This window comes from Glaciecola punicea ACAM 611 (genome assembly GCF_000252165.1).
Lineage (GTDB): Bacteria > Pseudomonadota > Gammaproteobacteria > Enterobacterales > Alteromonadaceae > Glaciecola > Glaciecola punicea.
This window is the reverse complement of sequence record NZ_BAET01000013.1, coordinates 115,344-173,014: the sequence shown is the minus strand read 5'-3', so window position 1 is coordinate 173,014 and position 57,671 is coordinate 115,344. Positions and strand designations below refer to the sequence as shown.

The window sequence follows — 57,671 nt, the reverse complement described above, 5'->3', positions numbered from 1 at the left end:
ATTAGTGTAAGTGACCGACTGTTTGCCTAATGCATGAAGCTTTTTCAAGGTAGCTTCATCAACCACTTTGCCACTTGTATCTACAAGGCCAGAAACCTTGCCAATTGCCTGTTGGGCTGGATGCACATACATGCCAATGTTGGCTAGTAGCGTTCTGAGTGCGGCTAATGCTCTTATGCCGCCTAAAGCACCAGGAGAGGCCGCCATAATTACGGCAGTTTTACCTTTAAAAGCCTGCAGTGGCTTTTCGCCGTCTTCCATGCGTGAAGCCCAGTCAATTGCATTTTTTAAGGCGGCGCTGTAGCTGCTATTATACTCAGGTGTTGCAATTAAAAAACCATCATGCTCCATCATTAGGGTTTTAAGTTTTTTAGCACCGTCTGGAATACCCGATACTGCCTCGTCTTCCTCGCTAAATAAAGGTGCTTTAAAATCGTTCAAATGTACGATCGTGACTTTACAGCCAGCAGCTCTTGCACCTTCGCTGGCGGCAACCACTATGCTATGGTTATATGAATGCTGACGAAGACTGCCACTAAAAGCCAATAGTTTACACATACAGATCCTTTAAGTTTGGGGTATTAAATGTATTAGTTAGTAAAGTTTACGCGATTGGGGTGAATTTGTTCATGCCTGCTCAACAATATAAGGCTAAATCCCAAACCGTTACGCTGCCCCACAGCGTAAAAATTAAATGCGCGCACGCATCTACATCTTTTGCATAGTACCAATACCCAACAAATCTAGCCCTAATTTAAGCGTGCTTGCGGTCAATACGCACAAACTCAGACGCGTATGCTTACTTTGCCTACTTACATCATCTTTTAAAATGGGGCAGGCTTCATAAAAGCGCATATAAAGTGATGCTAATTCATATAAGTAGGTGCACAGAATATGCGGTGTTGCTTCTATTGCGACTAACTCGAGCGCGTTTTGACACTGCAATAAGTGCAAACAAAGTGCCTTCTCAGCGTCTTGCTCAATACTCATCTCAATAGTGCTTTGTGCGTGGGCAGCAGGATCAAATTTTGCTTTTTCAAAAATACTCTGAATGCGAGTATACGCATATTGTAAATAAGGTGCGGTGTTGCCCTCAAAGCTCAGCATGGCATTCCAGTCAAACACGTAGTCGGTAGTTCTATTTTTGCTTAAATCGGCGTATTTAACCGCGCCAATTCCTAGCGTTGACTTCATTTGAGCAAGCTGTTGTGGATCAATATCAGGCTTACGCCCTAGCACTAGTTTCTCGGCCCGCTCAACGGCTTCATCGAGTAAATCAATTAGCTTTACAGTGCCGCCAGTTCTGGTTTTAAAAGGCTTGTTGTCTTTGCCTAACATCATGCCAAAAGGACAATGTTGATAGGCTTCGTCAGGCTGCATAAAATTAGCTTTTCTAGCCACCATTTCGGTTTGTTTAAAATGCAGCGCTTGTCGTGCATCGGTGAATATGAGCGTGCGATCAGCCTGTAATACTGACGAGCGATGACGAATGGCGGCTAAGTCTGTAGTGGCATAAAGATAGCCGCCACCAGATTTTTGCACAATATACACCGCAGGCTTGCCGTTTTTATCTGCAAGCTCCTGCAAAAAAACAACTTGAGCGCCTGCATCTTCTTGCGCAATGCCCTTCTCTTTTAATATGCTCACTACAGTGGCTAAGTCGTCGTTATAAGCGCTTTCGCCCATTACGTCTTGGCGCGACAGTGACACGCCAAGCGTTTTGTAAATATCTTCAGAATGGCTAATGGACACATCTATAAAGTTTTTCCAAAGCGCCAAGCATTCCTTATCACCACCTTGCAGACGCACCACATATTGGCGCGCGGTGTCGGCAAAGCCTTCCTCATTATCGAAACGCACTTTAGCTTCACGATAGAAGTCTTCTAAATCACTTAATGCGGTTTCAGCAACCTGATCCTGCGCTAGCTTGTCTTGAAGATGGGCTAGCAGCATGCCGAACTGCGTACCCCAATCCCCCATGTGGTTTTGACGGATAACATTGTGGCCTAAAAACGCTAAGCACCTAACCACTGCATCACCGATAATAGTAGAGCGTAAATGCCCCACATGCATTTCCTTTGCTAGGTTTGGCGCAGAGTAATCAACCACCACGTTTTTGGCAGGCACAATGTCAATGCCTAAGCGTTTATCGCTAAGTACTGCGCTTAGTTGCGCAGACAACCACATATTATTTATATGGATATTAATAAAACCAGGACCCGCAATTTCTAGGGTTGACGCCATGTCACTTATATCTACAGCGTCTATTATTTGCTGGGCAATATCCCTTGGGTTTTGTTTTAATTTTTTTGCTAGGCCCATCGCGCCATTAAACTGATATTCACCAAAACCTTTTTTGGTATTTTTAGCCACGGGTACAGGAGCATCAGTGAAGCCCAAGATGTTTAGGGCTGAGGTAAAACGTTCGACTAATAGTTGTTGAATATTCATGTGGTAAAAAAAGCCTATAAGGAAATATGGTTATCGGGTAGTGCTATTGTTCACGCGTGGCAGTAAATTTAATATCGGGGTAGCGCTCTTGCGCCAAAGATAAATTAACCATGGTGGGGGCAATATAGGTTAAGTTGTCACCGCCGTCGTAAGCCAGGTTTATTTCGGTTTTGCGCATGAACTCTTCTACCTTGCGAGGATCACCATATACCCAGCGAGCTGTACTAACATTGACGTGCTCATACAATGCATCCACATTATATTCAGCTTTTAGCCTAGCCACAACTACGTCAAACTGCAGCACCCCTACCGCGCCTACAATTAAATCGTTGTTCATGAGCGGGCGAAATACTTGTACCGCGCCTTCTTCAGCTAGCTGTATAAGGCCTTTTAGCAACTGCTTTTGTTTGAGTGGATCGCGCAAGCGTATACGTTTAAATAGTTCAGGCGCGAAGTTTGGAATGCCCGTAAAAGCATATTTTTCACCGCTGGTGAAAGTGTCACCTATACGCATAGACCCGTGGTTATGCAGGCCGATAATATCACCAGCGTAGGCTTCATCTAGTAGGCTTCTGTCGCCGGCTAAAAAAGTAAGCGCGTCAGAAATACGTACATCCTTACCTATGCGGCTATGGTGCATCTTCATACCTTTTTCGTATTTGCCAGACACTATTCGGCAAAAGGCAATACGATCTCGATGCTTTGGGTCCATGTTAGCCTGAATTTTAAATACAAAACCACTAAAAGATGGTTCTTTAGCTGCTACGAATATGTCGGCATCGGTCTGTCTGCCAATTGGCGCAGGCGCCCAATCAATGAGGCCGTCAAGCATATGATCAACCCCAAAGTTACCCAATGCGGTACCAAAGAATACAGGCGTAAGCTCACCTTTTAAGAAGGCTTCATGTGAAAACTCATGTGACGCGCCGCGCACTAACTCAAGCATTTCTCTTAATTCTTCAGCGTAGATACCAATAGCACTGTCAAGCTCGGGGTTATCGATGCCTTTTATTGTTTTAATAGCTTGAATGGTGTGGCCTTGGCCCGTTTTATACAAGATGGTTTCATCGCGCAGTAAATGATAAACGCCTTTAAATTCTTTACCCATGCCGATTGGCCAGGTTATTGGCGCACACTTTATTTTGAGTATGTCTTCCACTTCATCAAGTAAATCGATAGGGTCACGAGTGTCTCGATCTAATTTATTAATAAAGGTTAAAATAGGAGTATCACGCAGTCGCGTAACTTCCATAAGCTTGATTGTTCTGGCTTCAACACCTTTAGCCGCGTCAATTACCATTAAGCATGAATCTACGGCGGTCAGTGTACGATAGGTATCTTCTGAAAAGTCGGCGTGTCCAGGCGTATCAAGTAAATTAACTAAGTGGTCAAGATACGGAAATTGCATAACTGACGTAGACACAGAAATCCCTCGCTCTTTTTCCATCGCCATCCAGTCAGATTTAGCGTGCTGACCCGATTTTCTGCCTTTTATCGTGCCGGCAACTTGAATAGCATTACCAAACAAGAGCACTTTTTCGGTAATCGTAGTTTTACCCGCGTCGGGATGCGAAATGATAGCAAACGTTCTTCGCTTATTGATTTCACTAATAAAATTGCTATCGCTCATATCCATTAAACCCTTATTTACACTTAATTAATTTAACAATGATCGCGTCAGCGAAAACCGCGTCGTATTCTACCGAAATTTATGTTCTTCTGCTTCGCTAAATTCGGCATTTAACCCAACAAAACGATCGACTAAATCGCCCGCTACGGCAATATCTTTTTTAACAGCAGCGCATCATCAAAGGTGTTGTTAACCAAGCGATAATAGTTTTTGCGAGTAGTAACGAGAGCAAAACCATGCTTTTCATATAAAGCCTTTGCCGGTTTATTTTTCTGGGCAACCTCAAGTAAAATATAATCGTCGCGGCGACGATTGGCGTCACTAATCACATGCGAAAGTAAGGTGCTCGCAATACCTTGTCTTCTTAAATCTGGCAGAGCACAAATGTCTTCTATTTCGACCTCACCAAGCACCACAGTAATCAGCGCATATCCCACACATTCATTATCTATTATAGCAATTAAAGAGTTTGGCAGCATGAGTGCTTTTTCAAAGGTGGTAAATTGCCAAGGACTATCTCGATGCGCACAAAATATTGAATATGCCCGTTGATGCAAACTAATTGCATCAGCCGAATAAACAATACGAATATTATTCACCGTTTTAGTCAACGTATTGGCGAATACTTAGCCAAATTGACTTTTTAATATTGGCTTCGTTTGCATAGCTTACCAGAGGGAGATGGAGTGTTTGCGTTTTACTGTTAAACAGCGGTTGGCTGCTATCAAATAAGCAACTTTGGGGTGAAATTTTGAGTAATTTACATACATCGGCAATCCATGGCATTTGCTTGAGGTCAATGGGCACAGTGGGCTCATACAGACTTATACCCATAGCTAAAAGCTGCGCTTTTTGCTGGGCTGAAAAATGCTGGCAACTGGCGGTTAATGAAGCAGACACGTTCTTAAGTTCCTATTAGGCGCTATATATATGCCAGTTACTTGCGCCCGTTGGCATGAAAAAGTGGCAGGAGTGGAGGGACTCGAACCCCCAGCCATCGGTTTTGGAGACCGCTGTTCTACCAATTGGAACTACACTCCTATTGCCGATGGCATTATAGCGAGCATTGTGAATAAATAAAGGACTTTATTTTGAAATGTTAAGCGACGTTTCCCATAATTCGTAGGTAAAGCTCACCATAACACTGGCTTGATGCATTTTATCACATACTTCTTGTATGTCTCGACTAGCCAAATTTGCATAATAAATACACAAGCTTTTTATTTCACTTTGGTTTAAATTATTAATGGTGCAGCAGCTAGCCATATCAAAATAACGACAGCCCATACCCGCATATTCCCAATCAAAAACAGGCCCGTTTAAATAACTAATATGATCAATGTGCAAATCGTTATGGCAAAGCACGAATTCATCAATGCAGACGTCCAAATAGCGTTGCCACTGCTGTTTAACCTGCAAATATTTTTGCTGAAGCTGCGGTGATGGAGACTCAATTTTATCCCAGTACACTTCCCAGTGCTCATCTAATGCAAGCAGCGGCGCTGACACGAACGAGCTATGCACCTTGTACAATACTTCGGCCAAGGTTTCTACTTTATCACCCATGGCGTTACCCGAGTTGACCTTACGCCCATGTTTTGCGTCTTCATGCTGGCGAATGTCGACCCACTGCTCACAATAAACCTTGCCGTTTACGCTTAAAAAAACGGGTGCTGGCGCTAAGCCTAAAATAGCAAGCTCTTCTTGCATCCTAAATACTTGCCTTCGATCTACAGGCAGCAATTCGTTGCTATCAAACAGTTTTAGCATCAGCGTTTTATCGCCATCACAAACTTTAAAGTTACGATTGATGGTGCCGCTTCTAATACGATTTATCTCAAAATTAGGGCTGGTGACATCCACCACCTCATAACGCTCAAGCATTTTGAGAATGGATAAGCGATCTTTTTCTTTCTTCAAAGGTTTAGGCGACATAGTCCTTTCCCTGACGGTACACACTTTGCCAATGCATTAGACCTCTTAATGCGAGCACAAGGTAAATGAGCATAAGTACTGTCGTTAAGTATAAGCCTCTGTCGTATAAAAGCACCATGCTCACGACGTTAATAATGCTCCAATAAATCCAATTTTCTAACTTTTTAGTGACCGTTAAATAAGTAGTAATGAGCGAAAATACGGTCAGGGTAATGTCGAGTAGTACAAGCTCATAGTTAAGAAATTGAATCGCAATAAAAAAAATAACGGTGCTTGTTACGGCGCCAAACAGTAGGACACTAACATGATTGTGCCAGTTCATACGCGAAATGCTAACTTTTTTATCTCCGCTTCTGCCCCAATAAATAAATCCCCACACCGCCACTGCCATGTAGTAGACATTTAATATCATTTGAAAAAAAAGCGTAACATCCCAGTAAATATAGGCGTATAAGCATGTGCTTATAAACCCAGCAGGCCAACACCAAAGAGACTCTTGAGCGGCCAACCAAACATACACCACCGCTAACAAGACAGCGAAAACCTCGCTTATACTTTGCTGCTGCCACTGTTGCGAAACGGCTTCAAAAAATGCCAATGTCAGGATAAGTTCATATGCGTGGCATTTAGAAACTTACATACAAAAACAGCCTGCCCGACTTGTTCAAACGTGGTTTTCATTTCGGTTTGTATCACCTTCATTACATACGCAAACTCGCCGCTCACCAAGGTAGAAGTGTGGCTTGTTTGCACGTGTAAATGCTGATCGGTGTTTAATCTATCTATAAAATCTTTGATGTAGGGCACATACTCTTGATGCAGCGGATAAAGAGAAATTTCAACGCCTAACTGCAGGGTGTTCTCATTCATAATTTTTCTCATGTAAAGTTGTGTTAGTGTCAGTTCATCTTTGCTGTCAATTATGTATAGTCGCCTTTATATCTAATCGCAGTAAGATATAAAGGCGTCATAGAGGCGTCATAGCACAGTGTTAAGCCTACTCCCAATCATAGTTAAACGTTACGCCTATTTGGCGAGGTTGGCCAAACTGAAAATACGGGCCGTTAGTGCTGTAGCCGTCACGTGGATCATTAGGGAAGCTACCAAAGCCGCGCGTCACAATCGCCTTGTCGGTCACGTTTTTTACCCACAGCTTGAAAGAGTATGCGTGCTTTCCCATTGCCCGCCAGGTTAGTTCAGAGTTAATGACAGTGGTAGAAGGTGCGCGCACATCATGGTTTATACCTAATCTAAAATCATCTTTTACGTCTATATCTACAAACCAGTTTACGCTAGTTGAGAGCTGCCAGTTAGACGCCAGATAGGCAGTGTATTTAGGCGCATGCGCCTGTTGCTGAATGCCCACAAACTCGCCATTTTCTTTTGTATAACCCCCAAATGTAGCATCTAGGTAACCCACATTAGTTTGTAAATACCAGTTTCCTGCAATATCCCACGTACCTGAAAATTCAAAGCCTTTATTCGTGCCCGTGTCAGCATTGCCAATGGCGTCGGCGAATGAACTTGCGCCTGTATCGTCAATCGCAAAAAGGACAGAGTCGCTAACCTGCGCGTCGTCTCTTTGCATGTAAAAGAACGTTAAATTAAGAGTGGCCAAGCCGTCATAGGCGCGGCCTTTTACCCCTATCTCGTAGTTCATATTATATTCTGGGTCAAATGTACGGCTATCAGCGGCAAGTCGGGCATCTATATTATAACCTGCAGCTTTATAACCGCGCGAAATACTGGCAAAAACTAAGTTCTCACCTAACTGGTAGTCAAGCGCAAGCGAAGCTGCCACCAAGGTGTCACTTATGTTTGAGCTGCCGACTGCATCTGCAAAGTCAGTATTGAAACGCTCGACCCGCCCTGCACTGGTAATGTTTGTTTTGTCGTTAAGCACATGCACGTACTGACCAAAGACTGATTGATTAGAGCGCTCATAAGTACTCAAGTAATCACTTTCAAAAAAAGTATTCTGGCGTAATAAATCTTCATCGCTATCGGTAATATTAGCGCCAAGTAAGTAGCTGTTTTGCCCTCTTGCAATTGTACTTGCAAGCTTTATATCAAGTCCGGTTCTTTTTATATCACGCTGATAAAAATCAAATGACGAATAGCCATCAGGGTGTATTCCGACAAATGTCCAATCTTCATCAAAACCGTATTCGGTTTGCGCATCTAACAAATAAGCACTAACCTGTAGTTTGTGTTGGTCAAATCGGTAGTTATATTTTAAGCTGCCTGCGCTAGCATCCACCCTGTCAAAACCAGGTTTGTCTGCAAGCGTTGAGGCATTGTCAAGCGAAAAAATGTCATAGCCGTTGTCTATATCAAAAGTGAACGCGCTTATATCTAAGCTGCTAACGGCATTGAGGGCAACGCTGGTAATAATAGACGCGGTGGTTTCGTCAATGCGATTGGTGTCGTCTGTGTTTAAAAAAGCGTTTTTGATAAAACCATCGCTTTTAGTCTGTTGTATAGAGACTCTTGTAGATATATTGTTTGATAAGGCATTTGAGTAAGTGCCGGCGAGCCGAGACTCGTTAAATTGCCCGTAACTGATATTAACATTGGCAAATAAATCATCGCTTGGCGCGTTGCTCACTAGCTTCACTATACCACCAATGCTATTTGCGCCGCTGGCAACTGACTGTGGTCCAGACAACACTTCTATCTGCCTTATATCATTAACGGTCGCTAAGCCGCCAATGCCGGAAATATCGATGTCGTTTAGAAACAAACCAATCGACGGGTTAATCGGCTCAGCGAACTGCGAACGTTCGCCTATGCCTCTAATTTGCAAAAACTTGCCACGTGAAGCGCCACTCGAAAAATTCAAGTTGGGCACCATGCCAATAATATCTTGAATGTGCCTCGCTTGGCGTGAGTTAATAGCGGCCTCACCTATAACAAAGGCGCTGGCGGGTAGTTCAGATAAATCTCGCTGCGATAAATCAGCCGTAACCACAATTCGTTCAACTGACGTTAAATCATCACGGCCTGCTTGTGAACTATCGTTACCCTCGATTACTTGCATAGCATGAAGGCTAGACGCATATAAAAGGCTGCAAGAAATAGCAATTGGCGTGAGTAATAATGAAACTTTTTTTGATGTCTTATACATGTATGGATCTCTTCAAGAATACGAAAAGATCCGGCAACCGTGGCATTGAGAAGGTAAGTAATTGACCATTCCTACGCCGGTACTAACCGGATCAGGTAACTAAGGGTTCTCTTAATGAATCTCAGCGAATTAACGCACCCCTTGGTTCAACATAAGTATGAGGTAAACATAAACCTAAGTTTATTAGTTAAAAATCATACTCGCGCAGAGAATAGCAAGAATCAGGCAATAATCAATGCCTGTTTACGCATTGTTACTAAAATTTTAGCGATTTATTGCCAAGTGAGTTAATCTCAACAAATATAGTATGAACTCAACTTTCTGGATTATCGTGACTATGTTAAAAAATGATGCCGAATAAAGAAGCATTCACAAAATGGCTTAGCGTAAAAAAGACGGGCTTTCACCATAGGCAGTTCTTACTTTTATCATTGCCTTTAGATGAAGCAATGTTTTTCCTAGAGGCTGTAGTGGCAGATTATAAAGACAGCTCTGTTGTTTCAAATAACTTATGCATAAGCCATGTGAAACACATCCCTTTAACTCGCTACCAAGACTATTTGGGACAGCAAACCAACTCTCTTATTTTTGATGCCAGAAATGGGTTTCACTTAAATGCGCTGTATGCAAGCGCTGGCATGGTTCAGGCAGGCGGAATTATTGTGGTGCTGCTGGCATCTGAAAGCTCATATAAGCCAAATTTAGGCCCACTAAAGTTTAGCTATGGGTATACACCTAAAACATCATATTTCACTGACGTTTTTATACGACACGTTAAAAAAAACAATGGAGCTTACGTAGATCCCACGCACTCGTTTTTCCCAAGTAGTGCCATATCATCTCCTTTGAAGCAAGCAATTGAACACGAAACACAAACAAATCAGCAAGACTGGCAACTATCAAAAGACCAGACTGATATCGAAACCAAAATAACGCAAAGGATCAATGCTAAAGCATCCACGGGGTCAGTTTCAATTATTCTTGGCCCACGCGGAAGGGGCAAGTCTTCGTTGATAGGTCATATTGCAAGTAGATTATCCGCTAAGGTAAATAACCAGAATACCCCTGTCGTGGTCAGTGCATTAAAGAAACGTCAATTACAGCGTTTTTACGACGTGAACACAGCGAGCCAAGCTCCCTACGAAGCGAACCGTAATGCACCTTTAGAAAAACATGCTATTCAAAAAAATGAAATTAAATTCTACGCGATGGATGAGATCACCGCACTTGCCCCGCCCCATTCCATAGTGATTATTGATGAATTAGCGTCGATCGCGCCGGCGCTGCTTAAGCGTACTATTTCTCATTTTTCACACTGCATACTTACTGGCACTACAGACGGTTATGAGGGTAGCGGCAATGGCTTTATACATAGAGTATTGCCTTACTTAGTCTCCCATAAAAATACGCACGTATACACCTTAAGCAAACCGTTTAGGTGGCTAAAAGGAGACACCGTAGAAACGTGTTTACACTCACTGCTTGGTTATATGCCAAATATGGGATCATCGACAAGAACCGCACACACAACTGATAAATCCTTACAGAGCAAGATAAATAAAGATGTTTTACATGATGTACAATTTGGAATCATAGACAAAACAATATTGGTCAAAAGCAATAAGCTTTATGCTCAAATATTTACATTGCTTAGCGACGCCCATTATCAAACCACCCCTAACGATATTGTAAGAACCTTAGATGCTAATGACTGCATAATAGCAATCGCCTATAAAAACAGCTCCCATATCAATAAGGCCAATCGTCAAGTGCTAGGCGTAGCCATTTTGTTTGAAGAGGGAGGGGAACTCCTTTCATCACTAAAGCATGACATAAGTCTTGGTAAAAGAAGGGTGCAAGGACATTTGAGTCCTCAGGCACTGTCACTCTACTTATTAGATTCTGATTTGTGTGAACTGAAGTATTTACGCATCAACAGAATTGCAGTCAAGCACGCGCATAAACGACTTAACATAGGCACTAATCTGCTGCAGTTTTGTGAACAATACGCGCATTCTACAAACGTTGACTGTGTTAGTGTATCTTATGGTTTTACTTCTTCTCTATATTCGTTTTGGCTAAAAAATGACTTTACAATGGCTAAGCTTGGACATCGTATTGATACTGCTAGTGGAACCTGCAGCCTATTAATGCTTAAACCATTGCGTGATATCCCTAAATTGAGCAAAAGTTTACTGCAGTTTCGCTTACAAATAGAACGACAGTACTTACGCGAAACGCATAAACGCTTACACACTTTATATCAAAGCATATATCAAACCTTTAAAGCGGATTTTATGTTTACCGATACAGTGCATAAGCAATTTGTCAATAAAGCGCTTAAACGCTACTTAGCAAAAGATATAAATTTAGAAAAAATAGCGCCTATCTTGCTATGGTTGTTAACACACGACGATGCTCACATCTTACCGATATCGGCACGGTCCATCCAAGAACTGATACTAAGATATCATGAAAAAGGTATTCATAAGCCGGAAAAGTGTGAAATAGAACATGTCGTATTTAGTGCTGTTAGCGATATTTTTAGGGTATATACGGAACAGGATCACCTCTTTGACTACTTATGAATCTATATTTCAAGGCAAAAAAAAACCCGCTAATGTAAGCGGGATTTCGATTATCTACATTCGTCTATATTTTAACGCCACGATTTTCAGCTTTTTGCTTGATATAAGGTATCCAAGCTAAAGCATTCCTGCGTAAGCTGGGATCTTTCTGAGCCTCGGTAGCATGCTCATAGGCTTTCCGAAAATTACCCATATAGAAATTAGCTTCCATCAACGAGAAATGCACCTTGCCCTCTTCGTCTATGCCCGACTCTATAGATTTAGTAAGCGCCGTTATAGCCCCTCTATAATCTTCCGCCGTTAACAATAAAACACCTTGCTTGCGGTAATGGTCAGGATCAGCGCTTTTTGCTGCGGCCTGTCCATAATACTTAGCCGCTTCGCTGTACTCACGTGCTAACTGAAGCGTATTTGCCAAACTGGCAATGTCACTAGCTTCCGATTCAAGCATACCCGACGCCATGTATTTCTTTTGCAACTGAGCAGACTTATAAGGCACATCACTTGAGGCATATAGCTGGGCTAAAGCCTTAAACTCTGACCGTTTTGTTAAATATCCTTGTTTATGTGCTAATGAGAACGTAGAAAGTGCTTTGGTATAGTCCTCTACCAACATGTAGAAAAAGCCTAGCTGTGACCACCAGTTTTTCTCTCCTGGGAACAAGGAAACAAGTATTTCAGCAACCTCAACGGCGCCATCATATTGTTTTTTCTCGTGAAAAGCATTTATCTTTAATGCGAAAGGGTTCTTGTTTGGTTGAACATAATTCGCAATAGCAAGATCGGCGGTAAGTAGCACATTATCAAAGTCTTTCATTTCAGTATAAGCTTTCGCCATACGCGTATAAATGTCCGGATCTTCTTTACAGGTAAACGACATCCATTTCTTATAATACTTGATGGAGTTTTCATACTTTTCTTCTTGAATAGACAAGTCAGCCACCAACTTTAAAATATCGGCTTGGTCTTTATCATTCAAAACGCCTAAATCAGCAGCCCGTGTAAGCAGTGATAGAGCCTCTAACTGTTTACCGTCTTCTGACACCAACAATTGTCCAAGAAATCTATTAACAGTTGCGGTATCAAAATCTTCTTTTGAATCAATATCCCGCAGCATGCTGATTGCTTCTTTAACCCTTTCTCTTTCGTCAAGCTCTTCGTTTAGATAGACTTCATATGCTCGCTGAAGCTTCTTACCAGAACGCTCGCCTAACAGCTGTGTTTTGGCCGGTTCATAACCCGGACAAACAATAGCAGCTGACTGTTGCGCAATCGCAAGTGTCGAATATGAACCAAACAAAGCGACACCAGCTGTCATCAAGACTTTATTTAATTTTTTCATATTAATCATCTCCGCCTAAACTAAATTCTAGTCGAACTCTCAAACCAGGCTGTCTTTGTGCAATACCGTCGACAACTTTTGGTCTGTACTTCCACTTACGCAGTGCTCTTTTTGCTTCACGGTCAAAAATTCGTTTTGGATCTGCTTCAAGCACCTCTACATCCTCAACCCCGCCCACCTCGTTGATGGTGAACGATAGGTCAACCCATCCTTCTTTTCCATCACGTGCCGCTTCGGGCGGATATTTTGGATCTATACGCACTATTGGCGTTGCATCACCGTCACGCATCATCGCGCCAATGCCGCCTATATTTACGCCAACACTGCCCGTATCGATACCCGGTATATTTATACTAAAGGCATTTGCATCAGGCTCCGCTGCATCAGGCTCTACCATTTCAACTTTAGGCGGCTCCTTAGGCGGAGGTGGTGGTGGTGGTGGCCTGCGCACGCGTGTGTTTAAGTTTTCGTCTGGGTCGGCCATAATAATATCAATAATGGGTGGCGGATCTACTGGCTTACCCGCCACGCCATCGTTTTCAATTAATTTTGCCATCAGCACAAACAGTGAGAAAGCCACCACGCCACCAAGGAATATTGATGCAATAAATCTAATCATTATTAACTCCTTACCGCAATAGCGACTTTGTCAACACCAGCCTGTTTAACCTGATCCATTACTTTGATTACTACACCATGTTTCGCTTTCACGTCTGCCTCTATGTATACGGCATCAGTAGGCTGCTCTAACAATAATTTCTCTACGTTAGGCCTGACTGCTTCTAGCGAAATTTCACGGCGATCAATCCACACTGCACCATCTTCAGTGACCGCAATAAAAATATTCGCATTTTTGAATTTAGTTGCAGTTATGCCTTCAGGTTTGTTTACGTCAATACCGGCTTGCTTAACAAATACTGTTGTTACAATAAAGAATATGAGCATGATAAACACAATGTCGAGCATTGGCGTCATATCAATTGCTGCATCATCTTGAAGTTCTCTAACTTTACGTCCCATAACAACCTCTCTTAATTATGTGGCAAGCTGTCGACTAACTGCTCTTTCAAATTCTTAGCTTTTGCTTCAATGCGTGAGCTTACAAATAATCCAGACAGAGCTGCAACCATTCCTGCCATTGTGGGAATAGTTGCCATCGAAATACCCGCAGCCATCAATCTTGGGTTACCAGTACCTTGGGTGGCCATTGTCTCAAATACGCCAATCATTCCTGTTACAGTACCTAATAACCCTATTAGAGGACACATTGCGACTAAAGTTCTGATTATTATCAGTCTAGCGGTCAAACCGTCAGAGGCTTGTGAAATCCATGCCTCACGAATTCTATGTGCATGCCAAGAGGTAGTGTCAACTCGCGCTTCCCAATCATCAATAATTTTCTTTCTTATTGGTGGAAAAACCGACGTTAAATACCAATAGCGCTCTATCATTAATGCCCACATTAAGAAGAGAGCGCCGGCAACAAAATACAGTACGTCGCCTCCTGCTGACAAGAATTCTCTAACCGTTTCCCATAAGCCTACTAGGAATAACATATTATGCTTTCTCCGACTCTGCATGCGCAGCGATAACGCCTGCAGTCTGCTCGTCAAGTATGTGAACAATCGACTTAGCACGACCTGCAACAATGCTGTGCATCAGTATTAGCGGCAATGCTGCGATTATACCTTGGGCAGTGGTTACAAGTGCCATAGAAATCGAACCCGCCATAATGCGTGGGTCACCCGTTCCAAACAAGGTTATTTGTTGGAACGTCGCAATCATCCCTATAACCGTACCTAGAAGACCTAACAGCGGTGCAATTGCAGCAAATATCTTAATAATATTGACCCCTGCATCTACCCGCGGTAGCTCTTTGAGAATGGCTTCATCGAGTTTTAACTCTAACCCTTCTACATCAGCTTTTTTGTTGGCATTGTAAACAGTTAATATACGCCCTAGTGGGTTGGCATTGGATGGATTGTCGATGTTGTTCATTTGTTTTCTCATTTTGCCACTAACAATCGTTAGCTGAACAATTTTAAAAACACCAATTGATAAACCAATTGCTAACATAACCGTGATTATATAACCAACTAAACCACCTTGATGGTAACGGTCAGACATGGTGGCTTTTTGCTTGAACAAGTTTAGTATCACGCCACGTGATGGGTCAACAAACGTCGGTATAAATCCACTAGTGGCATTTAATAAGTTTTGTGTTGATGCTACCTGGTGCCCGTCCGGCTGGCGACCTAAAGGACGGATAGTCTGTGTGGCTTCATCAAACACTAAATATCCCTGTTCACCAATTAAGTTGAACGTACCCACGCGTAACACTTCTTGAGACGACGAACCACCTGTTAAATCGACTACGTCAGCAGTGAATTTAGATATTTGGCCAGACTCAGTCATTTCAGTTTGCAATGAAATCCATAGCTCTTCTAACTCACGAATGTTAGGAAGGCCCTTAGAGTCTTGTGCCATTTCTTGTAGAAACGACTCACGACCTGGAAATTCAGCACTAACTATAGAAGTTGATATGGTGCCGTATGCATCGGCTGATGCCTGGCGTACTACGCCAAACATTTCACCTAAAGTACCGCTTGCTTGGTCTAACTCAATTTCTTTGTCTATGATGGTTTGTTCGTTTGCGGCAAATTGTGCGCCTAAACGATCACCACGTTGCTCTTCATCTCTTAATTGCCCTTGAGCTCTGCGCAAAAGTGCCTGCTTGTCAGCGCGTGCACTGGTAAATTCTGCCTCACGCTCTTGATTAACACGTGCTTCAGACACACGATCATTTTTAACTTGGTTAAGTAATTCTTGCAAACTAGTTGGTGCCGGTGCTTGTGCACTGGCCATACTCGCCATCAAAGTGATAGAAGCAGTTGCGATAAGCGCTTTTATTGTTGTTTTCATTTACCTTACTCCGCCGCTTTGATTGGTAATTTAATTAAGTCTTCGGGTACTAGACCCCCTGCCATACGGGTTGCTTGAATAACTGAATTGAGATATTCATCGCCTAACTTTTGCCAGCTTCTGGTGTCATTGTCCCAAGCCCAAGCTGTTTGCTGATCAAGCGTTAACGCTAGCAATGCTGTTCTGCCAAGGTTAAAGAACTCAACTGAAATATCTTCACCGTTTACCTGAATATTTCCTTCGTATGCATTAATGCGGGTGCCGTATGCATTTTCAATTGAGTATGCATCAAGCACTAAACGAAACTGCTCAGAAACAGTGACACTTGAGTTACCCATTACGTCACGTAAACGCTGAACACGATCAAGACGCTCTTGCTTATTGATCGGAACGTCTAGGTTAATAAACTTCTCTAAGCTGTCTATCATGCGGCCCATAAGCGGAACAATATTCTGTTTGGTTTCTTCAATTGAGTCTATTTGACGCTGCAAAGAATCCACCACACGCTGTTGGTCGGTAACCAGCCGGGCAACGTAATCATTGTATATTTTAAGATTCTCTGTTTGATCGACAACCGCGCGATAATCAATCAACAGCTCTTGAGATTGCTCAAAAAGACCATTTATCTTTTCTTGAGACTGAGCCGCTGCCACATGGATTTTACGCTGTTCCGTTTGCACTTCTTCTAGCGGACCGGCAAAGGCCATACTTGCTGATGTAAGTGCTAAAGCACCAACAATGCAAGCTGCGATTTGAGTTCTATTGCTCATTTTGGACATATTCCCAACCATTAAAGTCTGTTGTTAAGGCCACTGTGGGACCTAATAAGGTTTATAGTTATTTATATTTATGCCATTACAAAGTCCGGCACACCTATAAATACTCACAGGATGTTGCATAAATGTCAAGAAACTCGACACCCTTAAACAAAAAAAAGTGTTTATATTTTTCTTGATTTTTAGCTAAAGGTGATTTGTTGTCAATAGTTCATTACCAAGTATCTTGTTAAAACATATTTAGCGTTAACAAATTATTTAGTAAATTGCTTTCGTCGCAGCGCCTTAGCCGATTTTCTTTTGCTTAACCTACGACAAACTACGCTTACACAGCAGTTGCAAAAAAATTCATCAAAATTATCACCGCGCCGTTACACGACTTACACAGCTATATTGGCTTACTCACGCCCGTCAAATGAGAAAACAGATGAAATTAGATGATAATATTCTTAATTATCATGAACATATGGTATTTAAACATATTGTGGAAATGGGGCTGGAAACAGCAAAAGGCCACGACTATTTGGCCGACCTTACCCGTCTAGCTTTGAATCAGCTATCACCACGGTAAATAAGATATGCGCTCGCTGCGGCATTTTACTTACCCAACTCAGAAAGTCAAAAAATGAGGCTCAATGTAATTGGTGCAGTGCAATCCGGTGCAGATTTTTTAGATAAGTTTGACGCTAGCAAGTAAAGAGAAATAAGTGGTGGCAAACCCCAGCCACATCTCGGCACATGAGTCCATTAGTACGGCTGCTCCCTTCCGGGTCTGACCGAGTTCCCAATGTATCATTGCGAGAGAACCAGAGTTTACCATAGAACCTTGAAAAATATTATCAAGGCCGCCGCATTATGCCGAGTTCATGCTGTTTATGCAAGCAGTGACCCTAGTTTTATAAGCCGTAAACGCCTGATTGCACATTATGTATACTAAATTGCTGTTGTGTTTATTGACAAAAAATACTGAGCGCTATAAAACGTACATTTTACGCACAGTATTTTTTAACCTTTACTTGTTTAACCAAATCGACTCGCCGCAATTTTATTAGCAACTTGCTGCGTCGGTAAGCCTTGTTCTTGCGCTTGCTCCAATACCGTAACTACAGTATTGCCAATATTGCTAATCTGATGTTTTAACTTTTCATCGCTGCTATCGTCAAGGGTCTGATGATGAATATCGATAATGCCGCCCGCATTTAACACGTAGTCTGGTACATAAGTAATACGTCTATTCATCAATGCTAAATCCATAGTGCTGTTAGCCAGTTGGTTATTGGCAGCGCCCGCTATGATCTTTGCCTTAAACGCTTCTATTGTATTTTCATTTACTGCACCGCCCAGTGCACAAGGGGCAAACACGTCTACATCAAGGCTATGAATAGTTTTATTATCCACTATGGTAGCGCCGAATTCTTCATGCGCAATTAGTAGGTTTTCCTCGAAAATATCAGAAACGAATATGTGAGCGCCGGCCTGATGAAGGTATTTGGCTAAGCGAAGCCCCACATTTCCAACCCCCTGAATAGCAATAGTTTTACCCTGTAAATCGCTGCCATAAAGATGCTTTACAGCGGCCTTAATACCGCAAAACACGCCGTATGATGTCGATGGGCCTGGATTGCCATCTGGCTGTGTGCCGTCTACTGAGTAGCGCGCTTTATTACCTGACGCGTATTTCGTCTGGCTGGCCATTTGATTAATATCTTGTACGTTTATACCTGAGTCTTCAGCAATAATATAACGACCATTAAAACTATCAACAAAGCGGCCCATTGCCTGCATTAACGCCTCACTCTTATGCTCTCGCGGATTGCCAATGATAACTGCTTTTCCTCCACCTTTCGGTAAATTAGCCATGGCAGCCTTATAAGACATACCACTTGACAGCCTTAACACATCCGTTAGCGCTTCGTCACTTGAGGCATATGGCCACATTCTACAGCCGCCTAAACTGGGGCCTAAATTTGTGTTATGCACAGCGATAATCGCTTTAAGGCCTGTTAATTTATCATGGTGAAATGCAACTTGTTCGTGATTGTCAAAATCAGAGTGTTCAAATAAGGCCATTTTGCTTCTCATTATTTTTACTGTTTCAAGAATCCGCATTGTCTCGGATCTGTTTTCCTCATAGCATCCATTATCACTGCTTTGGTGATCATGATATCTGAAATACCAAAGGATAGGTCTTGCTATTGCACCAGAATGCTAAACGAACATTCACATAATCATATATTTATTTATGATTTATAGGATATTCATCCTATACTAAGGCTATAGGATCCTAACCGTTGTGAGTAACGATTTTTATATACTTAAAATTAACTTAACCTTATTTAAATGATAAACACTATGCAAAAAGAAAATGTGATTATAAAGCTAGATAAATTTGACCGCGAAATACTTCGGGTAATGCAGCGAGATGCGACCGTTTCTATGGCTGAACTTAGCCAGCATGTCGGCTTGTCTCATACACCCTGCTGGCGACGGGTAAAGCGGATGGAGGCCGACGGCATTATTCGCCAAAAAGTCACTTTACTTGACGCCAAGAAACTCAATTTAGGGGTTTCGGTGTTTATTTACGTAACGCTCAAAAATCATGACGGTGATTCACTCACAAAATTCGAGAATGCAGTACAAGACATAAACGAGGTGGTTGAATGTCACACTACCAGCGGCGAAAAGGACTATTTGTTGAAGGTAATTGTGCAAAGTATTGAAGAGTATGAACTGTTACTTAAAACAAAGTTGACAAGTTTGCCACTTGTTGACCATATAAGCTCCACGTTTGCACTAAAGCAAGTGAAAAATACCACCGCGCTGCCTATCTAAACAATCCCTAAATACGCAATATTTAAGGAGCGTCGAGCTGATTCTGTGGCGCGGCGTCGATAAAGGCAGGCAGTTTCTGACAATTGTTATACACTTTATGTATCGTTGGGAACTTGCTCATGTCTACTTCAAATCGTAGCGCATTGTAAACCTGAGGTACTATACATATATCGGCGAGAGTAACATCATAGCCGTATGCATATTTTCCTGCTCTTGTGCCCAATCTGCTTTCTATTGCTTCAAAACCTGCGTGTATCACGTCATGTGACCATTTTGTGACAGCGTCACCGTTGGCATTAAACTCACTTTTTAGTTTATTTAACACACGTAGGTTAGACACCGGCTGTATATCGCAACATACATCTTGTGCGATCATTCTTATGCGTGCCCGGTCCAAGCTGTGCTGAGGTAAAAATGGCGATTCACTTGGATATTTTTCATCCAAATACTCAATTATAGCCAGAGATTGATTCAGTATAACATCTTCATTTTCATCAACAAATGTCGGCACCAACATAGACGGATTCAAGCCTTTGTATGCATCGCCTTTTTGTTCACCACCGCTATTAACAAGATGCACAGGGACATACTCGTATTCCAATTGTTTTAAATTAAGCGCAATTCTTACGCGATAGCTAGCAGAAGAACGCCAATAACTATATAACTTTATATTCATGTTAAATGTCTCGATTGATTTCCTTCCTTCAGTATCACATAAAGCAGGTGCAGGTGCACCTACCCTTAACTACTACTGCATTTTAACCGAGTGTTTACTAATACCATATTCTCTAAGCTTGTTAGCAATGGCGGTATGACTCAAACCTAGTTTTCGCGCTAATTGACGAGTACTTGGGTAAGAAGGATAGAGCCGTTTGAGCATATCCCGCTCAAAACGTTTTACTTCCTGCTCAAGTGTGCCATCGAAGTTTTCATCGATATAAGTCACGCTTGCTGTACAGCTAGGTAATTGAATAGCTTCCTTTGTAATTTCATTGCCGTCTATGAGAGAAATCGCTCTGTAAAGTGCATTTTTTAGCTGTCTTATATTGCCGGGCCAAGGATATGACTCTAAATACTCTATACAAGGTTTACTCAGCTTGGGCGCCTGTATACTCAATTTTTTACTGTGTTGAAGCACAATACTGTTTGCAAGTGGAATAATATCGGCCTTCCTTTCACGCAAAGATGGCACAACTAAACCCAATACGTTTAGGCGATAGTATAAATCTTCTCTGAATGTACCGTCTTGAACGCACTGTGATAGATCCTTACAGCTTGTGCAAATAATACGGCAGTCTATATACTTAACCCGACTGTCTCCAAGTTGATGATAAGTGCCATATTCTAACACTCGCAGTAGCTTCGCCTGCAGGGATACCGACATTTCAGACACTTCATCAAATAATATGGAACCGCCTGCGGCCTGTTCAAACAGTCCCGCTTTACCTTCTGATTCTTCTGCTGAACCCACAGCATAGCCAAAGAGTTCGGTTTCAGCGGCCTCGTCGGGCAAAGAGGCACAATTTAAAGTCACAAACTCACCGTCTGAACGCCTGCTATTATCGTGGCAGGCTTTTGCTATTTGTTCTTTGCCGGTGCCAGTGTCACCCGTGATTAAAATATTGCCGTCTAAGTCAGACATACGCTTGGCTTCTCTGACTACCCGTTTCATAGCGGTAGAATTTGCTTCAAAATTATCAAAGCTCCCCGAGTCAGGTTTTCTAAACGCATTGATTTGAGCGCCTAATCTTACTTCGGATTTTAAGGTTACAACAGCCCCTGCGAGTATATTTTTACCATTGTCAGGAATGTTAACAGGCAACAAATCGGCAATATAGTCTTGCTGAATAAACTGCACTTTGTGCGTTTGCGGGCTGACAGATTTAGAATGTAGCCATTTGGTAAAATTAAAGCCTTCGATTAGATCATCGATATTGAGCTCTCGAATTTCATCTGCCGACATTTCTAAAGTGGAAGCCACCACATCGTTATATAAAATTATTTTACCGTTGGCATCGGTTGAAAAAACGGGGTCAGGCAATGTCTCAAGCAAGGTTCGCAGCTGATTACGCTCACGCTGAATGGGCATGAATGGGGTGGTTCGCACATCTACAATGCCTTCTACTCGGCGTAGTTTTAACATGAGATTTTGAAAATTTGAAAACTCTATGGTGGGGAAATCCAAAAATAGCTTTCCCAATTCATCTATTTCTATTCCACGTAAGTCTATTTCATACTCGTTGAGCACGTCTAGTACATCTTGCGTGATCCCTGTTCTATCTTCGCAGCTAATTTCCAAACGCATAACTGATATCTCCTAGTACGCATGTAAACATATAATTACTTGTATGTTCATGTTTACGAGGAACTCGATAGGCAGATCAAGAAAGAGCGCTGCTAAAGCGCATTATTACTAAACTTTAATGTTTGTTTAAAAGCCTGTAACGCAGCTGTCACAAGCTTTTCACAAAAAGCACGCCGCTCTAACTTATAGCCGGTTGAACACTTACTTTAGGAGCAAATTTAGGCGTAAATAAACCAAGCTTTTTCGCCTCTTCTACCAGCGCCATCAAGTCCATATTGGCCATTTCGTCTAAATCGTTGCCTTGCTCAAGCACGTAATAGATAGGCTGCATTATATCAATTCTATAAGGCGTGCGCATAGCGTCTAAAGGCGTAAGCGGCTGCCTAATGGGTGAGTCAGATTCAAGTGCATGTATGGTTTCACCCGGAGAAGATAGAATACCACCGCCATATATTTGCAAACCCTCAGGCGTACTTAGTAAACCAAACTCTACCGTGAACCAATATAAACGCGCTAAAAACACTCTATCTTCTTTACTCGCTGCCAAGCCAAGCTGACCGTAGGTATGCGTGAAATGCGCAAATGCAGGATTAGTCAATAAGGGGCAGTGACCAAAAATTTCATGAAAAACGTCAGGCTCCTGCAGATAGTCAAATTCCTCTTCACTACGGATAAACGTAGCCACTGGAAACTGTTTGTTAGCCAGTAAGGTGAAGAACTCAGTAAAGTTAATCAGCGACGGTACCGGCGCTGTGCGCCAGCCTGTTGTAGCTAGAAGCACTTTGTCTATATCTTTGAGCTGTGGGATCTCATTAGCTGTCATGCCCAATAAATCAACGCCGTGCATATATTGTTTACATGCTCTGCCCTGAAGAAGTTTCATTTGACGATCGTATAAACTCTGCCAGCGCTGGTTTTCTTCTTTGGACCAATGAATAATACCGTTATTATCGGCCTGTTTGGAAATATATTTTGATTGCGTTGACATAGCCTAAGCACACGCCCTTTTTGTAAAATAATGTGCCCTAGGTATATATCAATAAGGGGGAAAGGGCCTATATATTTGGCGTTACTGCAACTGGTATTACCACGTGTTATTGTAAGGAATTAAATACAAAGCGCGCAGCAATGCTTAAAGTCGGTTTATTTCACGGTTAATCTCAAACTCTTTAGACGTGACATAACTTTCTAGCCTTCTGAGTTTATTTTCGACGTTCTCATACTGCTGCTTTATATCAATAAACGCTTGACGAGGAGGCACCCCAGACTGCCACACTTTTGATTTCACTTCGACTTTATGGTAATCGTCAAAGGGAGAATTTTTAAAACCTTTGCCGTCATAAGTGCTCGTATTTGAGCTTTGCTGAGCATTTACAAAACCTTTATGGCTAGATGTATGCGATTTTGCCCCTGATTTATCTTCTAAAATCAGCCATAACGCTATATAGCCTACTAACACAAATGGTCCTGCTAACAATAAGAAAGCAGTTATGGTCAGAATTCTTACTAACCACGCTTCCATGCCAAAGTAGTCGGCTACCCCTGCACATACACCGCCTATTTTACCATTGCGTTTGTTTCTTAATAGTTCGCCGCGTTTCATGCTCTATTCCTCCAATTTGGGGCCTCGGCATCTAAAATACTTTCGAGGGTTTGAATTCTATCTGCCATAAGTTCAGCCTTTTCAGCTAAGTTCTGCAATGAACGAAGCTCAGTCTCAGATAAGCCTTGGCTGACTTGCTTTTTGCTGCGGTAATGTAATATTAGCCAAATGGGGGCGACGAATATCATAAACACTACAAGAGTTACACCTGTTAATGTAAAAAAACTTCCCACTATCATTCTCCTTCCTTCGTTTTGATAAGGCTATGCATTAAGCTTGCATGCATGAATTTTTTCCTTCAAACATGCTGGCAATAATAACCTTATGCTTTGTTAGCCTGACTTACATCAGATACGCCCGAGGCCTTCGCTTTATTAGCACTCATTCGTTGCTTAAGAGCGGCCAATTCGTCATCAATTTTGCTGTCGGCTTCAAGACGTGCTATTTCGTCTTTTAAAGAGCGCGTGCCTACATCATAAGCTTCTACCTGCGACTCTAAGTCACCAATTTTGCGTTCAAACTGCTCAAAACGTCCCATTGCGTCATCAACTGTGCTTGAGTCAAGGCGCTTTTTGACCTCCAACCGAGAACTTACTGTTTTTTGACGCATAATTATGGTCTTTTGACGACTTTTTGCATCCGCTAGTTTATCTTGAAGCTGACCAGTTTCGGTCTGCAGTTTACTTAGCTCACTATCAATCAACCCTAGTTCATTATTTAAGGTAACTGCTGCTTCAGCCGCTTTCTTACGCTCTTGCAAAGCCGCTCTGGCTAAATCTTCGCGCTCTTTGCTTAAGGCGAGTTCTGCCTTAGCTTCCCAGTCAGCTGCTTGGCTTTCATATTTGTTGATTTGATGCACTACATCTTTTTTGTTAGCAATGGTCTTTGCCGATGCAGAGCGCACTTCTACCAAGGTATCTTCCATCTCTTGAATGATTAAGCGTACCATTTTTTCTGGATCTTCAGCTTTATCTAATATAGCGTTGATATTCGAATTGATGATATCAGTAAAACGTGAAAAAATTCCCATGGTGCAATACCTCTTTAGTTGATGCTTAAAATAACAATTCGCGATAAATCACAATTTGGTATCATGTCTTGTCTATTTAGTGCTTATACAATATGCTTGCCAACTTACTAAAAACCAGTAAATATATGATTTAGTTACATAATATTATTTTTAGAATTTAACAGGCAATTCTCTAACTTTTAAAGTACACTAAGTTTTAGTTATTTTGACCAAAATACTTAGGCTTTATTATGAGCATGTTCAAACAAAACGATAATTTGATTGGCCAAGCCAATAGCTTTTTAGAAATACTCGAACAAACCTCCATGGTGGCTCCCTTAGACAAACCTGTATTGGTAATAGGCGAGCGCGGCACAGGCAAAGAACTCATTGCTGCTAGGCTGCACTTTTTGTCAAAGCGCTGGGAACAAAATTACGTAAAATTAAACTGCGCAGCCTTAAACGACAATTTGCTTGAGTCCGAGCTATTTGGTCATGAAGCCGGCGCATTTTCTGGCGCTAGCAAACGCAGAGAAGGCCGCTTTGAATATGCTGACCAAGGCACTTTGTTTTTAGATGAACTAGCCAATACTTCTACCTTAATTCAAGAAAAGCTGCTTCGCGTAATAGAATACGGTGAATTTGAACGGGTGGGCGGCTCACGCCCAGTAAAAGTAGATGTGAGAATAATCGCTGCCACCAATGAAGACCTGCCTTCCTTAGCCCAAGCAGGTGACTTTAGGGCCGACCTTCTAGACCGCTTAGCCTTTGATGTCATCACCATTCCGCCGCTGCGCGAGAGAAAAGCCGATATTATGATGTTAGCAGAGCACTTCGCTATCAATATGGCAAGGGAGCTCGAACTCGAGCTGTTTGCAGGCTTTAGTAAAAAATCTCGCGACCTTTTACTTGATTACAATTGGCCAGGCAACATACGAGAATTAAAAAACGTGGTTGAACGAGCGGTGTATAGAACACCGCCCAACGTACCCGTGCATGATATAATATTGGACCCTTTTGATTCTAAATTTCGTCCTTCATCGCGCGCTAAGTCTGCCACAACAAATGCCGCAGCAACACAGGATCTTATGCCCAAAAAACCTAAGGCAAGCGCCGATATTGTTGCTGCAACGGACCTTTTTAAAGGTATTTTTCCTGCTAATGACTTTGAGTTTCCGGTAGATTTGAAACAAACTTCTCAAGACTATGAAATTAGTATGCTGCAGCAGGCACTTAAAGATTCGCAATATAATCAAAAAAAGACTGCAGAAAAATTGTCGCTGACATATCATCAGCTAAGAGGGTACTTGAAAAAGTATAATCTACTTGAGAATACTGAGTCAATGTAATGTCTGGCAAGGGTGGTTTATTACATGAGCGTATTAATAGCATGACTATTTGCGGGGATCGCGGCTTTAATATCAGCAATTTCGGCGATTGCACAAGCCGGTTTATGAGGTATTTGTGCCGCGTACTGTGCGCTATTTTTTTATTAGCAGGCTGTGGTAAACAAAGTAATATAAACGATGACGCCATTACTTTTTGTTCGGAGAGTAACCCCACTTATTTTAATCCCCAGCTTGATACTTCAAGTACAACCGCCGACGCGTCTGCTCATCAGCTATACGATCGCCTACTGGAATTTAATCCCACAGATGGACGCATTGAGCGAGGTCTTGCTAGCAGTTGGCTAGTAAGTAACGATGGTTTAACCTACACTTTTCAACTACAGCGCGACGTCGCTTTTCATCAAACTGACTACTTTACACCAACGCGCACCTTCAATGCAGACGACGTTATCTTTAGTATTAACAGATGGCGCCTAGCGTCACACCCCTACCACGAAGTAAGCGGTGGCATCTACCCCTATTTTGATAGCCTGGGTTTAGATAAAACCATTAAAGATGTAAAACGCATCAATGGCTACAGAGTTGAAATTACTTTATACACACCCGACAGTGCATTTTTGGCCAACTTAGCCACCGACTTTTCAGTTATCTTGTCGCAGGAGTACGCGCAAAACTTACTCGAAATTGGCACGCCCAGTAAAATTGATTATTATCCAATAGGCACCGGCCCTTTTAAATTTTCCGTATATAAACAAAATCAATACATACGGTATATCCGCCACCCCGATTATTTTCTGCCAACCACAGGGGCTGAACACCTTATTTTTGATATAACACCTAAACCGTCTTTACGTATGGCTAAATTGATTACCGGTGAATGCGATGCCATTGCATTCACCTCACAGAGCGACCTAGCCGTTATAAGCGAGCGAGACGACTTAACCCTGTTGGAAAAACCCGGCCTAAACATCGGCTTTTGGGCCTTTAATACTAGCAAAGCCCCTTTTGATGATCCCAAGGTTCGCAGAGCATTGGTGCTAGCGGTCGACAAAACATCCTTACTAGAAGCGGTCTTTCTAGGTCAAGCCACGCGGGCAAAGAGTCTTATACCGTCGGCGTCGTGGGCTTATCAAAGCGACGCCCCAGAGCTTGGATATAACCCCGTGCGAGCCCGAGAATTGTTAGATGAAGCTGGATTACCAGACAGTTTTACCATGGACATATGGGCTATGCCGGTACAGCGAGCTTATAACCCTAATGCGATGAAAATGGCGCAGCTCATCAAAAGTTACTTGAACGAAATTGGCATCACCTTAAATATTATCAGCTATGACTGGAACATATTTAGAGAAAACCTAACCTTAGGCATGCACGACAGTGTGTTAATAGGCTGGAATGCAGACAACGGCGACCCCGATAACTTTTATCGCCCCTTGCTAACCTGCGATGCTATACCCTCTGGCACCAATCGTGCCATGTGGTGTAATAAAGACTTTGACGCACTAGTACAACAGGCCTTATTGACCGACAACTTTGAAAAACGTAAACAAATATACAAGCAAGCCAACGAACTGTTGTTTGCACAAATGCCGCTAATGCCTATTGCCCATGCTTATCAATACCAAGCCTTACGCAGTGATATAACCGGCATGGAAATTAACCCATTTGGCGGCATTGGCTTTGACAATGTAGAGCGCATGCCATGATAAAGCTCTTCATTCGCTACATTAATTTAATGGTGATAACCATATTTGCTTTAGTTTTACTCTCGTTTATGCTGCCTTTCTTTTTCCCGGGCGATTTACTCACCAATATTTCTGGCATTACCCCACAAAGCCTTGAGCAAAGACAAGCTTTGGAGAAAGCGTTTGCGTTAAATGAAAGTATTTTTGTTCAGTTTCAAGTATACCTTTCTAACTTTTTTGCAGGCGACTGGGGCGTTAGCAGCGTATCGCAGCTAAATTTATATGACGAAATAGCTTACGCTTTTCCAGCGACTTTGGAACTAATGCTATACGCTCTTTTTGTGGCCACTTTTGTGGGTATTCCGGTAGGCTTTTTATCAGGGTTAAAACACCATAATCCAGCCGATATGGGCGTAGTGACGTTTAGCATTGTGGGCTATTCCTTTCCTGTATTTTGGCTCGCGCTGGTATTTATCACTCTGTTTTGCCTGCAGCTTGAATGGCTGCCCATGAGTGGAAGAATCGATTTATTGTTTGAAGTTAAACATATCACGGGCTTCGTGTTTATAGACATTATACTGTCAGATTTGAACAATACAAAAGAGGCCATAGAAAATGCGTTTCGCCACGCGATACTGCCCACTTTGTCGATATCGATTGTGACCACTTGTTTGTTTATTCGCTTTACCCGCCGCTCTATAATGGATGTTATGCAAAAAGGCTACATAATTGCAGCAAAATCGCGCGGGTTTACACAATGGCAAATTTTCATCAAACACAGCTTTAAAAACGCCTTAATTCCCATATTGCCTATATTAGCGCTGCAAATTTCAACATTAGTCACAAACGCAATGATTGTAGAAACGATATTTTCTTGGCCTGGAATAGGTAACTGGCTCATTCAGGCGATTTATCAACAAGATTATCCGGCTATTCGCGCCGGTATGTTGGTGGTGGCGTTATTTGTGTTAACGTTAACCATTACTCTTGAATTCATTACTCGAGCCATCGACCCAACTAAGGACGAAACAGCCCGTGCAGCGGTTTGATTTATACCAAGAAGAGTATCATGCTTCACCGCTTGAAAACGTGTGGATAGAGTTTAAGCGCAGCCATTTGGCCGTAGTTGGCTTGATTTTTATTATCATATTTTTGCTGATCACGGTGCTGGTGCCTATCGTGGCACCATATAACCCTGATCTTCAAAACACCAATGCATTATTGCTGCCGCCGGCGTGGGAAGCCAGCGGTTCTGTTTCCCATTTGCTTGGGACAGACGCGCTTGGGCGCGATGTATTTTCACGTTTACTGTATGGCATTCGGGTAACCTTGGGCAGCAGCTTATTTATTGTGTTTGTGGCCATGATTATTGGTGTAGGCGTTGGCGCATTGGCGGGTTTATTAAGGGGTGTGCGTTCAAGCATAGTGAATCACCTATTTGACTCTATAATGTCTATTCCCACCTTACTAATCGCTATAATAGTCGTGGCTATAATGGGCACTGGTTTGTACAACAGCATGTTTGCTATTACGCTTGCACTTATTCCCCAATTTATTCACCAAACCCGAAGCTTTGTGAAAGAAGAGCTTAGCAAAGACTATGTATTATTAGACAAATTGGACGGCGCCGGCTCAGTGCGCATCTTTTTCACCTCTATTTTACCGGGCATGTTTGAACTAATTGTTATACAGGCCACCATTGCGTTATCAATCGCTATTTTGGACATTTCAGCCTTAGGATTCTTGTCATTAGGTGCCCAAAACCCTACGATTGAACTGGGCCAAATGCTGTCACAAAGCCTTAATGCCGCTTACGTAGCGCCTTGGCTGATTGCCCTGCCCGGCTTGGTTATTTTTATGATGGTGCTATCGGTGAATATTGTGGGTGAAGGCCTGCGCAGCGCACTACGAAATAGGTTTAAACACTAATGGCCTTACTTGACATCAAAAACCTCACGCTTTATCTAGACGGGCCAGGCGAAACAATCAAGGCGCTTGAAAAGGTCACCTTCACGCTACAAGAAGGTGAAATAAAAGCACTGGTGGGCGAGTCGGGTTCAGGCAAAACCTTGGTGGTAAAAGCTATTATTGGCGCCCTGCCCGAACATTGGCGAGTAAAAGCTGACCGTTTAACCTACAAAGGCCAAGACTTGCTGAAAATGAATTACGAGCAGCGCCGGCAAATAATGCGCCGCGAAATTGCAGTAGTTTTTCAAGAGCCCACCTCCTCACTCGACCCGTCTGTGAAATTAGGCGAGCAGATACAAGAGAGTATTCCCGATGAGTTTGTCACTAAAAAGTGGTTTTGGGAGCGCAACAAGCAGCGAAAAGAAATAGCCACTGGTCTACTGCATAAAGTGGGCATAAGAGAGCATGATCGCTGGATGAACTCCTATCCCTATCAATTACCGGCCGATGTAAGCCAAAAAATAATGATTGCCATGGCGCTTGCGTCAGAGCCGCGTATTTTAATTGCCGATGACTCAACCCGCGGTATGGAAAGTACCACCAAAACGCAAGTGCTAAAGCTATTGTTAAAACTCAACAAAACGAAAAATTTGTCTATTTTATTTGTGAGTCATGACCTACTCGCTATTACCACTATTGCAGACACCATAACCGTACTTTACTGCGGACAGACGGTTGAGTCGGGTAAGGTAAAATCTTTATTAAAACGCCCGCTTCATCCCTATACAAAAGCACTTTTAGACAGCGTGCCAAGCTTTCAAAGCGCCTTGAAAACAAAATCCCCCTTAACAGCCTTAAGCGGCACAATTCCCAGCCTGCAGCATTTGCCAGCAGGCTGTCGCTTAGGACCACGCTGTCCTAACGCACGAAAAAAATGTGTACAGGTACCTATAATGCGCAGCATTCAAGGCCATAATTATAGCTGCCATTATCCACTGCACTTACCAAAAGCTGGCAAGAAGGACCCTACAGACGACAAGTTCGGTGAGCAGGACCCGATAAAGTTCAACCTTATTAATCCTGCTTTAGAAGAGGATAGCGCCGATGACTAAGATACTCTGCGTCAAAGATCTTAGCTATACCAACAGCAGGAAAACAGGCTTGTTTTCAGCACCGCGCACCTTTGTGCTTGGCCCTATTAGCTTTGACATGGTGAAAGGCGAAACCATTGCCATTATAGGCAACAACGGCGCAGGAAAAAGCTTAACGGCAAAAGTATTGGCCGGCGCTATACGCCCAAGCTCAGGCAGTATTACCTTCATTACCGATGAAACAAGCCAGCAAAGCTCACATTCACACCCCATACGCATGATACTGCAGCACAGCAGCAGCGCCATGAATCCCGCGTTGTCTTTAGGCAGCGTGCTGCACAATACGCTTAAACTCAATACCCGTTTGGATGAAGCCCAGCGCCAAGAAAAAATTAAAGAAACGCTTAAGCTCGTTGGGCTATTACGCGACCATTATTATTATTATAGCCATATGATGTCGGACGGGCAGCAGCAGCGCGCCGCCCTCGCCCGCGCCCTCATCCTTGACCCCAAAATTATAGTTGCCGACGAACCCTTTGCCGCGCTTGACCCTTCGGTTCGTTCGCAAACCGTTAATCTTATTTTGAAGCTGCAGCATGAGCTTGGCTTAGGTTTTGTGTTTATATCGCATAATATTGGCATAGTGCGTCATATAAGTGACAGGGTGCTGGTGATGGATAAAGGGCAAATTATTGAGGCGGGTAGAACCGAGGAGGTGCTTGCTGATCCCAAAGAGGTGTTAACGCAGAAGTTGGTGCAGTCGCATTTTAGTTTGGTGGAGCGGCATGCGAGTTTAGTGTAATCTCAGCCCACAACATAGCAAATATATTATCATTTCTATCAATCATGGGAGCCTGATAGCCCTTTAGACATCCGTCTATAAATGTTTCAGTTAATGTTTGCATAATCAAGCCTGCTTGCACAAAACGCATTTTTATTAATCACTTATCGGTCGCAAACGTAAATACTTTATTTCATGTACTATTTTGTCAAGCTAACCCACCAGAGCCAACAATATCCCTGCGGCAACCGCGCTCCCCAACACTCCGGCAACATTTGGCCCCATAGCATGCATCAGCAGGAAGTTATGCGGATTTGCCTCTAGGCCAACTTTGTTCACCACACGTGCCGCCATAGGCACCGCAGAAACGCCAGCAGCACCTATTAACGGGTTTATGGTTTCCTTGCTGAATTTGTTCATAACTTTAGCCATTAACACCCCAGCAGCAGTGCCAATTGAAAAAGCCACCGCGCCAAGCGCCAAGATCCCTAGGGTCTCTACCGTCAAAAAAGCTTCAGACGATAGTTTAGAACCCACGCCTAAGCCTAAGAATATGGTTACGGTGTTAATAAGTGAATTTTGCACGGTGTAGCTTAAGCGTTCTACCACGCCGCTTTCTTTGAGTAAGTTACCAAAACAAAACATACCAACTAAGGGCGTAGCGGTGGGTAAAAGTATTAACGTTAATATTAGCACCGCGATAGGAAATAAGATCTTCTCTCTTTGCGATACCACACGCAACTGCTTCATTTCTAACTTACGTTCTTCAGGGGTAGTCAGTGCTTTCATAATCGGCGGCTGAATAATAGGCACTAATGCCATATAAGAATAAGCAGCAACAGCAATAGCGCCTAATAACTCTGGCGCGAGCTTTGAGGCTAGAAATATAGCAGTAGGTCCATCGGCCCCGCCGATTATAGCAATAGCTGAGGCGTCTTGAAGGGTAAAATTAAAGCCCGGTAGGCCGTTTAACAAAATAGCCCCAAACAATGTCGCAAATATACCAAACTGCGCCGCAGCGCCTAACAAGAGCATTCGAGGATTAGCGATAAGCGCGCTAAAGTCGGTCATTGCGCCAACACCCATGAATATGAGCAGTGGAAATACGCCTGTATCTACCCCTATATAATAAATATAATGAAGTATACCACCTACTTCGCTAAACCCCGCTAATGGAATGTTTGTTAACACCGCGCCAAAGCCAATGGGCAGTAATAACAGCGGCTCAAATTTTTTCACAATGGCAAGGTATAATAAACCAAGACCCACCAGCATCATGATAATTTGGCCTATTTCAAAGTGCGGCAAGGATGTGCTTTGCCACAACATAGCTAGCTTTTCCATATTAGCCTACCAACATCATAGTTTGGCCTACCTGCACAGCGTCGCCTTCTTTTACGCTTATGTGGGTCACGGTGCCGCTAACGGTGCTGCGCACTTCGGTTTCCATCTTCATGGCTTCGAGTATTAAAATTACGTCACCTTCCTCTATGAGCTGCCCATCATCTACTATTACTTTAAATATGTTGCCTGAAAGGGGTGCTTTTATATCGGTACTGTTGGCACTATGAGAGGATGTTTGCGCTGCGCTGTGCGAAAGCTCATTGGTGGGAGTAGATAAATGCTTGCGTGAAACATGCGTTAATTCGCCACCGGCTGCCACCTCTACATGGTAAACCTTGCCGTCTACTTTCACCGCGTAGCTCGCAGCGTCAGACGCAAATGGCGCAATGTCTTGGCCGCTAAGCGCCTCTGGTTCGTTTGATGGCGCAGGTTCAAATGCAGATGGGTTATCGCGGTTTTCAATAAACTTTAAGCCAATTTGAGGAAACAAAGCATAGGTAAGTACATCGTCAATACTGTCACTGGCTAAACGTAGGTTTTTCTCTTTGGCAATAACGCTCAGCCCGGCTTCTAAATCATGCAGTTCGCCCGGGATGTTGTCGGCTGGACGACAGGTAATCGGCTCAGCGCCTTCGAGTACTCTAGCCTGCAGCTCTTTATTTACCGGTGCAGCGGTTGCGCCATATTCGCCTCTTAACACGCCGGCAGTTTCTTTGGTAATAGATTTATAGCGCTCACCTGTTAATACATTAATGACCGCTTGGGTGCCTACAATTTGTGAGGTAGGTGTGACTAATGGAATAAAACCAAGATCTTCACGCACGCGCGGGATTTCAAGCAACACTTCATCAAATTTATCTTCGCCACCCTGCTCTTTTAACTGGCTTTCCATATTCGTTAGCATGCCGCCTGGTACCTGCGCGGTTAAAATGCGCGCGTCTACGCCTTTTAGGCTGCCCTCGAATTTGGCGTATTTACGGCGTACACCCCTAAAATAGGCTGCAGCTTCAGCCATAAGCGGCTTGTCTAAGCCTGTATCACGAGCAGTGCCCTCTACAATAGAGGCTATGGTCTCTGTGGGGGTGTGGCCGTAAGTCATGCTCATTGAGCTAATGGCGGTGTCGAGCATATCTATGCCGGCGTCTATTGCCTTTTGGTAAGTGGCAGTGCTTAGCCCGGTTGTGGCATGACACTGCATGGCAATAGGCACTTTTATGGTGGCCTTAAGCTCAGTAATGAGTTCTTCGCAGTCGTAAGGTTTGAGCAAGCCTGCCATGTCTTTTATGCATATTGAATCAACGCCTAAGTCTTCAACTTGTTTAGCCATGTCTAGCCAAAACTGTAGGGTGTGCACCGGGCTTATGGTGTAAGCCAGTGTGCCTTGCGCGTGTGCGCCCACATCTTTAGTGGCTTTTATCGCAGTGGTTAAATTGCGCACATCGTTCATGGCGTCGAATATTCTAAATACGTCTACGCCGTTTTTGTGCGCGCGCTCTACAAACTTGATGACGACGTCGTCGGCGTAATGGCGGTAACCTAGCAAATTTTGACCGCGCAATAGCATCTGCTGCTTGGTGTTAGGCATTGCTTTTTTAATGGCGCGAATGCGCTCCCAAGGATCTTCGCCTAAATAGCGGATGCAGGCATCAAAAGTAGCCCCACCCCACGACTCCATCGACCAATACCCTACTTTGTCTAGGGTTTGGGCAATGGGCAGCATGTCATCTAAGCGCAAACGAGTGGCAAGTAAAGACTGATGAGCATCACGAAATGCAAGCTCGGTAATTTTCAACGTTGTAGACATCAACACTTCCCTTTTTAGTAAATTTTATAACGGTGGCCAAAACATTATTATTTTTATATTAGCCTTTACGCCTGTGTGCATTTACCGCCGCAGTAATAACCGTGACAATGCTTGGGTCTACTGTCGTTTCAGTTGTATTATTTTTATTCTGCTGGGTGTATTTTGGTTTTTTGTGATGTGAAACTGCTTCAGGCTCCGGAAATACTCTAGCAAACCATGCAATGCTGTGTATGCCGCCAATAAGCAGGGTTAAAAAGGCAAATACTACGCTCATGCCTACTGCAAATAATACTGCTGCTTGTGCTAATTGATCCGTCATCATAAGTTATGCTCCTATATTTAAGGTTACGAATGCTAGGCTACCTTTATGAATACTTATTAACGCGATGAGCCCACCAAACTTGATAATTATACATACCTCTGCGCAGCTTCACTTTGCGGGTCTAGGCCATGCGAATTTAAGCTCTGCTCGTCTACGCTGTTATGTTTTACGCATATAGTTTACACAGCTGTACTATATGAAGTTCAATGAACATTGAATATCACGAGAATTGCTAAAAAACAACGAAAAAACTTTATAAACATACGGCAAATCAAGTTTATTATGCAGTTATCCATAAAGTTAACAACACTCAATGCCTTAACAGCATTAAATCACAGGCACAAAAAAACCACCCGGAGGTGGTCTATAATGATTGGCGCGTGCGGAAGGATTCGAACCTCCGACCGCCTGGTTCGTAGCCAGGTACTCTATCCAGCTGAGCTACGCACGCGCAAAAATGGTACAACTTAAAATCTTTTACTCTGCACCTTCAATGTACAGACCCATGTGTTAAAAAAATTGGCGCGTGCGGAAGGATTCGAACCTCCGACCGCCTGGTTCGTAGCCAGGTACTCTATCCAGCTGAGCTACGCACGCGCAAAATCTATACAACAAATAATGGCGGAGAGGGAGGGATTCGAACCCTCGATAGAGCTATAAACTCTATACTCCCTTAGCAGGGGAGCGCCTTCAGCCACTCGGCCACCTCTCCGATTTGTGGAGCGCAAGTTTACTGATACAGCGCGGTAAGTCAATGCTTTTTTGGCTAGAAAATATTGATTGATACAAATTTAAGCAGTTCGGTAAACATTTAGTGACTAAAACGCAAAAGCTCGGCGTTAACCGAGCTTTTTTCACACAAATCACCTTAGACCTCGGGAACGTTGCCGTTTCCTTTTTCAGCCTGAATGCGCATATAAATTTCTTCACGGTGCACAGATACGTCTTTCGGTGCATTTACTCCAATACGGACCTGATTCCCCTTAACACCCAAAACAGTAACCGTAACGTTGTCACCAATCATAAGGGTTTCGCCAACGCGGCGTGTAAGAATTAGCATGTCTTGCTCCTATTAATTATAACTTTTTTATTGTTCGCCATACCTTGGCGATTCAATGCGGCGCTTTTAAGCGCATGTTTTGCATATTTGCAATGAACGTTTGCTCGGTACGAAGCTCAGGCACAACAGATTCCATCTCACCAACCCATACTATTAAATAGTAGAAAATATGTTGTAGGGATCACACTTCTTTCAATATTAACGCCTTCATTCTAGCAATATCAGGTAGTTACCGCCAGCACCTGACCCGATGCTTATTACAATAGCGCAGTGTGGGTATTTCACAACGTTTTTATGTTTTTTCTAACATTAATTGTCTAAATTGTCACGTAACCAAGCCTCAACAGACGCTAATGCAGAGTCTAATGCCTCAACCTGCGTGCCTCCAGCTTGCGCCATATCGGGTCTACCACCACCCTTACCGCCAACTTGCTGCGCTAAGAAGCTTACTAGCTTACCTGCATGCACTTGCTTGGTTAAGTCCTTAGTTACGCCAGCAATTATGTTCACTTTACCATCGGCCTGTAGCCCTAACACAATGACACCCGATTTCATCTGCACTTTCAAATCGTCCATCATGCTTCGTAATGAAGTAGAGTCCGTATTCTCAAGTTTGTTCACTAATAAATTAATGCCCTTTACGCTCACGCTGCTTTTAACTAAGTCTTTAGATTTTTGTCCAGATAACTGTTGCTTTAACTGGTTTAATTCTTTGTCACTTTGCTTCAATTGCGCCAGGACTTGCTGCGTTTTTTTCACTAAACTTGCTTTGTCAGACTTCAGCAAGCCTGCAATAGTGAACAGACTGTCTGCATCGCTATGCAAATAATCCAAGGCAGCCTGCCCGGTAATGGCTTCTATACGGCGCACTCCTGAGGAAATACCGCCTTCTGACACAATTCTAAATAAGCCAATGTCGCCGGTGCGCCCAACGTGCGTGCCGCCACACAGCTCGGTAGAAAAATCACCCATTTGTACCACTCTTACTTCATCGTCGTACTTTTCTCCAAATAAGGCCATTGCGCCTGCCTGTTTTGCTTGCTCAAGCTCCATCAGTTTTGTACTTAGTGCATGGTTAGCCCTAATTTGCTGATTTACACTGTTCTCTATTGCCACTACCTTAGTGACGCTGATACCTTCAAAATGAGAGAAATCAAAGCGAAGTTTGTCAGCGTCTACCAATGAACCTTTTTGCGTAACGTGTTCCCCTAAAATATTGCGCAGCGCGGCATGTAATAAATGCGTCGCGCTGTGGTTAAGCTTTATTGCCTCGCGACGAGCATAGTCGACCGTAACCATAACCGTATCGCCCACTTTTAGCGTGCTGTCAACGCTGTCTTTAAGCGATACTTTATGCACAAAGGCGGTACCTACTTTTTGTGTATCAAGTATATTCACGCTAACATTGGCAAAACCAAGCGTACCCGTGTCGCCGGTTTGACCGCCAGACTCCGCATAAAAAGGCGTAGTATCAAGCACTACCAGCACATCACCTGATGCTGCCTCTTGTACAGACACTTGATCAACAAGTAGCGCGGTTACTGTGGCACTTGCGCTTAGCTCGCCATAACCCGTAAACATCGTTTCATGATCAAGTTTTATAATGTTATTGTAGTCGGCACTAAACTTGCTGGCCGACTGCGCTAAGGCCTTTTGTGCCTGCATAGACAGGTTAAAGCCCGCTTCATCTATCGTAAAATCTTGTTCGCGTGCTACATCATTGGTTAAATCGGCGGGGAAGCCGAAGGTATCATACAGTTTAAAGACTAACTCGCCCGGCACTACTTTGGTGGTGAGCTTAGCTAAGGAATCATTTAAAATACCCATGCCGCGCTCTAGCGTAGCTGAAAACTGCTCTTCTTCTGCTTTTAACACTTTTACAATCATAAGCTGCTGCTGTGCTAATTCAGGAAAGGCGTGGGCCATTTGGTTGACAAGTTCGTCTACTAGCTTGTAGAAAAATACATCTTTAGCGCCTAATTTATTGCCATGACGCACCGCGCGTCTAATAATTCGACGCAGCACGTAGCCGCGGCCTTCATTAGAGGGGATCACGCCGTCGCAAATTAAGAAGGAGCAAGAACGGATATGGTCAGCTATCACGCGCAGCGATTTGTCTTCTAAATCGCTAGTGCCTACTATGACGGCGGCAGCTTTTATAAGCGCCTGAAAAAGGTCGATTTCATAATTGCTGTGCACGTTTTGCATTATGGCCGATACGCGTTCAAGCCCCATGCCCGTGTCTATTGAAGGTTTAGGAAGCGCCAGCATATCGCCATTGGCTTGGCGATTGTACTGCATGAACACTAGGTTCCATATTTCAATAAAGCGATCACCGTCTTCATCGGGCGACCCCGGAGGACCGCCCCAAATGTGCTCGCCGTGATCATAAAATATTTCCGAACAGGGTCCGCATGGCCCCGTGTCACCCATGGACCAAAAGTTGTCCGAGGTAGCAATTCTTATGATGCGATCTTTGGGCACGCCAATTTGTTTTTCCCAAATATCGAAGGCTTCGTCATCGTCATGATATACGGTGACTAGCAGCTTTTCTTTGGCTAAGCCCAGCTCAATGGTTAAAAAATCCCACGCGTACTGAATAGCCTGTTGTTTGAAATAATCACCAAAGCTGAAGTTGCCCAACATTTCAAAAAATGTGTGATGGCGGGCAGTGTAGCCTACATTCTCTAAATCATTGTGTTTCCCGCCGGCACGCACACAGCGCTGAGACGAAGTTGCACGGGTATAATTACGTTGCTCGGTGCCTAAAAATACATCTTTAAACTGATTCATGCCGGCATTTGTAAACAACAAGGTAGGATCGTCAACAGGCACTAACGACGACGTGGCGACCTCTTGATGTTGTTTGCTGGCAAAGAAATCGAGAAAGGCGCGGCGAATTTGGGCGGTAGAGCGTGTCATTTAAATTCCTATGTAATACCCGCTAGTGTTATGTAAAAATGCACTGTTAAGCTGGGTTTGAATACTGCAGGGCAAGGTTTGTCCATGCCACGTGTTTGTTATGTAATTGCAATGCGCAATCATGTAAAAGTCATATACAGCTATCATCAACACATAACGCTAATTAAGTGAGTTAGCTATTTATTTCAAATAATATCATTTTTACCCAATAAAATTAAGCCCGCAAAGAGGCTATAAAAGCATTTAGATTGATTTTACTCGCTAGCGATTTATATTAACCAGCAGCAGCCTTTATATGAGCCTGTTCAAAGCCACGATACTGTAAAAAGCACATTTGTTTTTGTTTATCAATAAAGTCTACGGGCGGTGCTTCACCAAAACGTTTTTCACGCACCACTTCAGCTAAATTATACCAGTCATATTCTTCACGATAAATATTATCGTTCACCTGAACGCCTTCAATATTATGCTGGCTAAGGGTTTGACGGATCACCTGCGGGCCCTTCCCTTTTAAAAAAGCGCTGCGCACGTAAGCTTCTACATAGCGCTGGTCACACTGAATGCGTCTATCAATAAAGAATTGGAGCTGCTTGTAGCACAGCTTTTCATCAAGGTCTCGTGCCACCAGCTTTTGAATTAATTCAAACTGGCTGTGTTCGCGTCTAGACAATAAACGTGTAATGGTGTGATTAATGATCTTTGCTTGGTCTTCACTCATATTGCTTACATATAAAATTTTTAATAGAGCCTGTTATTTTACGCATGAATTGGCAATGGACAAGCATTGATAGCATAAATGCACTCGCGCAACCAGAATTTGACGTTTTAACCCACAGCAGCCACCCAAGCTCGCCATTTTTAAAATTCGAATTTTTGCGAGCATTTGAAGAGACGCGCTGCGTGGGCGGCAACACAGGCTGGCTCACCCGCCACATAATAATTCGCGATGAAACACAAACGCTAATTGGCTTCTTACCGGCTTACATCAAAACTCATTCCTACGGAGAATATGTGTTTGATCATAGCTGGGCGCACGCATATCAGCAGCATAACCTAGCGTATTATCCAAAACTTATTGTTGCGGTGCCGTTTACGCCTGTTACTGGCCCGCGCATCCTGCTCGCACAAAATATTGCGCTTGAAAAAATGGCGCAGTACATTGAGCAAATAAGCGATGAGTTAATGCAATCTTTGCATGTTGCTTCTGTGCATATTTTATTTGCGCCTAAGCAAACGTCGAACGAATTACTCACCCGCGGTTTTCACCAGCGTCAGTCAGTTCAGTTTAATTGGCACAATAAGCAGTACGCGCACTTTGACGATTTTATGGCGGAGCTTACCGCAAGGCGTCGCCGCTCTATTCGAAAAGAGAGAACGGGCATCGCCAAACAGGGCGTGCAGGTGAATCGTATAGTGGGTGGCGCTATTACTGCACTTGATATGGCGTTTTTCTATCGCTGTTATCAGCAAACTTATTTAAAACGCAGTGGTCATAACGGATATTTAAGCTCGGCGTTTTTTGAAACCCTGCTGCAAGACATGCCGGAAAATTTACTCTTGGTAATCGCCGAACAGCGTTTACAACCCGCTCGCGATAGTCAACAGTTAGCCATTACAGAAACGGCAAATAGCAAGGACATTAAAAGCGCTACGCCTATTGCAGCCGCCTTGTTTCTATACGACGAAAATGGGCTGTATGGACGCTACTGGGGAGCCTTAACGGATGTATCTGGCCTGCACTTTGAAGCTTGTTACTATCAAGGCATTGAATTTTGCATTGAGCAAGACATTGCCATTTTCAATCCCGGAACCCAAGGTGAGCATAAGATTTTACGTGGCTTTGCGCCTACACTGTGTTATTCAAATCATAAAATGCAAGAAAAGGCATTTGACGACGCCATTGCCGATTTCTTGCAGCGAGAGACACCTCATATTATTGATTACGCAGAAAAGTCTGCGTCTTTATTGCCGTACAGACGACATGATGAAAGTGAATAAATTGTTACAAGCCGTGTCAAGCGCAATCATAGCGTTGGCTAGCGCTTTAATTAAAGGGAATAATTCAGTATAGTTGACAACCAATATATAAAAATATGGGCGCGACAAGTTCAGGCAGTGTCGTGTAACGGTTAAACTGCACAGTATTAAAACAATTATAAATTCGCGGTTCTCAAGAATCACTATGCACAAACACTACTATTAATAATAACGATTTAATCAATGCAAGGAAAATTATGAAAAAATCTTTTTTAGCAATCGCTATATGTGGCGCTTTTGCCATTAGCGCCTGTAGCGACAATAGTACTCTGCCCGCAGATGACGTCAAACCGGCCGTGACAGATACTGTCACCACGCCCGAATTAGGCCGCTTTGGTATAGACTTAAGCGCACGCAACCTTGACATAAAGCCGGGTGACGACTTTTTCATGCACACAAACGGCACATGGTATGATAACTATGTCATTCCGGCTGATAAGACAAGCTACGGTGCATTTGCCGTGCTAGCAGAGCGCAGCGAAGACCGTGTAAAAGCGATTATAGAAGATCTCGCCGCTAAGACAGATTTAAGTGATGAAGAAAAGCTTATCTCGGATTACTACAATTCATACATGGATATTGAAGCGATAAATGCGAAGGGAATTGAACCCTTACGTCCCATGCTTAAAGACATCGCGGCTATTGACAGTGTGCAAAAGCTTACCGAAACTTTCGGTAAATCGTGGCTTATAAATACCCAATCACCTATAGCTGCAGGATTGGGCTTTAATCGTAAAAATCCCGATGAATATCAAATGTCGGTGGGTGTAGGCGGTTTAGGCTTACCTGATCGTTCCTACTACTTGGAAGAAAACGAACGCTTTGCTGATATTTTAAGTGAGTATAAAAATAATATTGCCATTATGTTAGCGTTTACAAGCGACATGTCTGACGAAGACGCACAAGCTGCAGCAGGCAAAATTATTGCATTAGAAACTGACATTGCGCAGGCCCAATGGCCACGAGAAAAACGCCGTAACCGCGATTTAACCTTAAACCAAATTGCGCGCACAGATCTAGCCAGTGAATACCCAGACTTTGATTGGGATACGTATTTTAGTGCGCATGGCTACACCGCCGAAAATTTAAACATGACTCAGCCCCAGCCTATTAACGACGTAATAGACATTATTAATAATACGCCGCTTGATATATGGAAACTATATTTGACCTACCATCTTGTATCAAGCAACGCCGACATGTTGTCAGATGACATTTATAACGCAAACTTTGCATTTTATGGCAAAGTCTTAAACGGCCAGCAAGAGCCTCGCCCTCGCTGGAAACGAGCTGTTGCTTCTATGGGCGATACCCAGTCACTAGGTTTTGCCATTGGTAAAGTGTTTGTAGAGCGTCACTTCCCGCAAAGCTCGAAGCAGCAAATGGGTGAGCTGGTGGCCAACCTACGCACTGCCTTAGAGGAGCGTATTACCAATCTTGATTGGATGGGCGAAGAAACTAAGAAAAATGCACAGCTTAAATTAGACACATTTGTGCCAAAAATTGGCTATCCAGATGAATGGCAGTCATTTGAAGGCCTCAGCATGAGTAGCACCGATCTTGTCGGCAATACTATTGCCATGCGTCAGTTTTTTAGAGAGCAAAGCATTCGCGACGAGCTAAAACCGACCAATCGACAAGACTGGTTCATGACCCCTCAGCGCGTCAATGCCTACTATAATTCGTCTTTTAACGAAATTGTGTTTCCAGCCGCTATACTGCAACCTCCGTTTTTTGATCCGAATGCAGACCCAGCAGTGAATTATGGCGCAATTGGTGCGGTTATTGGCCATGAAATTGGCCATGGTTTTGACGATCAAGGTTCAAAATCTGACGCCATGGGTGTACAGCGTAACTGGTGGACCGACGAAGACAGAGCCGCTTTTGAAGCAAAAACAGAAAAATTAATTGCTCAATACAGCGCATATGAAGCACTTGATGGTCAATTTGTGAACGGCGCCAACAGTCTAGGTGAAAACATAGGCGATGTAGGCGGTTTGGCCATGGCATATCACGCCTACAGGCTAAGCCTTGAAGGTAAAGAAGCACCCATTATTGACGGCCTAAGCGGCGATCAACGTTTCTTTTTAGCGTGGGCACAAGTATGGCGTGTTAAGTTTACCGAAGAGGCTTTACTAAACAGACTTAAAGGCGGCACGCACGCGCCGGGTCGTTTTAGAGCATTAGCACCGCGCAATCACGATGCATGGTATGAAGCGTTTGACGTACAGCCAGGCGATGCTTTGTACTTAGCCCCAGAAGATCGCGTGCGCATTTGGTAGACGCTTTTTGTCGTTGTCAGCAACATATCTGCTGGCAGTGGCTGTATCAGCGTTTATGCCACACGAGCAACATGTTATTTGCAGGCATCGTTATTGGGGCTAACAGCTTTAATGAAGGTGCAAACTGCTGTAGTTCTTCAATTCCCCTATAGCCACCGCAGCCAATGTCTAATAAGTGCTGATGAAAGTCGAGGTTACTGTGACTGCTAAATTGGCCTTTGATTGTAAATGGGCCATACTGGCAAAACACACCTTTACTGGGTAACTTAGCGGCCACTTTTTGCATCATCGCTTTTACCTGATCGTTCTGCATAATATGGGCGGTGTTAGCCGTAAATATTGCATCAAATTCTACTAGAGGCAGGTCGTCATCTGGAAAGCTCAGCGCGACAGGCCTGTGCAAATTTTCACTGGGAGTGTCGTCTATCCATGCATTAATGGCGCTGTGGTAATCGCTTTGATCTGAACAATACCACTGAACATGAGAAAGATTTGCGGCAAAGTATACTGCGTGCTGACCAGTACCTGAGCCTATTTCTAAGACCTTGCTGGCGTTAGCAAAGTGCTTAAGTAGCTCCTTAAGAATGAAAGGTTTGTTATTTTCACATGCCTGACTAAAAGGTTTATCTTGCACTGCTTTTTTCCTTACGTGAAGCTTGAACCATGCATAATACTGGCTATGCTGCTTATGCTGCGAGCATTATGCTAAAAGATTATGCTAAAAGATCATGCCGCAATACATACACTAAGCTTAGGTCAACTGCGTTAAGTCATATGGCGTTGTTTGATACACGTAATAATTTAACCAATTAGTAAACAGTAAATTCCCATGAGACTTCCAGCGCACCATAATACCATGCTCAGGCACGTCGTTTTTGAAGTAATTAGAAGGCACTTGCGGCAACAAGCCTGATTGAGTGTCGCGCGCAAACTCTTGCTCAAGCGTAGCGGTATCATATTCAGGATGACCTGTTACAAATACCAGCCGTTTGTCGGTGGTGGCGGCGGCATAAACGCCAGCTTGCTCCGACTCAGCCAGTATTTCAAGGCCGCTAATACTAGCGTAGGTAGACCGATTAACTTGTGCTACCCTCGAATGCGGCGCCCAAAATTCAGGATCAAAGCCTCTCATTAGCTCATTTTGTTCGTCTTGTACTTTGTGATTAAACACGCCCGACAGCTTACCGTCAAGTAAGCTCTTTTGGGCGCCAAAATAATGGTACATAGCAGCATGTGCAGCCCAACATATATAAAAGGTTGACTGCACATTATGCTTTGCCCAATCCATTAGTTCGCACATTTGTGGCCAGTAGTGCACGTCTTCATAGTCTAGCGTGCCAAGCGGTGCACCGGTAACGATTAGACCATCGTATTTTTTGTTTTTTACTTGGCTAAACAAATGATAAAAAGCCTGCATATGGGAAGCGGGTGTGTTCTTAGGCGCCGTTTCGTCAAATCGAATCAAATCGATGTTAATTTGCAGCGGCGTATTAGACAGTAAACGCAGTATTTGTAGTTCAGTTTCTATTTTATTAGGCATTAAATTTAAGATGCCAATTTGCATAGGACGAATATTTTGGCTGGTCGCGCGGGCATCGTTCATTGCAAAAATATTCTCACTGAGTAATTCTTCCAGCGCGGGGAGTTCAGCAGGTATATTTATTGGCATAAAGTATTAACTCTTCTTTGGCTATCAAAAGCCCATGATCTTTTAAGCGTAAAGGTCACAGGCGCTGATAAAAGGTGAATAACACTATTGTGGCGATTACAGGATAAAAGTCAACCAGTTTACGTCTAGACGTCTAAACATAGCTTCAAAATAGCTACGGCCCAGATATTCTTGCCGCAACGACTGCGTTTCATTTTAAAGTGAACGCACTTTGTATTGTTCCGCTGTCTGTATTTGTTTATTTTATGTCTGTTTATTTACATAAGAGTGTTCACTATTTTTCAAAGACAATGGTTAATTGAGTGATAGATTTTGTGATAAATAGCGTACTAATCCGCTTAAGGTGTTACTGAAGGAGAGCTTTATGAATCAACAAAACGACCATGACATCTCTTTTATGTCACAAATGGAGGATGTCGTCCCAATTGCCAAGGTGAATAAAGTTGCAGTGGCCAATAACCACAGTGAAACCCTTAGCCAACGGCTAAAACGCGAGGCGCTCGAAAAGCAAATTGCCTTAGACGACAACGGTCTTAGTATAGACAGTGTTACGCCACTAGACCCATATGCTTTTTTATCGTATAAAAAAGATGGCGTGCAGGAAGGCGTTTTTAAAAACCTTCGCTTAGGGAAGTATCAAATAGATTCTCGCCTGTCATTACGGGGGGTTAAATTTGATGACGCACGGCTGTCGCTTTTCGATACTATTACCGACTGCCACGAGCGTGGAATACGCACCCTATTAGTTGATCACGGAATGGGGCTGCAGTCAAAACCCTTTGCCGGCTTTATGAAAAGCTATGTAAATAGATGGCTTAGTGAGATAGAAGCGGTAATTGCCTATCATACCGCTTTGAAACAGCACGGAGGTTTAGCAAGTGTGTATGTTTTACTTAAAAAGCATCCTAATCAAAAGCAAATTAACCGCGAAGTACACCAAAAGCGCAGCTAAGCTTAATGTGGCTATTTTTGTACCTTTCTCTTTTATCAGTGCTTTAGGACGAGCCCCGCTACTAATCTATAAACACCCGCGCATTTCTAAACATGCGCATCCACGGGCTATCTTCACCCCAGCTTGGATCACGCCATGAGTTGTTTACCGCTCTAAATACCCGCTCAGGGTGCGGCATCATAATAGTTGCGCGCCCATCGCTGGAGCTTAGTCCCGTTATGCCGTTAACAGAACCATTTGGATTAGCAGGATACTGCTGGGTTACCTTAGCGTAGTTGTCTACAAATCGCATAGCAACCAAGTTTTGTTCCTCTAATGAAGCAAGCTGCTTAGAAGATGCAAACAGCGCATGGCCTTCACCGTGAGAAACCGCAATAGGCATGCGGGAGCCGTGCATACCGTTTAAGAAAATTGACGGGCTATCTTGAATTTCAACCATCGCGACGCGTGCTTCAAAACGCGCTGACTCATTTTGCACAAAATGCGGCCAATGTTCAGCGCCTGGAATAAGCGTCTTTAAATTAGACAGCATTTGACAGCCGTTACATACACCCAAGCTAAACGTGTCCGTATTGGCGAAATACTCGGCAAAGATATCGCGTAAATACGTGTTGTATAAAATAGACTTGGCCCAGCCTTCGCCAGCGCCGAGCACGTCACCGAAGGAGAACCCGCCGCAGGCGACTAAACCTTTAAAATCGTTGAGCTGCTTGCGTTTCGTGACTAGGTCGCTCATATGTACGTCAATCGCGTCGAAACCTGCGCGATTAAACGCTGCTGCCATTTCTACATGAGAATTAACGCCTTGCTCGCGTAATATGGCTATTTTGGGTTTGCGACCTTTATTAATGTAGGGCGCTGACACATCTTGGTTAAGATCATAACTTAAACGCGCGTGTAGCCCTGGGTTTTTATTGTCTCCCCTAAGGGCATGCTCTTGCTCAGCGCTTTGTGGATTGTCTCGCAGCGACTGCATTGCCAAAGTGGTACTAGCCCACGCTAGGCGATAATGTGTGCGAGTGTTTTCAAGCACCACTTCATTGTTATGGCTTATACGCACCTTATCATGGGTATTTACATGCCCAATTTCATGCACGCAATCGCTCAATGAAAACGCTTCAATGATGCTTTTGACCGCCGCTAAGTCAACATCAGCAACTTGTATAACGGCGCCTAATTCTTCATTGAAGAGAATTTTTGCTAGGTTACTGCTTGGAATGTCAGCGTTAGCTAAGCTAATTTGAGTAAGGTCTATATCGATTCCTGCGTTACCGGCAAAAGCCATTTCTACAACGGTGGTAAATAAGCCACCGTCGGAGCGATCGTGATAGGCTTGAATAAGTTCCTTTTCACCTAGCTTTTGGATTAAATTATAAAAATTGAGCAAATCGTTGGCGCAGTCTACATCGGGGACTTCATGTCCTAGCGCATTATATACTTGGGCTAGACAAGAGCCGCCCATGCGCGCCTTGCCTCTGCCTAAATCAATTAGGAGCAGACTTGACTCAATATTGACAGTAAGCTCAGGCGTTAATGTTTTACGCACATCTTTAACAGCGCCAAAGGCGGTAATCACGAGCGACAGCGGCGAGGTAACTGATTTTTCTTGCGGTCCACTTTCACTCTCTTGTGACCACGCCGTACGCATAGACATAGAGTCCTTTCCAACCGGAATAGCCAATCCTAATGCTGGGCATAATTCTTCGCCCACGGCTTTAACGGCGGCGTATAGTCCTGCGTCTTCACCCGGATGGTTAGCCGATGCCATCCAGTTTGCTGAAAGCTTAATGCGTTTTATATCGCCTATATTAGCCGCGGCAATGTTAGTTAGCGACTCTGCCACCGCTAAACGAGCAGCCGCCGCATGGTTTAATAATGCAACGGGTGTTCGCTCGCCAATCGCCATGGCTTCGCCGTAGTAAGAATCAAACGATGCGCTTGTTACACCAACGTCGGCCACCGGCACCTGCCACGGGCCTACCATTTGGTCGCGACAGACCATGCCCGTTACACTTCTATCGCCAATCGTGATTAAAAATGTTTTATCGGCTATTGTCGGCAATGCCAACAGACGCTGCGCAGCGTCGTTTAGGTCTATGTGTTGGGCGTCGAAATCGTCGCCTTTTGCGGTGGTGCTTACTACGTCTCGATGCATTTTTGGCGGTTTGCCTAGTAGTACATCAAGGGGCATATCAATGGGTTTATTGCCAAACTTTTTATCGCTTAGGGTAAGGTGCTGTTCAAGCGTGGCATGCCCAACAACCTTAAAAGGAGTACGCTCGCGTTCGCATATTTCAATGAACAAAGGCATGTTTTCTGGCGCTACCGACATTACATAGCGCTCTTGAGACTCGTTACACCAAATTTCTAAAGGCGACATACCCGACTCATCACAGGGCACTTCTCGTAATTCAAATACGCCACCGCGGCCGGCATCGTTAACCAGCTCAGGAAAGGCATTTGACAAGCCCCCGGCGCCGACATCGTGAATAAACTGAATGGGATTACTGTCGCCTAGCTGCCAGCATCTATCAATCACTTCTTGACAGCGGCGCTCCATTTCTGGGTTTTCACGCTGCACTGAAGCAAAATCTAAGTCTTCATTACTTTGCCCTGACGCAACAGACGATGCCGCACTGCCGCCTAAACCAATATTCATGGCGGGGCCACCTAAAGCAATGAGCTTAGCGCCTTTGGTAATTTCACCTTTTTCAATGTGGCTGCGTTTTATATTGCCTACACCACCTGCTAACATAATGGGTTTGTGGTAACCGCGTACTTCAAGTCCATTAAAACTATTCACGCTTTGCTCATAAGTACGAAAATAACCAAGAATGTTAGGTCGTCCAAATTCGTTATTAAAGGCCGCTGCGCCAAGCGGGCCTTGGGTCATTATTTCCAAAGCGTTAACAATACGGCTAGGCTTGCCGTAAGGCTGCTCCCAAGGCTGCGCATGATTGGGTATATGTAAATTAGATACACTAAAGCCTACCAGCCCAGCTTTAGGTTTTGAGCCCCGGCCGGTTGCGCCTTCGTCTCTTATTTCGCCACCTGAACCGGTCGCTGCCCCTGCAAACGGGGAAATAGCAGTAGGATGATTATGCGTTTCTACCTTCATTAATATATCAATAGCTTCATGGTTGTAGCTATATTGATGGGTAATAGGATCTGCATAAAAGCGCCCTGCGCTATAGCCATCCATTACCGCGGCATTGTCCTTATAGGCCGAGGACACAAATTCAGGGGTCACAGCAAAGGTATTTTTAATCATTTTAAACAACGATTTAGGCTGTACTGCGCCGTCTATGGTCCAGTCGGCGTTAAATATTTTATGTCGGCAGTGTTCAGAGTTGGCTTGCGCAAACATATATAGTTCAACGTCATGCGGATTTCGCCCAAGGCCTTCAAAGCTGCTGTGTAAGTAATCTATTTCGTCTTCAGCTAAGGCTAAGCCAAGTATGTTGTTGGCGTCTTCTAAGGCTTTTCTGCCAAGCCCTAGCACATCGATAGGGCTTAATGGCTTGGGTTGGCTTTGCGTGAATAAACAAAGCGCGTCATGCTGCTTTGCTAATACCATTTGGGTCATCCGATCGTGAATAGCATTTTCAATAAGAACTAAGTGCTGGCTTAAATTTTCACCCCAAAACTTATATTCAATTCCGCGCTCAATACGCTTTATTGCGTCAAGCCCGCAGTTGTTTGCAATATTAGTGGCTTTACTCGACCAGGGCGAAATAGTACCCATGCGCGGTGCAACTACCAACACTAAGTCTTCGTTTCCGGCGCGCGCTGCAGACATTGCCGATGGCCCGTAGGTTAACAAGCTTGTTAACGTTTGCTGCTCAATGCTAGTAAGGTCTTGCTTAGTGTCCACAAAATGGACAAAGTGAGCGCATACGTCAGTTACGCTTACGCCCTGTTTAATTAGCTGATCTAAGAGCTTTTGCTTGTTAAAATCAGACAGCATTGAAGAGCCAAACAAATTGAGCATAGTTTTAATCCACCGGGTAATAAAAGACATAAGTATGGTGCATATATTGCAGCCCAATATTGAAACACCGCTTAACATGATACAACAAGGGCCCAAGCCAGCGCTTGTATTACACACACAAAATATATTTGAATTATAGAGGAAACTAATTGATTTAGTAAGGCTTTTGCTTACCCGATTCTACGATTGGCGCGCTTTTTTGTTACCTTTATGTGGATGAGCTCGCTGCTGGCATAACCTCGCACTACTAACAGGGTTTTCTCGACAAATTCAAGAAATGATATAGAGTTTCGTGATTGCCTATATTATAAGTGATGAAAAGTATAATCGCGCAAAGTCTTCTTTGCTGGCACAAGAAATCGAAAACCTGCATAATTACAGCAATAGATTCACACGACTGTGCATTTAACGGTCAAATTAATAAGGCTATTAAGCAATAAATGAAGAGCCGCAAAGTGCTACATCAACAGTGCACAAAGTCACAGCTGCAACACTATTGGGTCGCCGCAAGATTCATGCATGCTATGAAGCTTCTGCCATTGCTGGTCGTTCTCGTGCTTATAGCAAGCTGCCAGCCTTATACGAACACCACTGAACTTGCGCGTATCACTAACGAAGGTGTGTTAAAGGTTGGCTCTATTTATGGACGCACTACCTATTTCAACGGACCCGTTACTCAAGAAGGCTTCGAATTTGAGCTTGCTGAAGGCTTCGCCGACTTTCTTGGCGTTAAACTAGAAGTTTATCCTTATTACTCGTATGCCGAACTTATTGAGCAGCTAGATGCAAAGCGCGTCGATTTGCTTGCCGCAAACATCACTATGACAAGCGCCCGAAAGCAGGCGTATAAGTTCGGACCCACGTATCAAACATTAAACTTTGAATTAGTCTATCAAAAAGGTAAAGACAGACCACGCAGCTTAAAGGATTTACAAGGGGATCTCACCATTATCGCCAACGACTTGTATCGCGAACCCATGCAAGACAAAGCTGGTGAAATGTATAATTTTAGTTGGCAAGAAACCGCCGAGAAAGACATTGAAGAACTATTAGAAATGGTCGCAAACGGTGAACTTGACTATACTATTTCAGACTCTAATGTTTTAGCGGTTGCTAGGCGTCGCTATCCCAATTTAGGCATAGGCTTTTCAATTACTGACACTTTAAAATTGGGCTGGATGCTAAACAAAAGCACCGACGACTCGGTCAGAGCCGCTTTACTTGAATATTTTGGTTATATGCAATCAAGCGGCAAGTTAGCTGTGCTTGAAGACAAGTATTATGGTCATGTGCGCACCTTTGACTTTGTTGATACACGCGCCTTCATGCGCGCAGTTAACAATAAACTGCCAAAATACAGAGAAATGTTTGAAGTGCATGCCGGCGATATTGACTGGCGCTTAATTGCAGCCATGGCCTATCAGGAAAGCCATTGGGAACCTGACGCCGTATCGCCAACCGGGGTTCGCGGTATAATGATGCTCACCCGAGCAACCGCATCAGACCTAGGAGTTGATGAACGAACCGACGCCGAACAGAGCATTAGCGGCGGTGCACGCTACTATGCCAGCCTTTTGAGCCGCGTTCCCGCTAGAATTCAAATGCCTGACAGGCAGTGGATGGCTATGGCGGCATACAATATCGGGCTTGGCCACCTAGAAGATGCCAGACGCATAACCCAGAGCAAGGGGTATAACCCAGACTTGTGGATAGACGTTAAAAAACATTTGCCACTGCTGCGCCAAAAGAAATATTACAAAACAACACGCTTTGGATACGCTCGCGGTAACGAAGCGGTAAATTATGTTGAGAATATTCGTCGCTACTATGATAGTCTAATGTGGTTAGAGCAAAACACAGATGAACCATTTGATCTTGACAATGTTGACAATGTTGACAGCAACAATATTGACACTATCTTCGTACAAGGTAACGATGAGCAAGTTGAATAATCACATTTTAATAGCAACACCGACAGCACGTTTGACAATCCTAGCGACACAGAAGCCACAGTCTTAAACAAAATAAAACAAGACCACGCCACGCCAGTACCCTCATCCGAATAAAATAGTTAAGTCGATAGCATTATACTCTTGCGAAAAGTGAGCAAAACACGTATTTCGTGTGATCATATTTACGCGAGGATTGGTATTAATATCAACATCATGTTATTGAATTCTGTCAAAAAAGATACACAAAACTGTCATGAAAATGGTGCGTTGACTGCCTAACATTGAATACGAAAAGATTAATACCGTAAAATCGGAAAACACAAAAAGCAAACGACATAAGATTTGCTTCAAGGAGTAGCACTGAAATGAGAAAAACCACTAATATGAGTCGTACAAGACGACTACGCAGCAACAACCAACGTAGAGTATTGCTTAAGAAATTGCACCAAAAAGTGCTGCTAAGACGCAAACAGTTTGACGCAACTGAATTGAACCAAGAGTTTCAAAAAGCCTAATCGTGGCAACACATCCAGCGCGGCGTGACTAGATTTCACAACAGTCTAGCAAGCGCCTCGCTTACACAACACATTACTATAAAGCTATACCCAAGATTTTCATTCACTTTTATTTTGCCATTCACGTAGGACTTTGTGCGCTTTTATTTGTGCGCGCCTATCACTAAAAAATTTCGATAAATGCGCACTGCACTCCTCTCCTAATATGCCTGAAACCACCTCTAACTTATGATTTAAAATATCATGCTGCACGATGTTCATGACCGAGCCTGCTGCGCCTGTTTTTAGATCGTGAGCGCCATACACCAGTTGCTTTATGCGGCTGTGTACCAGTAAGCCAGCGCACATGCTGCACGGCTCTAAGGTTACATAAATAGACGCACCAGGCAGTCTATAATTGCCAATGTTGGCCGCAGCGTTTCTGATGGCGACCATTTCGGCGTGCAGTGAAGGATCGTTATCGGTAATTGAGCGGTTGTAGCCGGTGCCAATAACGCGACCGTCTAAGACTACCACTGCGCCTACCGGAATTTCACCAATTTTCTGTGCTAATGCAGCCTGCTGTATAGCGTATTGCATAAAGTATTCGTGCTGCTTTTGTGTCAGATCTACTGTGCTATTCATCGCTTCTATTTTTTAGTTTATGTAGTTTAATCACTTTATTTTGTCTACCGCTCCCACTTATACTATCGCGCAGTTCACATAACACACTTTGCACTTCACTTTCACGCAAGTGCATTATGGGCTCGCGACTGCTTTTTTGCTTACAGCCCAACGTTAGTGAGTTAAGCGAAAATGAGTATTGATCAGGTGTGGTAATTTCTTTTTCAATCAGTACGCCAATCACACGACCTTTAAGCTGGGTTAACTGAGCTAACATAGTAGGTCCTCTTATATTGATTTTTTTAGCAAGGCTACCACGACTTCGTTTTGGATGTTGCTACAGCTGATTTTTAACTGCGGCAAAGCTACCGCGATAGCTTCATCGGTCAAGGCAAAAACCGGCGTTTGTCGCCGTTGCAAAGGCGATATTTGCCACTCTTGGTACATTGCCTTTAGTTTTTTTACGGGTCGTTTCTGACTGCTTTTAAAGCGTAAATTACTGCCCCCAAAAACGCAGATAAGCCCTTCTTTTGGTAAACGAAATATATGTGTAGCGTCTGGCAAGAGCATTGTTGATGTGTCTTCTTTAGGATCGTTGGTAAGCAGGCGTAACACTAAATATGCGCTAAGGCGTATTTCATTACCCTTGTGCCACTGAATGTCAACTGGGGGACTGCTATCGGTTTCTATCGCCATGGCCATATCAATAACATGCAGTTTGCCTTGAAAGCGTTCTATCGCCTTACCTTTCACTTCAATATACGGTGAGGTGTTTTGTGAAGGCTTGCTCAAACTTAGCACGCTATTGAGCTGCACACTCGACATGTTAAGCCCATATACACTTGATAACCAATGCCTGATAAAGCTTTTTTGGGTGTGCTCAGACAGAAGAGTAAAGCGCGCTATACTCAGTGCACACTGCTCGTCTATTATGTCTTTTTCAAGCACTTGCATGTATTCAGTAGTAAGCAGTTGCGCTTGTGCACAATTGTCAGCGCTTCGTGCAATGGTCCTATTAATGCCAGGCCAGCGGTGTGTCAGCTTTGGTATAATTTGATTGCGCAGAAAATTGCGATCATAACGGTTATCTGCGTTAGATTCATCTTCAATCCAAAGAAGACTATGCTGCTTGGCATAGCGCAGTAGTTGGGCGCGCGAAAGCTTTAAAAACGGTCGCAGGTAAATTGTGCCGCTAGCGTGGGTCATGTACATAGGCATTGCACTGAGCCCTTGCACGCCAGCTCCGCGCTTTAACTGTAGTAAAAATGTTTCTGCTTGATCGTCTTCATGCTGGGCAAGCAGCACCACCTTAGATGTTTGCGCATAATTATTAAGCGCACTATAACGAGCATCGCGGGCTTGTGCTTCTAAGCTTTTTTGGGCCAATTTTTTGAGCGAAACCACGCAGGAAAAAAAAGGGATTTGGCGTTGTTCACATTCATGTTGACAGTGGCTTTGCCAGCGCATCGCGTTAGCGCTAAGGCCATGATTTACGTGAAAGGCCGTAAGCCTTATACCTTTTTTTTTGCATACCCGGTTTGCAACATCTAGCAGCACAGTTGAATCTAAACCTCCACTGTAGGCAAGGCATAGCTCAAATAAGGGTTCTTCGTCGGGCTTGATATTATCAAAGGTAAAAACGCCTTGGCAGTGGTCTGCCAAGGCGTTTTTAAAAACATCAATAATACTTGTTTTCAAGTTTAGCAATAGCCAAAAGACATCAGTCTTTCGTAGCGCTCTTGCATTAAGGTTTCTTCGCTTAAGCTTTGTAATTGCGCTAACTGCTGCTTAATAGTGGCTTTTACATTTGCCGCTGTACTTACGTAATCTCGGTGCGCGCCGCCTAATGGCTCTTTTATAATGGTATTTATCAAACCAAGTGCCTTTACTTGCTTTGCGGTAACTCCCATTGCTTCAGCCGCTGTAGGGGCCTTTTCAGCACTTTTCCACAGTATAGAGGCACAGCCTTCAGGAGAAATTACCGAGTAAGTTGAATATTGCAGCATATTCACTCTATCGCCAACACCAATGGCAAGTGCACCGCCCGAACCACCTTCGCCAATTACGGTACAAATAATAGGCACAGTGAGCTCAGCCATAGCTTTAAGATTAGTGGCAATGGCTTCACTTTGCCCGCGCTCCTCGGCGCCTACGCCAGGATATGCGCCTGGTGTGTCAATAAGGGTTAATATTGGCAAATTGAATCTTTGCGCCATGCGCATCAAGCGAAGCGCTTTTCGGTAGCCTTCTGGTTTTGGCATACCAAAGTTACGTTTGATTTTCTCTTGCGTGTCGCGGCCTTTTTGATGGCCAATGAGCATAACTGGCACGCCATCTAGTTTCCCAAGGCCGCCAATAATGGCTTTGTCGTCGGCGAAGTTACGATCACCTGAAAGCTCATCAAAATCGGTCAGCATGTTGTCTATGTAGTCTTGCGTGTAGGGACGCATTGGGTGCCTAGCAACCTGCGATATTTGCCACGCGCCTAAGTTATCAAAAATTTTGCGCGTGCGATCACCATTCTTTTCGCGCATTTTGGCAATCTCTTCTTCAATCCCCACGTCGAAGTCGCCACCTTGGTTAATAAGGCGTAACTCTTCTATTTTGGCTTCTAACTCAGCAATTGGTTGCTCGAAATCAAGATAATGTAAGCCCATATTATTTAGTCCATTTTTTTATTAAGCCGCCAACTAGTGGCCACTATACTTGTTGTTAGTTAGGTTGCCAAGATGAGCACCGTTTAAGCCAATTGCGCCGTTTGCACCGTTTTTATCGTTGGCGCAATTTACATAGTTTACATAGTTAGCTAAACGCAAGGTGCACGTTTTCATCGCCCAACATATGCTTTAACTCACTCATCAGCTCATCTTCTAATCGTAGCGACCAGTTTACACCAGTTTGCAGCTCAAGCGCTACATCCGGATGCTGCACCTTTAAATGCAATGGGCAGGTGCCGCCTTTATATCGATAGAGTATATCTTGTAATTTAGACACGAGCGAGGCTGAACACACATTTGCTAATAAATTCACCGTGAGGCGCTTAGCAAATCGATTTCGTGCTTCTACCAATGTCATAAGCTCGGTTATATTCATTGTAGTGCCCTCGTTATATCTGTCAAAGCTAACCTGCCCTTTTATCCAAATAAGCTTATCAACGCTAAGGACCTCTTCATAGCGCTCAAAAATGTCAGGGCTTACCCGCATTTCCATGCGCGCCGACTTATCATCAAGTGTGACCAAAGCCCAACGCCTACCCTGCTTATTGGTGAGAACCCGAGTAGCATAAATTAGCCCAGCCGTTGTAGTAAATACATCACGACGCGCAGGCACTAAATCTTTTATGACGCAGTCGGTGTAGTGCTTACACTCACTAATATATTGGCTCATCGGGTGGCCCGTTAAATATAGCCCCAAGGTTTCTTTTTCACCGTCAAGCCACACTCGCTCTGGCCACGGCGGTACTTGCTGAAAACTATTTTCACTTTGCTCTTGGGTAAATTCTTGCATGCCAAACATGTCGCTTTGGCCCGCTAGCGTCGCCTTAGCATTTTGCGAAGCAGCGTTCATCGCCTCTTTCAAACTTGCCGATAAAGCAGCGCGATGCGGACCTAATTTATCCAGCGCGCCAGCCATAATGAGCTTTTCAAGCACTCGCCTATTGATTTTCTTTAAATCGACTTTTGCACAAAAATCAAACAAATCAGCAAACAAACCTTGCGCTTGGCGAGCTTCAATAACGGCTTCCACAGGACCCTCGCCAACGCCTTTAATGGCGCCAATACCGTATACAATGGCACCTTCTTGGTCAACTGTGAATTTGTGCTGCCCGCTATTTAAATCTGGCGGCAGCACCTTAATGCCCATATTGCTGCACTCATCAATAAGCGTAACCACCTTTTCAGTGTTATCCATATCGGCTGACAATACCGCCGCCATAAACTCTGAAGGATAGTGCGCTTTGAGCCACAAAGTTTGATAACTAACTAAAGCATAAGCTGCAGAGTGTGATTTATTAAACCCGTATCCAGCAAACTTTTCCACCAAATCAAATATTTTCATGGCAAGATTGGGGTCTATATCGTTGTCAATTGCGCCCTGCTTGAAAAAAGAACGCTGCTTCTCCATTTCCTGAAGATTCTTCTTACCCATTGCGCGGCGTAACAAATCGGCGGCGCCTAGCGAATAGCCCGACATTACCTGCGCAATTTGCATAACCTGTTCTTGATATAAAATGATGCCGTAGGTTGGTTCAAGTATTTCTTGCAAACACGCGTGCTGATAAGTGGCGTCGGGGAATGAAACCGCTTCGCGACCATGCTTTCGATCAATGAAGTTGTCAACCATGCCTGACTGCAGCGGTCCTGGTCGGAACAATGCCACTAAGGCTATGATCTCTTCAAAAACATCCGGCGTTAAGCGTTTAATCAAATCTTTCATGCCGCGCGATTCAAGCTGGAATACAGCCGTCGTTTCAGCCCGCTTTAATAAGCTGAATGACTTTTTATCATCAAGAGGGAGAGTGGCGATATCAATCTCAATGCCCTTCACTTCTTGGACCATGTCTATGGCATTTTGAATAATGGTCAGCGTACGCAGCCCAAGAAAATCGAATTTGACTAAGCCGGCAGTTTCAACATCATTTTTATCAAACTGAGTGACCGGATTAGCCCCGGTATCGTCGCAGTAAAGCGGTGAAAAGTCAGTTATGGTGGTGGGCGATATAACCACACCACCCGCATGCTTACCCGCATTTCGGGTAACGCCTTCTAGTATACGCGCCATGTCGATGAGCTCTTTTACGTCTTCATCTTGCTCGTATAGTGCCGGCAAGCGCGGTTCCACTTCAAAGGCTTTGGCTAGGGTCATACCTGGTTCGCCTGGGAT

At 43.7% G+C, this 57,671-nt stretch carries 49 protein-coding genes, 4 tRNA genes, 1 other RNA gene and 1 riboswitch (2 of these 55 cut by a window edge); of the genes, 13 read left to right on the top strand and 41 right to left on the bottom strand.

Features of this window, described 5'->3' with window-relative positions; genetic code table 11:
- The 10 genes from GPUN_RS06910 to GPUN_RS06865 form a co-directional block, all read right to left on the bottom strand.
- Positions 1 to 558, bottom strand: the 5' portion of a protein-coding gene (locus GPUN_RS06910) for an NADPH-dependent FMN reductase (RefSeq protein WP_006004857.1). It extends 18 nt beyond the left edge of the window; only the first 558 of its 576 coding nucleotides appear in the window; its start codon is at positions 556 to 558; its stop codon lies off the left edge, out of view.
- A 150-nt stretch (positions 559 to 708) separates the two neighbouring features.
- Positions 709 to 2,451 carry an arginine--tRNA ligase gene (argS, locus tag GPUN_RS06905; protein WP_006004853.1) on the bottom strand — a complete coding sequence of 581 codons (1,743 nt, stop codon included), beginning with the start codon at positions 2,449 to 2,451 and terminating at the stop codon, positions 709 to 711.
- A gap of 43 nt (positions 2,452 to 2,494) precedes the next feature.
- Complete coding sequence (gene prfC / locus GPUN_RS06900; protein WP_006004851.1) at positions 2,495 to 4,087, bottom strand: peptide chain release factor 3; 1,593 nt, start codon at positions 4,085 to 4,087, stop codon at positions 2,495 to 2,497.
- Between the two features lie 137 nt (positions 4,088 to 4,224).
- A complete protein-coding gene (gene rimI / locus GPUN_RS13685) occupies positions 4,225 to 4,680 on the bottom strand; it encodes a ribosomal protein S18-alanine N-acetyltransferase (protein ID WP_158309261.1) in 456 nt (151 codons plus the stop codon).
- A 4-nt stretch (positions 4,681 to 4,684) separates the two neighbouring features.
- Positions 4,685 to 4,981, bottom strand: coding sequence for a hypothetical protein (locus GPUN_RS06890; RefSeq protein ID WP_006004847.1), 297 nt, complete (start codon positions 4,979 to 4,981; stop codon positions 4,685 to 4,687).
- A 64-nt stretch (positions 4,982 to 5,045) separates the two neighbouring features.
- Positions 5,046 to 5,122, bottom strand: a tRNA-Trp gene (locus GPUN_RS06885).
- 45 nt (positions 5,123 to 5,167) lie between these two features.
- On the bottom strand, positions 5,168 to 6,016 hold the full coding sequence (locus tag GPUN_RS06880) for a phosphotransferase (protein ID WP_006004845.1): 849 nt from the start codon (positions 6,014 to 6,016) through the stop codon (positions 5,168 to 5,170).
- A complete protein-coding gene (gene pnuC, locus GPUN_RS06875; protein WP_006004843.1) occupies positions 6,006 to 6,614 on the bottom strand; it encodes a nicotinamide riboside transporter PnuC in 609 nt (202 codons plus the stop codon). Before pnuC ends, GPUN_RS06880 begins: the two co-directional genes overlap by 11 nt.
- A 2-nt stretch (positions 6,615 to 6,616) precedes the next feature.
- Positions 6,617 to 6,871, bottom strand: a complete 255-nt coding sequence (locus GPUN_RS06870) for a YkoF family thiamine/hydroxymethylpyrimidine-binding protein (protein ID WP_040520562.1) — start codon at positions 6,869 to 6,871, stop codon at positions 6,617 to 6,619.
- A gap of 142 nt (positions 6,872 to 7,013) precedes the next feature.
- Positions 7,014 to 9,143 (bottom strand): TonB-dependent receptor, encoded by a 2,130-nt coding sequence (locus GPUN_RS06865; protein WP_006004838.1) that lies wholly within the window; start codon positions 9,141 to 9,143, stop codon positions 7,014 to 7,016.
- 51 nt (positions 9,144 to 9,194) lie between these two features.
- A riboswitch (TPP riboswitch) is annotated at positions 9,195 to 9,295 on the bottom strand.
- 195 nt (positions 9,296 to 9,490) lie between these two features.
- Here GPUN_RS06865 and GPUN_RS06860 point away from each other — a divergent pair.
- Complete coding sequence (locus tag GPUN_RS06860) at positions 9,491 to 11,731, top strand: tRNA(Met) cytidine acetyltransferase TmcA domain-containing protein (protein WP_006004836.1); 2,241 nt, start codon at positions 9,491 to 9,493, stop codon at positions 11,729 to 11,731.
- A gap of 64 nt (positions 11,732 to 11,795) precedes the next feature.
- Here GPUN_RS06860 and GPUN_RS06855 read toward each other — a convergent pair whose 3' ends face one another.
- The 8 genes from GPUN_RS06855 to GPUN_RS06820 all read right to left on the bottom strand — a co-directional run bounded on the left by GPUN_RS06855 (position 11,796) and on the right by GPUN_RS06820 (position 18,841).
- The gene (locus tag GPUN_RS06855) at positions 11,796 to 13,082 is read right to left on the bottom strand and encodes a tetratricopeptide repeat protein (RefSeq protein ID WP_006004835.1); all 1,287 of its coding nucleotides are present in this window, start codon (positions 13,080 to 13,082) and stop codon (positions 11,796 to 11,798) included.
- Positions 13,075 to 13,692: an energy transducer TonB gene (locus GPUN_RS06850; RefSeq protein ID WP_006004834.1), complete on the bottom strand. Its 618-nt coding sequence runs from the start codon at positions 13,690 to 13,692 to the stop codon at positions 13,075 to 13,077. Before GPUN_RS06850 ends, GPUN_RS06855 begins: the two co-directional genes overlap by 8 nt.
- Before the next feature lie 2 nt (positions 13,693 to 13,694).
- Entirely contained in the window at positions 13,695 to 14,093 is a 399-nt protein-coding gene (locus tag GPUN_RS06845) for an ExbD/TolR family protein (RefSeq protein ID WP_006004833.1), read from the bottom strand.
- 11 nt (positions 14,094 to 14,104) lie between these two features.
- Positions 14,105 to 14,629 (bottom strand): MotA/TolQ/ExbB proton channel family protein, encoded by a 525-nt coding sequence (locus tag GPUN_RS06840; RefSeq protein WP_006004832.1) that lies wholly within the window; start codon positions 14,627 to 14,629, stop codon positions 14,105 to 14,107.
- 1 nt (position 14,630) lies between these two features.
- On the bottom strand, positions 14,631 to 15,995 hold the full coding sequence (locus tag GPUN_RS06835) for a MotA/TolQ/ExbB proton channel family protein (protein ID WP_006004831.1): 1,365 nt from the start codon (positions 15,993 to 15,995) through the stop codon (positions 14,631 to 14,633).
- 5 nt (positions 15,996 to 16,000) lie between these two features.
- Positions 16,001 to 16,765, bottom strand: coding sequence for a DUF3450 domain-containing protein (locus tag GPUN_RS06830; RefSeq protein ID WP_006004830.1), 765 nt, complete (start codon positions 16,763 to 16,765; stop codon positions 16,001 to 16,003).
- Between the two features lie 721 nt (positions 16,766 to 17,486).
- An RNA gene (ffs, locus tag GPUN_RS13915) (signal recognition particle sRNA small type) lies at positions 17,487 to 17,583 on the bottom strand.
- A gap of 208 nt (positions 17,584 to 17,791) precedes the next feature.
- A complete protein-coding gene (locus GPUN_RS06820) occupies positions 17,792 to 18,841 on the bottom strand; it encodes a Glu/Leu/Phe/Val dehydrogenase dimerization domain-containing protein (RefSeq protein ID WP_006004828.1) in 1,050 nt (349 codons plus the stop codon).
- Between the two features lie 303 nt (positions 18,842 to 19,144).
- On the opposite strand from GPUN_RS06820, the gene GPUN_RS06815 reads away from it, so the two are divergent.
- On the top strand, positions 19,145 to 19,603 hold the full coding sequence (locus tag GPUN_RS06815; protein WP_040520558.1) for an Lrp/AsnC family transcriptional regulator: 459 nt from the start codon (positions 19,145 to 19,147) through the stop codon (positions 19,601 to 19,603).
- 22 nt (positions 19,604 to 19,625) lie between these two features.
- Here GPUN_RS06815 and maiA read toward each other — a convergent pair whose 3' ends face one another.
- The 6 genes from maiA to pspA all read right to left on the bottom strand — a co-directional run bounded on the left by maiA (position 19,626) and on the right by pspA (position 24,541).
- Positions 19,626 to 20,279, bottom strand: a complete 654-nt coding sequence (gene maiA / locus GPUN_RS06810; RefSeq protein WP_006004826.1) for a maleylacetoacetate isomerase — start codon at positions 20,277 to 20,279, stop codon at positions 19,626 to 19,628.
- A 72-nt stretch (positions 20,280 to 20,351) separates the two neighbouring features.
- Positions 20,352 to 21,908 (bottom strand): transcriptional regulator TyrR, encoded by a 1,557-nt coding sequence (gene tyrR, locus GPUN_RS06805; RefSeq protein WP_006004825.1) that lies wholly within the window; start codon positions 21,906 to 21,908, stop codon positions 20,352 to 20,354.
- A gap of 178 nt (positions 21,909 to 22,086) precedes the next feature.
- Complete coding sequence (gene phhA / locus GPUN_RS06800) at positions 22,087 to 22,896, bottom strand: phenylalanine 4-monooxygenase (RefSeq protein WP_006004824.1); 810 nt, start codon at positions 22,894 to 22,896, stop codon at positions 22,087 to 22,089.
- 144 nt (positions 22,897 to 23,040) lie between these two features.
- A complete protein-coding gene (locus GPUN_RS06795; protein ID WP_006004823.1) occupies positions 23,041 to 23,511 on the bottom strand; it encodes a PspC domain-containing protein in 471 nt (156 codons plus the stop codon).
- On the bottom strand, positions 23,508 to 23,750 hold the full coding sequence (gene pspB, locus GPUN_RS06790) for an envelope stress response membrane protein PspB (protein WP_051987306.1): 243 nt from the start codon (positions 23,748 to 23,750) through the stop codon (positions 23,508 to 23,510). The genes GPUN_RS06795 and pspB overlap by 4 nt, the downstream gene beginning before the upstream one ends.
- Positions 23,751 to 23,833: 83 nt before the next feature.
- Positions 23,834 to 24,541 carry a phage shock protein PspA gene (gene pspA, locus GPUN_RS06785; RefSeq protein ID WP_006004819.1) on the bottom strand — a complete coding sequence of 236 codons (708 nt, stop codon included), beginning with the start codon at positions 24,539 to 24,541 and terminating at the stop codon, positions 23,834 to 23,836.
- 230 nt (positions 24,542 to 24,771) lie between these two features.
- On the opposite strand from pspA, the gene pspF reads away from it, so the two are divergent.
- The 6 genes from pspF to GPUN_RS06755 all read left to right on the top strand — a co-directional run bounded on the left by pspF (position 24,772) and on the right by GPUN_RS06755 (position 31,355).
- Positions 24,772 to 25,869 (top strand): phage shock protein operon transcriptional activator, encoded by a 1,098-nt coding sequence (pspF, locus tag GPUN_RS06780; RefSeq protein ID WP_006004817.1) that lies wholly within the window; start codon positions 24,772 to 24,774, stop codon positions 25,867 to 25,869.
- Positions 25,870 to 25,973: 104 nt separating this feature from the next.
- Complete coding sequence (locus GPUN_RS06775) at positions 25,974 to 27,575, top strand: ABC transporter substrate-binding protein (RefSeq protein ID WP_040520552.1); 1,602 nt, start codon at positions 25,974 to 25,976, stop codon at positions 27,573 to 27,575.
- On the top strand, positions 27,572 to 28,603 hold the full coding sequence (locus tag GPUN_RS06770) for an ABC transporter permease (protein WP_006004815.1): 1,032 nt from the start codon (positions 27,572 to 27,574) through the stop codon (positions 28,601 to 28,603). Before GPUN_RS06775 ends, GPUN_RS06770 begins: the two co-directional genes overlap by 4 nt.
- Complete coding sequence (locus GPUN_RS06765; RefSeq protein WP_006004813.1) at positions 28,590 to 29,483, top strand: ABC transporter permease subunit; 894 nt, start codon at positions 28,590 to 28,592, stop codon at positions 29,481 to 29,483. Before GPUN_RS06770 ends, GPUN_RS06765 begins: the two co-directional genes overlap by 14 nt.
- Positions 29,483 to 30,574, top strand: a complete 1,092-nt coding sequence (locus GPUN_RS06760) for an oligopeptide/dipeptide ABC transporter ATP-binding protein (protein ID WP_006004811.1) — start codon at positions 29,483 to 29,485, stop codon at positions 30,572 to 30,574. Before GPUN_RS06765 ends, GPUN_RS06760 begins: the two co-directional genes overlap by 1 nt.
- On the top strand, positions 30,567 to 31,355 hold the full coding sequence (locus tag GPUN_RS06755) for an ATP-binding cassette domain-containing protein (RefSeq protein WP_006004809.1): 789 nt from the start codon (positions 30,567 to 30,569) through the stop codon (positions 31,353 to 31,355). The genes GPUN_RS06760 and GPUN_RS06755 overlap by 8 nt, the downstream gene beginning before the upstream one ends.
- Before the next feature lie 192 nt (positions 31,356 to 31,547).
- On the opposite strand, the gene GPUN_RS06750 is transcribed toward GPUN_RS06755, so the two are convergent.
- The 9 genes from GPUN_RS06750 to GPUN_RS06710 form a co-directional block, all read right to left on the bottom strand.
- A complete protein-coding gene (locus GPUN_RS06750) occupies positions 31,548 to 32,678 on the bottom strand; it encodes a sodium ion-translocating decarboxylase subunit beta (protein ID WP_040520487.1) in 1,131 nt (376 codons plus the stop codon).
- 1 nt (position 32,679) lies between these two features.
- On the bottom strand, positions 32,680 to 34,482 hold the full coding sequence (oadA, locus tag GPUN_RS06745) for a sodium-extruding oxaloacetate decarboxylase subunit alpha (protein WP_006004803.1): 1,803 nt from the start codon (positions 34,480 to 34,482) through the stop codon (positions 32,680 to 32,682).
- 58 nt (positions 34,483 to 34,540) lie between these two features.
- Complete coding sequence (locus GPUN_RS06740; protein WP_006004801.1) at positions 34,541 to 34,804, bottom strand: OadG family protein; 264 nt, start codon at positions 34,802 to 34,804, stop codon at positions 34,541 to 34,543.
- 374 nt (positions 34,805 to 35,178) lie between these two features.
- Positions 35,179 to 35,255 (bottom strand) — tRNA-Arg (locus GPUN_RS06735).
- 69 nt (positions 35,256 to 35,324) lie between these two features.
- Positions 35,325 to 35,401, bottom strand: a tRNA-Arg gene (locus tag GPUN_RS06730).
- A 22-nt stretch (positions 35,402 to 35,423) separates the two neighbouring features.
- Positions 35,424 to 35,516 (bottom strand) — tRNA-Ser (locus tag GPUN_RS06725).
- Between the two features lie 156 nt (positions 35,517 to 35,672).
- Positions 35,673 to 35,864: a carbon storage regulator CsrA gene (csrA, locus tag GPUN_RS06720; RefSeq protein ID WP_006004799.1), complete on the bottom strand. Its 192-nt coding sequence runs from the start codon at positions 35,862 to 35,864 to the stop codon at positions 35,673 to 35,675.
- 309 nt (positions 35,865 to 36,173) lie between these two features.
- Complete coding sequence (alaS, locus tag GPUN_RS06715; RefSeq protein ID WP_006004797.1) at positions 36,174 to 38,786, bottom strand: alanine--tRNA ligase; 2,613 nt, start codon at positions 38,784 to 38,786, stop codon at positions 36,174 to 36,176.
- Positions 38,787 to 39,060: 274 nt separating this feature from the next.
- Positions 39,061 to 39,504, bottom strand: coding sequence for a regulatory protein RecX (locus tag GPUN_RS06710; RefSeq protein ID WP_006004793.1), 444 nt, complete (start codon positions 39,502 to 39,504; stop codon positions 39,061 to 39,063).
- Between the two features lie 44 nt (positions 39,505 to 39,548).
- Between GPUN_RS06710 and GPUN_RS06705 the strand changes: the two genes are divergently transcribed.
- Together GPUN_RS06705 and GPUN_RS06700 are read left to right on the top strand one after the other, a co-directional pair.
- A complete protein-coding gene (locus GPUN_RS06705) occupies positions 39,549 to 40,784 on the top strand; it encodes a GNAT family N-acetyltransferase (RefSeq protein ID WP_006004791.1) in 1,236 nt (411 codons plus the stop codon).
- 236 nt (positions 40,785 to 41,020) lie between these two features.
- Entirely contained in the window at positions 41,021 to 43,105 is a 2,085-nt protein-coding gene (locus tag GPUN_RS06700) for a M13 family metallopeptidase (RefSeq protein ID WP_006004788.1), read from the top strand.
- Between the two features lie 46 nt (positions 43,106 to 43,151).
- Here the strand turns inward: GPUN_RS06700 and GPUN_RS06695 are convergent, their stop codons facing one another.
- Both GPUN_RS06695 and GPUN_RS06690 read right to left on the bottom strand, forming a co-directional pair.
- Positions 43,152 to 43,739, bottom strand: coding sequence for a DUF938 domain-containing protein (locus GPUN_RS06695; protein ID WP_006004786.1), 588 nt, complete (start codon positions 43,737 to 43,739; stop codon positions 43,152 to 43,154).
- Positions 43,740 to 43,856: 117 nt separating this feature from the next.
- Positions 43,857 to 44,774: a homoserine O-succinyltransferase gene (locus GPUN_RS06690; RefSeq protein ID WP_006004784.1), complete on the bottom strand. Its 918-nt coding sequence runs from the start codon at positions 44,772 to 44,774 to the stop codon at positions 43,857 to 43,859.
- A gap of 364 nt (positions 44,775 to 45,138) precedes the next feature.
- Between GPUN_RS06690 and smrA the strand changes: the two genes are divergently transcribed.
- Positions 45,139 to 45,726, top strand: coding sequence for a DNA endonuclease SmrA (gene smrA, locus GPUN_RS06685; RefSeq protein WP_006004782.1), 588 nt, complete (start codon positions 45,139 to 45,141; stop codon positions 45,724 to 45,726).
- Between the two features lie 61 nt (positions 45,727 to 45,787).
- On the opposite strand, the gene purL is transcribed toward smrA, so the two are convergent.
- The gene (gene purL / locus GPUN_RS06680; RefSeq protein ID WP_040520548.1) at positions 45,788 to 49,717 is read right to left on the bottom strand and encodes a phosphoribosylformylglycinamidine synthase; all 3,930 of its coding nucleotides are present in this window, start codon (positions 49,715 to 49,717) and stop codon (positions 45,788 to 45,790) included.
- 440 nt (positions 49,718 to 50,157) lie between these two features.
- On the opposite strand from purL, the gene mltF reads away from it, so the two are divergent.
- Both mltF and GPUN_RS14460 read left to right on the top strand, forming a co-directional pair.
- Positions 50,158 to 51,669: a membrane-bound lytic murein transglycosylase MltF gene (mltF, locus tag GPUN_RS06675; protein ID WP_006004773.1), complete on the top strand. Its 1,512-nt coding sequence runs from the start codon at positions 50,158 to 50,160 to the stop codon at positions 51,667 to 51,669.
- 365 nt (positions 51,670 to 52,034) lie between these two features.
- Positions 52,035 to 52,184, top strand: a complete 150-nt coding sequence (locus tag GPUN_RS14460; RefSeq protein WP_006004771.1) for a hypothetical protein — start codon at positions 52,035 to 52,037, stop codon at positions 52,182 to 52,184.
- A 99-nt stretch (positions 52,185 to 52,283) separates the two neighbouring features.
- Here GPUN_RS14460 and tadA read toward each other — a convergent pair whose 3' ends face one another.
- The 5 genes from tadA to dnaE form a co-directional block, all read right to left on the bottom strand.
- A complete protein-coding gene (gene tadA / locus GPUN_RS06670) occupies positions 52,284 to 52,808 on the bottom strand; it encodes a tRNA adenosine(34) deaminase TadA (protein ID WP_006004769.1) in 525 nt (174 codons plus the stop codon).
- Entirely contained in the window at positions 52,801 to 53,064 is a 264-nt protein-coding gene (locus GPUN_RS06665; RefSeq protein WP_006004767.1) for a DUF480 domain-containing protein, read from the bottom strand. Before GPUN_RS06665 ends, tadA begins: the two co-directional genes overlap by 8 nt.
- Before the next feature lie 11 nt (positions 53,065 to 53,075).
- Entirely contained in the window at positions 53,076 to 54,485 is a 1,410-nt protein-coding gene (gene tilS, locus GPUN_RS06660) for a tRNA lysidine(34) synthetase TilS (protein ID WP_006004765.1), read from the bottom strand.
- 2 nt (positions 54,486 to 54,487) lie between these two features.
- Positions 54,488 to 55,444, bottom strand: a complete 957-nt coding sequence (accA, locus tag GPUN_RS06655; RefSeq protein ID WP_006004763.1) for an acetyl-CoA carboxylase carboxyl transferase subunit alpha — start codon at positions 55,442 to 55,444, stop codon at positions 54,488 to 54,490.
- A gap of 145 nt (positions 55,445 to 55,589) precedes the next feature.
- On the bottom strand, positions 55,590 to 57,671 hold the 3' portion of the coding sequence (dnaE, locus tag GPUN_RS06650) for a DNA polymerase III subunit alpha (RefSeq protein WP_006004759.1). Its footprint extends 1,419 nt past the window's final position; the window shows 2,082 of its 3,501 coding nt (coding positions 1,420-3,501); the start codon falls outside the window, past its right edge; its stop codon occupies positions 55,590 to 55,592.

What these genes read in the sequence shown, in the direction of transcription:
- argS (WP_006004853.1), bottom strand. Translation starts at nt 2,451, where the DNA reads ATGAATATTCAACAACTATTAGTCGAACGTTTTACCTCAGCCCTAAAC.
- prfC (WP_006004851.1), bottom strand. Translation starts at nt 4,087, where the DNA reads ATGGATATGAGCGATAGCAATTTTATTAGTGAAATCAATAAGCGAAGA.
- GPUN_RS06880 (WP_006004845.1), bottom strand. Translation starts at nt 6,016, where the DNA reads ATGTCGCCTAAACCTTTGAAGAAAGAAAAAGATCGCTTATCCATTCTC.
- GPUN_RS06865 (WP_006004838.1), bottom strand. Translation starts at nt 9,143, where the DNA reads ATGTATAAGACATCAAAAAAAGTTTCATTATTACTCACGCCAATTGCT.
- GPUN_RS06860 (WP_006004836.1), top strand. Translation starts at nt 9,491, where the DNA reads ATGATGCCGAATAAAGAAGCATTCACAAAATGGCTTAGCGTAAAAAAG.
- GPUN_RS06855 (WP_006004835.1), bottom strand. Translation starts at nt 13,082, where the DNA reads ATGATTAATATGAAAAAATTAAATAAAGTCTTGATGACAGCTGGTGTC.
- GPUN_RS06850 (WP_006004834.1), bottom strand. Translation starts at nt 13,692, where the DNA reads ATGATTAGATTTATTGCATCAATATTCCTTGGTGGCGTGGTGGCTTTC.
- GPUN_RS06845 (WP_006004833.1), bottom strand. Translation starts at nt 14,093, where the DNA reads ATGGGACGTAAAGTTAGAGAACTTCAAGATGATGCAGCAATTGATATG.
- GPUN_RS06840 (WP_006004832.1), bottom strand. Translation starts at nt 14,629, where the DNA reads ATGTTATTCCTAGTAGGCTTATGGGAAACGGTTAGAGAATTCTTGTCA.
- GPUN_RS06835 (WP_006004831.1), bottom strand. Translation starts at nt 15,995, where the DNA reads ATGAAAACAACAATAAAAGCGCTTATCGCAACTGCTTCTATCACTTTG.
- GPUN_RS06830 (WP_006004830.1), bottom strand. Translation starts at nt 16,765, where the DNA reads ATGAGCAATAGAACTCAAATCGCAGCTTGCATTGTTGGTGCTTTAGCA.
- GPUN_RS06820 (WP_006004828.1), bottom strand. Translation starts at nt 18,841, where the DNA reads ATGGCCTTATTTGAACACTCTGATTTTGACAATCACGAACAAGTTGCA.
- maiA (WP_006004826.1), bottom strand. Translation starts at nt 20,279, where the DNA reads ATGAATATAAAGTTATATAGTTATTGGCGTTCTTCTGCTAGCTATCGC.
- tyrR (WP_006004825.1), bottom strand. Translation starts at nt 21,908, where the DNA reads ATGCGTTTGGAAATTAGCTGCGAAGATAGAACAGGGATCACGCAAGAT.
- phhA (WP_006004824.1), bottom strand. Translation starts at nt 22,896, where the DNA reads ATGTCAACGCAATCAAAATATATTTCCAAACAGGCCGATAATAACGGT.
- GPUN_RS06795 (WP_006004823.1), bottom strand. Translation starts at nt 23,511, where the DNA reads ATGAAACGCGGCGAACTATTAAGAAACAAACGCAATGGTAAAATAGGC.
- pspB (WP_051987306.1), bottom strand. Translation starts at nt 23,750, where the DNA reads ATGATAGTGGGAAGTTTTTTTACATTAACAGGTGTAACTCTTGTAGTG.
- pspA (WP_006004819.1), bottom strand. Translation starts at nt 24,541, where the DNA reads ATGGGAATTTTTTCACGTTTTACTGATATCATCAATTCGAATATCAAC.
- pspF (WP_006004817.1), top strand. Translation starts at nt 24,772, where the DNA reads ATGAGCATGTTCAAACAAAACGATAATTTGATTGGCCAAGCCAATAGC.
- GPUN_RS06775 (WP_040520552.1), top strand. Translation starts at nt 25,974, where the DNA reads ATGAGGTATTTGTGCCGCGTACTGTGCGCTATTTTTTTATTAGCAGGC.
- GPUN_RS06770 (WP_006004815.1), top strand. Translation starts at nt 27,572, where the DNA reads ATGATAAAGCTCTTCATTCGCTACATTAATTTAATGGTGATAACCATA.
- GPUN_RS06760 (WP_006004811.1), top strand. Translation starts at nt 29,483, where the DNA reads ATGGCCTTACTTGACATCAAAAACCTCACGCTTTATCTAGACGGGCCA.
- GPUN_RS06755 (WP_006004809.1), top strand. Translation starts at nt 30,567, where the DNA reads ATGACTAAGATACTCTGCGTCAAAGATCTTAGCTATACCAACAGCAGG.
- GPUN_RS06750 (WP_040520487.1), bottom strand. Translation starts at nt 32,678, where the DNA reads ATGGAAAAGCTAGCTATGTTGTGGCAAAGCACATCCTTGCCGCACTTT.
- oadA (WP_006004803.1), bottom strand. Translation starts at nt 34,482, where the DNA reads ATGTCTACAACGTTGAAAATTACCGAGCTTGCATTTCGTGATGCTCAT.
- GPUN_RS06740 (WP_006004801.1), bottom strand. Translation starts at nt 34,804, where the DNA reads ATGATGACGGATCAATTAGCACAAGCAGCAGTATTATTTGCAGTAGGC.
- csrA (WP_006004799.1), bottom strand. Translation starts at nt 35,864, where the DNA reads ATGCTAATTCTTACACGCCGCGTTGGCGAAACCCTTATGATTGGTGAC.
- alaS (WP_006004797.1), bottom strand. Translation starts at nt 38,786, where the DNA reads ATGACACGCTCTACCGCCCAAATTCGCCGCGCCTTTCTCGATTTCTTT.
- GPUN_RS06710 (WP_006004793.1), bottom strand. Translation starts at nt 39,504, where the DNA reads ATGAGTGAAGACCAAGCAAAGATCATTAATCACACCATTACACGTTTA.
- GPUN_RS06705 (WP_006004791.1), top strand. Translation starts at nt 39,549, where the DNA reads ATGAATTGGCAATGGACAAGCATTGATAGCATAAATGCACTCGCGCAA.
- GPUN_RS06700 (WP_006004788.1), top strand. Translation starts at nt 41,021, where the DNA reads ATGAAAAAATCTTTTTTAGCAATCGCTATATGTGGCGCTTTTGCCATT.
- GPUN_RS06690 (WP_006004784.1), bottom strand. Translation starts at nt 44,774, where the DNA reads ATGCCAATAAATATACCTGCTGAACTCCCCGCGCTGGAAGAATTACTC.
- smrA (WP_006004782.1), top strand. Translation starts at nt 45,139, where the DNA reads ATGAATCAACAAAACGACCATGACATCTCTTTTATGTCACAAATGGAG.
- purL (WP_040520548.1), bottom strand. Translation starts at nt 49,717, where the DNA reads ATGCTCAATTTGTTTGGCTCTTCAATGCTGTCTGATTTTAACAAGCAA.
- mltF (WP_006004773.1), top strand. Translation starts at nt 50,158, where the DNA reads ATGAAGAGCCGCAAAGTGCTACATCAACAGTGCACAAAGTCACAGCTG.
- GPUN_RS14460 (WP_006004771.1), top strand. Translation starts at nt 52,035, where the DNA reads ATGAGAAAAACCACTAATATGAGTCGTACAAGACGACTACGCAGCAAC.
- tadA (WP_006004769.1), bottom strand. Translation starts at nt 52,808, where the DNA reads ATGAATAGCACAGTAGATCTGACACAAAAGCAGCACGAATACTTTATG.
- GPUN_RS06665 (WP_006004767.1), bottom strand. Translation starts at nt 53,064, where the DNA reads ATGTTAGCTCAGTTAACCCAGCTTAAAGGTCGTGTGATTGGCGTACTG.
- accA (WP_006004763.1), bottom strand. Translation starts at nt 55,444, where the DNA reads ATGGGCTTACATTATCTTGATTTCGAGCAACCAATTGCTGAGTTAGAA.